Origin of the sequence: Bacillus sp. AG4(2022) (assembly GCF_031844465.1) — a bacterium.
GTDB classification, from domain to species: domain Bacteria; phylum Bacillota; class Bacilli; order Bacillales; family Cytobacillaceae; genus Bacillus_AB; species Bacillus_AB infantis.
This window is the reverse complement of sequence record NZ_JAUZVH010000002.1, coordinates 447704-504604: the sequence shown is the minus strand read 5'-3', so window position 1 is coordinate 504604 and position 56901 is coordinate 447704. Positions and strand designations below refer to the sequence as shown.

Sequence of the window (56901 nt, the reverse complement as noted above, 5' to 3'; positions counted from 1 at the left end):
GCTGGTGTCTTTGTGAACGGCCGAGATGAATGTTTTTAAACGGAATTGGATCATAAAGAAATTTGGGCTATCTTCCTCCAATACTGGAATTTCAATGACCTTAACCTTCTGTCCAACAGCATTTTTGAACTCTAGGCTTTTGAATAGCAAAATATCAATCCTCTTTTTCACCCGTTTGTTATATTATACCTCATCATGGTCCCGAAGTGTGTCTAAATATGCGCTGTTCCTGATATTTTTCAAAAAGGGCAGCAGGTTCCTCATCATATATGGCTTGCTATCCAATATAAGTGGAGAAGGCATACAGCGGTATATAAAAAAGAAGAGAGCAGCAGCAGGTTTTTCAGTAATTTCGTTTCAGGCAAATATTTCATATAAGCAAAGCAGCCCAGCAGCGCGCTGAATGATATTTTGACCAGGAGGAAGAGAAGCGGCCCTTTTTCATACAATCCCCCCATCACCGGATTTGCTTCCTCTATCAGCCCTGCATTCAGCCCCAGACAGGTGGCCAGTGCATCCAGCGCGTTCAATATCCCTAAATAGATGTATATACCCCTCATGGACTCACCGCTTCCTATCCTTCTTGATTTATTATCATAATCTCCCATTCTCCAAAAGAAGAAACTTCCAAACTTTTCCGATAACAAAATTGTACTTTATAAAGAACGTTTCTGCAAATTTAAAAACCCCGCAGTGCACGGGGTCTGCATTTAAATCAGCAGGTGGAAAAGATTGCTGTCTTTATTGATTTCTGTAAATGCGAAGGCTTTTTTGTTCATCCTTTTTATCAGGCCGGCATAGTCTTCTTTATCCTTTAGTTCAATGCCGACCAGTGCCGGCCCGTTTTCTTTATTGTTTTTCTTTGTGTACTCAAATCTTGTAATATCATCGGTAGGCCCGAGGACCTCATCGAGGAATTCCCGCAGTGCACCAGCCCGCTGGGGGAAATTTACGATAAAATAGCACAGAAGCCCTTCATATAGAAGGGATCTTTCCTTGATCTCCTGCATCCGCCCGATATCATTATTTCCGCCGCTCACAACACATACAACTGTCTTGCCGGCTATCTCCTCACGATACAGATCAAGGGCGGCAATCGGCATGGCGCCTGCAGGCTCTGCTACGATTGCATGCTCATTATACAGCTCCAAAATCGAGGTGCAGACCTTCCCTTCAGGGACCAATACAATATCTTCCACCAGCTCGCTGCAAATATCAAAGGTTTTTTCCCCGACACTTTTAACTGCTGCCCCGTCAATAAATTTATCGATATCAGCAAGCGGGGTCACAGAGCCGTAAAGGCAGGACTCCTTCATGGAAGCTGCTCCGGCAGGCTCAACCCCGATCATCTTTGTCAGGGGCGAGACGCTGTTGAAATATGTACTGAGGCCGGCCATCAATCCGCCGCCGCCTATGCTGGCAAAAACAAAATCGATCGGCTCTTCACAGTCATTCAGTATCTCAACAGCGGCAGTGCCCTGTCCGGCAATGATCTTCTCATCATCAAAGGGATGGACGAAAGCCATCTGCTCATCCTCTGCGCATTTTACGGCCTCTTTATAAGAGTCATCAAAAGTATCCCCTGTCAAAATGATATCCACATGGCCCCTTCCAAACAATTCAACCTGGCTCACCTTTTGCCGGGGAGTTGTAGCCGGCATAAAAATTTTCCCTTTGATCCCAAGCTGCCTGCAGGAAAAAGCGACACCCTGGGCGTGATTGCCCGCACTCGCACAAACAACCCCTTTAGCAAGCTTATCTTCTCCCAGTGATTTCATGCTGTAGTAGGCACCCCGCAGTTTGAAGCTTCTTACATGCTGGAGATCTTCCCTTTTTAAATACACATTGCAATTATATTTTTCTGACAGCCGGTCATTTTTCTGCAGCGGCGTATGGGCAACGATATCCTTAAGCTGCTGGTATGCAATCAGTATATCCTCCAGCTGCACCCATTTTTTCTTCATTAATTTCTGTTCCATATCCTACCCTCATTTCTGCCGTTATAATTTGTACATTATACCACGGCAGAATCATTAATCAACAGAATAGTCAAAAAATTTACCTTTTTTATATTTCAAAAAAAAAGAGTCGGCGTCCTTATTATGCATATACTATTGAAAAGATTGCCGAGCTGGTCATTATTTCTTGATTAAGGGAATATAGAATTAAAAAGCCAAAGGAGGGCGGACACAATGGAATTTTCGCTCTGCAGCTTTGACAGCAGGCTGCCTGTGGAAGTAACGGCCGATGAAGATAATGGCCGCTATATGATCAGGAAGGCCGATACAAGCGGTGAAGTTTTCAATAATAGAGCAGACTTGCTTCAATGGGTGAAAAACAATTTCCGCGAAGAGGATTTCTGTGATCCAAGCCAATTCCGCAGCATGCTGGAACAGCTGGAAGAAATCTAAAGAAAAGAACAGCCTTATGGCTGTTCTTTTCTTGTGTAAACCAAAAATTCGTAGTCGTAGGGATTCTTTTCATCGCTCTTCCCATTTTCCCGGCTCTCCAATTGCCATTCCTTCCAATCAACTTCCGGAAAGAAAGTATCAGCTTCAAACTTTTGATGGATCATTGTCAGATAAAGCCTGTCGGCAGATGGAAGGGCCATTTTGAAAATTTCTGCCCCTCCAATGATGAAAATTTCCTGATCGTTTTTTTGGCTGCATTCTGCAAGAAAATCATCAAAAGAATAGAAAACGGTGCAGCCCTCGCAGGTGAACCCACGATCCCGCGTCAGCACGATGTTTTCCCGGCCAGGCAAAGGGCGGCCTATCGAATCCCAGGTTTTCCTTCCCATGGCAATCGAGTGGCCCATCGTAACACGTTTGAAGTATTTCAGGTCCTCCGGCAGGCGCCAGGGCAGATCATTATTTTTCCCGATGGCCGAATTTTCGTCCATGGCCCATAGCAGTGAAATCAAACACTGACAACTCCTTTAATATGAGGATGTGATTCATAGCCTTCCAGGATAAAATCTTCATATTTAAAGCTGAAGATATCCTCAACCTTGCGGGCGAACTTCAGCTGGGGCAGCTTGAACGGCTCTCTTGAAAGCTGCAGATTCACCTGTTCCAGATGATTACGGTAAATATGGACATCCCCGAACGAATGGATGAATTCACCCGGCTCCAGATCACACACATGGGCGACCATATGTGTCAGGAGGGCATAAGATGCTATATTGAACGGCACCCCCAGGAACACATCAGCAGACCGCTGATAAAGCTGGCAGGACAGCTTGCCGTCCGCTACATAGAACTGGAAAAGGCAATGACAGGGAGGCAGCGCCATATTGCCGATTTCAGACACATTCCACGCATTGACAATCAGCCTTCTAGAATCAGGATTACTCTTGATTGAGCTGATCAGCTCACTGATCTGGTCAACCGTTTTACCATCCGCACCGGTCCATGATCTCCATTGATGGCCATATACAGGTCCGAGATTCCCTTCCTCATCGGCCCACTCATTCCAGATCCTGACCCCGTTATCCTGAAGATATTTCACATTGGTGTCTCCATTCAGAAACCAAAGAAGCTCATGGATGATCGACCTGAGATGCAGCTTCTTTGTGGTGACCAATGGGAAGCCTTCCTTCAGATCGAATCGCATCTGATACCCGAAAGTGCTGATTGTGCCGGTTCCCGTCCTGTCTTCTTTGATTGTACCCTTTTCCAGGACATGCCTGCAAAGCTGTAAATACTGCTCCATTCCATTGACCTCCTCATATGAATCTATTAATTAAGTGTACTGAAAAATTGCCAGGTGAGCGGAGCTTTTTCTTTTAAGCGCAGGCGCTCTTCTCCTCCCATATAATACATGGCGAACGTTTCAGCAAAATATTCTTCAGGGAATGTAAGGAAGTAAGGCTGGCCTGGAAACAGCTTTGCCTTCTCCTCTTTCCATATACCCTGGAACTTTCTATTAAAGCGGATCTCGCTCAAGACAAAGCGGTCAACCGAATGTGCCAGCTCATGAAGCTCCAGGTTGACCGATCCATGCCCCATGCCTTTGCCGCTATAGCCGATCTTTACAAGCACAGTCCGTCCCCCGCCTATTCCGGGTACATCATCCCAGGTCGTTTCTTTATTCTGATAACCCCTGGGTGTCAAGCCTGCCAGATGGCTTGCTGTGGGATTATCTGTGAGCTGCCCTGTAAAAAGCTTAAGCGAGATGCCTTCCTGCCTGATTTTAGACAGCAATGATAAGGGGAGATGATCCAGTCTTTCTATCATCCTAGCAGCCTCCTTCTGATCGAACTCCTCTAAAGGAAGAATAATAATCCTGCCCAGATCTTGTCCCGAATGCAGTGACAGGGACTTGACAAGCTCTGAGTTGCCAGGGAAATCTTTAAGTTTTATACCTCCCATTGCCGCCTGGGAATTGCCCATAAGCGCCAGGGAAGCTACTACAATAAGCAGAAAAAAAATCCTGATTCTCATGCTATCACCTTCTGTCCATTCTCAGACGCTTCCAGCCCCGTTTGCTGCCTGCTATCTATGTATATATGAAAATATTATAGCATATCATATCGGGTAAAAAGGCCGCGATTCATGGGCAATTTCAGGAAGTTTTAAAGTTGTGCGGCAGGAAGGGTATTTTCAGGGCTTTCAGCTTAGCTGAATGAATGCGCCATTAATTTTTTCTCAATGTCATCTAAGACTTTTTAAAAAAGGGGCCTGGAAGACCCCGTCTTACCTCTTACTTACCTCCTGGTCTGTCTTCATCCCTAAACCTGTCGAGCAGTTCCTGCAGGTGTAATACTCCCAGGTTTCCTGCCCCTTTTTTCCTCAAGGCAGCTCCTCCCTGCTCTATTTCCTTCTCACCGATGATGATCATATAAGGAACCTTCTGTAGCTCGGCTTCCCTGATTTTGAGGCCGAGCTTCTCTGCCCTGCTGTCAATGTCAATCCGGCAGCCAGCCTCCTCAAGTCGGGCTTTGACTTCCAGTGCATAGCCGATATGTGCTTCAGAAACCGGAAGCACCATGGCCTGGACCGGTGAAAGCCAGAAAGGAAAATCCCCTGCATAATGCTCGATTAAAATTGCCAGGAACCTTTCAATCGAACCGTAGATGGCACGGTGGATCATGATTGGCCTGTGAGCCAGATTGTCTTCGCCGATATACTGGCAGCCGAATTGCTCCGGCATTTGAAAATCAAGCTGGACAGTGCCGCATTGCCAGCTTCTTCCCAGTGAATCAGTAATATGGAAGTCAATTTTCGGCCCATAAAATGCTCCGTCCCCGGAATTGATTTCAAAAGGAATGCCCCTTTCCTGCAGGACCGATTCCAAAGAGGCTTCTGCCAGGTTCCAAGTTTCTTCCGAACCCATGAATTCTTCCGGCCTAGTAGACAGCTCGACCTTATATTCAAAGCCGAACAGCGAATAAAATTCGTGTACCAGCTCCAGCACCTTTGCGGCTTCTTCTTTTATTTGATCTTCCCTTACAAACAGGTGTGCATCATCCTGTGTAAAGGAACGCACCCGCAAAAGCCCGTTTAAGGATCCCGAGAGCTCATGGCGGTGAACAAGACCAAGTTCTGCATAGCGGAGCGGCAGTTCACGGTAGCTCCTTCTCTTGCTGCTGTAAATCAATACAGCACCTGGACAGCTCATTGGCTTAATCGCATAATCATATTCATCAACTTTTGAAAAATACATATTCTCATGATAGTGGTCCCAGTGCCCTGACTGCTCCCATAATGCCTGCTTCATCATGATTGGTGTCTTGACCTCATGATAGCCAGCTTTATGGTGCTTTTGTTTCCAAAGGTCTTCCAGTATATTTCTTACCTGCATTCCCTTTGGAAGATAAAACGGCATCCCTGGTGCTTCTTCCCTGAACATGAATAATTCTAGCTCAGCCCCCAGCTTTCTGTGATTTCTCTTTTCTGCTTCTGCTTTAATTGACATTTTAATTCCTCCCAAAAATTTTTTGAATAAAAAAAGCCGCAATTCTCCCTGTACCAAGGGACAATTGCGGCTGTGGTTCCACCCTAATTCCGCCTCCTGCATAACATTCGGCGCTCAAACAAGATAACGGTTTCCCGATCATGGTTAGCTGACACACAGCTTTTCCCCATGATTGCTCCAAGGCGGTAAATTCATCTCTTTCTCCTAAGGGCTTTCAGCCGGCGGCCCTTTTCTCTGTCAGAAGCAGCGGAAATGATTCATGTCCTTTTCTTCGCAATATTATATTTGTTTATAACACAAAAAGCCGCAATCCTCCCTGTACAAGGGACAATTGCGGCTGTGGTTCCACCCTAATTCCGCCTCATGCATCGCATGCGGCGCTCAAAAAGATAACGGTCTCCCGACCATGGTTAGCTGACATCCAGCCTTTCCCCATGATAGCTCCGAGGCGGTAAATTCATTTCTTTCTCCTAAGGGCTTTCAGCCGGCGGCCCTTTTCTCTGTCAGAAGCAGCGGAAATGATTCATGTCCTTTTCCCAGCTTAATGGATTCATAAAAATGATTAAATGAATTATATTCCAGTACCTTTTATATTGTCAATGCAATTCTTTCATTTCTAGAGGAAAGAGCTTTCTGCTCACTAATGCCGTTACGCCGCCTAAAGCGTCACGCCGGCTGATGATAAGCAGCGCCCTTTTCTTCATAAGAAAATCATAAAGCATGAAACCAGTTTCATAACAAGCGTTATTTCTCAATTTTTCCAAAAGTAAAAGCCCGGCAGTATGCCGGGCTTTCGGGTATATAGAATTAAACGGCAAGGCCGAAATTTTTGCACAGTGCAGCCAGCCCGCCCGAAAATCCGCTTCCGACAGCATTGAATTTCCATTCGCCTCCATGCCTGTACAGCTCACAGATGACAACGGCCGTTTCAACGGAGAAATCCTCTCCCAGATCAAAACGGAGCACTTCCTGGTTTGTGTCTTCATTCACTACACGGGCAAAAGAATTGGATACCTGGCCAAAATTCTGGCTGCGGCTCTCCGCATCATGGATTGTGACAGTGATGGCAATGCGGTGGACATGGGCCGGGACCTTGCTGAAGTCGATTTTGATCTGCTCATCATCGCCCTCGCCTTCCCCTGTCCGGTTGTCCCCTGTATGCTCCACAGAGCCGCTTGGATGGACAAGATTGTTATAAAAAATAAAATCATGGTCCTGGACGACTTTCCCGTTTTCATCTGCCAGGAATGCAGACGCATCAAGGTCAAAGTCGCCGCCCCCGGAATAGCGGTTTGTGTCCCAGCCAAGCCCGATGATTACTTTTGTCAAACCCGGATTGCTTTTAGTCAAATCAATGCGCTGTCCCTTAGAAAGGTTGATGCTCATATTTTCTTCACCTCTGTTAAAAGTTTTCTATTATAACAAACCATCCAGCTTATTAAGTATAAGAACGAACCACATCAGACAGCCCTGGTGCATTGGTGCCTGTTCCGACTGCGGCAAATTTCCAATCAGTTCCATGCCTGTATAATTCTCCGACTACCAGGCTTGTCTTGCCGCTGTAATCGTCAGTAAGGTTATAATGGATGAGCTCTTCCCTGCCCATTGGATTCACAATGCGGATATACGCATTGCGGATCATGCCGAAATGCTGCTTGCGTTTAACCGCATCATAGATATTCACTACAAAAACAAGCTTCTGCACGTGGGAAGGGACACGGCTAAGATCCACATTGATCTGCTCATCATCTCCATCTCCTTCTCCAGTCAGATTATCGCCGGTATGCTGTACGCTGCCATCTGAACTCTTCAGGTTACCGAAATAGATGACATCGCTGTTATTCCTTAATTTATCATTCTCCCCAAGCATGATGACTGAAGCATCACAGTCGACATTGGCGCCTCCGCCGCCGCCGAAAAGAGAGCCGAGAAGTCCGCCTCCCCCTTTGCTTTCAACAGGATCCCACCCGAGGCCGACCATAATTTTCGATAATCCCGGATTTCCTTTTGTCAGATCTACTCTTTGTCCTTTTTGCAAATTAATCGCCATTCATTTCACCTCATAAATTTACTTTTCTGTATTATTTATATTTAACAGCCCTGTGTCAGGCTGAAAAAAGCGCCATCAGCCTTGATTTTTCATATTTTTGAAGTTTTCCTGGAGCTGTTCGAGCCTCTTGGTCCCTTCTTCCCTCAGTCGCCTGTTTTCATCTTCAATCGATTTCGTTTCCTGCATCCCCTTCATGATGATGTTCCACGATTCTTCAATCGTTTCAATCTTGATGCTCGGACCTCCGGCAAGCCTGGCTATTTCTGCACTTTGATTTGAAATATTCTGGGCATTGCGGACGAGCATCTCATTGGTTCTGCGGTCAAGTTCGCTCATGGAATCGGCAACCAGCTTCTGGCGCTTTGCCGCAACCGCCTGGATCAGACCATTTTTAAATATCGGTATGGTTGTAACGAACGCTGAATTGATTTTCCCGATCAGCTTGGTGTTCCCTCTTTGGAGAAGGCGGATCTGGGGAGCTGTCTGCAGGGCCACCATCTTTGCCATTTCCAGGTCATAGACACGCTGCTCTAGCAGATCGATGCTATTGCGGAGCGTATCTGCCTGCATGGAGGCAATCTGGTCCCCGGATGCTGCTTTTGACTCCAGCTGCGGAAGCTGTGTGCTTTTAAGCTCCTCTGCCTTCATCTCGCCTGCAACTGCATATTTTTCAAGTGTGAGATAGTATTGATAGTTTTGATCATACATCTGCTCAAGCATATTGGTGGAGTCCACCATTTCACTCTGATACTTGGAGATCTCGACATACACCTTGTCAATCTCTTTGCCCATTGTCTGATATTTCCCAAAGAGCTTTTCAATCATTTTTTCCCCGCGCTTGAACAGCTTTCCGAACAATCCGCCTGAAGTCTGTTCAAAATCCTTCTTGTCGAACCTGTCCATTATCTTCCCCAGCTGCTTCAGGAGGACACCGGAGTCTTCCACCTTGGTAGCCCTCATATTGCCGAGAATCTGGTCAGAGAAACGGGAGATCTGCTGCGCTGGTTCTTTCCCGAATTCCAGTATTTGAATCTGATCGCGTTCATCGATCGATCTGGCGAGGTTCTGCACTTCCGCTTCCTGCCTCAGCGCCAGTTTTATTTCCGGCACCTTCGTTTCTGTAAGCATATCAGCGGGATCCTGGGTAACCAGTCCTGCACTAGCTTGTTGCGGATCATTCATGGTTCAGTCTCCTTTCAAATTTTTCAGCAGCCCTTGCAGAAACACTTTCTTGATCAGTGAAGGCTCTTTATAGTCCTGGTCAAAGACCACTTCTTCCAGCCAGTGCGAATCAAAGACATCTTCATTGACATAGTTTTCAAGGTCATTGTGTCCCGGAGGATTATACACGATGATATCAACTCCAAATTGGTTCAGGAGGAGCAGGAGGGCTGCATCGCTCCTTGTCATCGTACCATTCATTTCATTGTTATAGAGGATCAGCTTGGGCACATCCTGAGAGTAGTCAAACTTCTGCAGAAGCTTCAGGATGCTGGCCGGCATCTGCATTGCCTGTGTAAATAAATAGATGCTGATTTCTTCCTGACTCTCATTATGGCTCGGCTTTAACTCCGGCTTTGCGCAAAGATTTCTGATTGCATGGGAAATCCCTTTCTGGAGGCCCCCAGGAAGATGGCCGTATTTCCAGTAGTGCGAGCCCATGACAATGTCAGGATCCAGCTTCCCGTCTTTTCCAAGCGCATTTCTGTAATGAAAGCGGAAGTCGCTTGTCAGGGGGTTTGAAAAAGGGAACTGCCTGATCAGAAAGCTGCAGTCATTCTCGGCAAGAGCATGCAAGCGGTCCCAATATTCCTTCCGGCTTTTGCTCACTCCGTTGATTTTCGAAAAGATGGAAGGGATTTTCACTTCTCCGCCGCTGACTTCAAAATTCGGCCTGATCATCGCCTTTTCTTTGGCAAGGATGAACAGTTCATCATAAGTTGTTTTGAGCGTTACAGCAGAAGGTTTGTAGTCCCTCAGCTGCCATGGCTTATAAAGGCCAGAGCCTTCGTGGTTAAGAATGGTTTCGATTTCTCTTGAGGCTTTATAAGCCACCGTTGATTTCCTTCTCCTTTTCTCCACGGGAAAAGGTTCAGCTGCCTTCTGTTCAGGATACTGCTGAACAAATGTTTCTTCTTTCCCCGGATCTGCGAGCGCAAGGACATCCTGGCCGTCCGGGCTGAAAGCCGCGAGATCGCAGCCGAGAAAAAAGATGAATGACAGGAAATATTGCTGGCTCTTGCTTGCTTCTCCATACCAAAGAAATTTCGGCATGCTTTCTTCCGGATTGCTGCTGCTTAGAGGCTGGGAGAGATGGTTAAAAGACCATTTCACAAGATCTACAAGCACCCTTCGGAAATCAGGGCTTTCAAGGCCTTCTTTTTCCCCCCCGGCAAACATCTCAATGACTTTAGTGAATGCCTCCCTTACCTTTCTGTGGACAAGGGGATTATCAGGCTTCAGGAGCAGCTGCTCACCATCAAGGAAGGCGATGAAGCGGTTGATTGAAAGCTTCTGCTCCCTGTTGATGTTCAATACCTTTTGAATGGCCTGAAAATGCTGGTTGTCGATCGTTTTATCAAGAGTATCGCTGCTTAAAAGGATAAGTCCATTATCTGGTGAGTGTATATAATCATAAAGCTGATTATAGTATTCATCTTCATCCGCAGGAATGCCCAGAAACCTTGCAGCAACCTGGCTGATCTGGATAATGCCGTCGCCTGCCTGGTACTGCGGGCGGTCTGAGCTGCGCTTTTTAATGGCAGACAGCCAATTGTCCGCAGACACAGGCAGCAGATTGACCTTTAATCTATTATAAGTTGGATACATGATTATCCCTTCCCTCTAGGAGCGAAAGATTTAGCCCTAATGGCTTATGTAAATTTCTTTCATCATATCATATCAGGTGCATGTTTTAACAACGATAGCCTTCAGCACTGGCTTTTAGCTCTATTAGAATATACGGATCAGGCTGAAAAAAGTTTCAATATTAATATGATTAAAACAAGTTATATTCACTCTTCCCCTGCACAATCACCAACGGGCTTATCCCTGCATATAGTTGAGTACAAATAATTAAAGAAGGTGATCCCTTGCGCTTCCTGATTAAAAGGCCCTCCTATGAAAGCTGCAGGAATGAACTGGAAGCTGTCCGCCAGATCATGACTTCCGGCGCTTACCAATTCATTGACCTCCTGCTCTGGTCAGCCGTGCTCGCCATCATGACATACCCGCTTCATCACTCACCGTCTTATGCGCTTGCGGTTTTTCTTGCTTTTTATGCATTTGGGAGCCTGCTCCTGTTATTGCTTCATTTCTTTATAAAAGGGCAGTCCGGCCGGAGGCAGGATTACCGCTGAAGGCAGCTTCCCGGCCAAGAAGCAGCCTGAATGCCTTCAGGAGGATTTCTTCTCCGGCAAGTATTCCCCTGTTCTCCGAAAAATTGCAGGTGAATCCATGAGGCATCTCCATAGAAAGCTCTCCATGATCCGGGACAAAAGCATGATGGCATACCTTCAGGAAATCATAATCGAGAAGGGAATCTCCCGCACCGGCAAGAATATCTGCTCCCTCTCTTTTGCTGATGAATTTAACCGCCTCTCCCTTGCAGACAGGAATAGGAATAAAGTAAAGCTTCCTGCCTTGCAGGGATATACGCCACCCGAGACGGCGGACATCCTCTTCGAGTTTTTTCTTTTCCTGAAGGCTGATGCGCTCCTGGAGGATATAGTAAAAGAAAGAATCCCCTGCTTTTTTCAAAGTTCCGGGAAATCTGCATCCTTCAGCAAACTCAGCCATTTCCTCCTGAAGCGCGCACTCTTCCTTAAGGCGCTTATATACCAGCTCAGTCCACTCAGCCAGAAGTTTCCCCTTATAATGGATTTGGGCTCCATTTGAAGTGACCTCATAAGAGACAGGGATATCTTTTCCAAATATCCCTACTCTTTTATACTGTTCATATGTCCTGGTTGTAACAGGCACAACAAGTGCTTCTTCTGCAAGTTCCCTTAACAGGTTAAGCGACCTTGAAGTCATGAATGCAGCAGGCTGCCCTTCCTTCATCTCGGCAGCTGACAGTTGGAGATCCTCCTCTAAGCCAAGCTCTTCAAGCGCTCTGTTTGAATAAATCATTGTTCTGTCAAGATCTGTTGCAAACATATTCATGACTGGCCGCCAACCTTTTTGATCAGTCCGCAGCATGTATAGCTCATGTCAGGGTACCGGACGATCTCCACCCCGCGTTCTTCTGCCAAGAGTTTAATATGCCTGACATAAGGGCTTTCCGGGTCCCTCATCAGAATTTTCCAGGGGACTCTCCTTAACAGTACACGTGTTGTTTCACCAACGCCGGGCTTAACAAAATTCGTGCTTTCAATAGCATATTCTTCTTTGATTGCCATTACTTCCTCCATCCCCCTGAAATCAGGTTCGGATTCAGCTTCAGCAGAATAGCCATCACAGATTTTTTTCGCCTCTTCCATAACGGAATCAAATTGTTCCTCTATTATGCTGATATATTCATTGGAAACATCCGCCTCTGCAAGGCGGCGGTAATATTTGGCACCGTGGAAATCTTCAGGCCCGATTAAGTCATTGAGCACCGTCCTGCTGACAAGTCCGGAAACAGTTGAATTCAGGCAGGCGCTTGGAATCAGGAAGTCCTCCCTTGTCCCATACAGGCTGGTGCAATAGCCTGGATCTGCGAGGACGGCAAGGGTGTCATCAAGATTCCAGCCATATTTTTCATTCATGCTGCTGCATGCTTTCGTCAATTCAATTGAGATAGCTCCTTTGCCTGTCCACCCATCGACAAACTGGATCTTGCAGCCAGGATGCTTTTCTATTATGTATTTCAGGGCATTCTCATCAATGCCCCTGTCACGGATGATGGAAATGCTGTAATGGGGAAGGGTTGTCCCGTATATCTGCTTTATATACCGCTTCATCAGGATCCCGACCGGGGTGCCGGCCCTTGCAAGTGAAACAAGGACAATCTTGTCCCCTCTTCTGCTGAGCAGCTTTTCCGATGTCACCGCAGTGCAAAGCGCCACCTTCTCCTTATAGTCTTCAAGTGTTTTCCAGAACAGCTCTAAATAGTGGGCTGGAGGGATGTATTCAATCGGAAGCGTTTCACTGTAATGCTGGCCTGACTGAATCTTTTTTTCCCTGTTTTCAGTTGCCCCTTCCAGTTCATATGCACTGAGGTCCTTCAGCAGAAAGATGACATCTTCCGTGCTGTAGGAGCCAAAAGTTTCTGCTGCTGTTTCAGCCATTGTTGTTCCCTCCATTAAAATAAACGATTTTTATATCCTTGATCCCTGTTTTCTTCAATTCTTCCAGCAATGGGACAAGCGCTTCCCGATTCGGTTCCCGTTCAAAGAGGATAAAGAGGTCATCATAAACTCCGGGAGTGATATTATAGACAAATTGCCTGATATCAGCATCCTCAGGATTGGGAAATGACAATCCTTCCCTTGCCCCGTACCCTTCCCGGTCCAGAACATGGACAGGGCTTCGTGTGGTGGACTGAAAAAAGACCCCTTCCCCCATTTGCGATGCCACTTTCATAGGGATATACATGAACTCTCCTGTTCCCAGGACAAGTGTATGATCTCCTTTTCTGCTCTTAGCCAGGAGTGCGGCTGCAGCCTCCAGGTCCCTTTCAGGCTCTTCTGCTCCCTTTTGGAGCCCGAATCTGCCTGTTCCTTTGAGATAGGGGATATTGCAGATCCCGCCTCCAAGCGTGATTGAAGGACTCCCGGCTTTTTCAAAAGAAAGCCCCGATTCACTAAGATTGATGAAGCTTATGCTGGAGCCGCCTGCATCCCGTTTTCTGTCTTCTATATTCGTTTGGATGACAGGTTCTCCTGCAGCCTGCATTTCCCCTTTTAAGAGGCTTACACTGTTGATCGTGATTCCGAGTTCTTTTTCAAGCATCTGGAATGCTGCCTGATTTTCCTGTGAACGCCAATCCAATATGGAAGCGACAGTATATTCACTGCGGGGGAATTCTGCCTGGATGGATCTGATGATATTGACTGCCGTTTTGCCTGTGGTCATTTCATCATCAACCAGGATGACTTCACGCTGATTGTCAAGAAGCTCCCTGTCCGCGTAGCAGCGATGGGAGGTTGCATGAGAATGCTCTTCCTCGAAGTCTATTATGGAAACCGCTTCAGGAAGTGTTTCTCTTGTAGTATGAAAATACCCTGCTGCCTTGAAAGCATTATAAAAGCTGTGGCCAAGCGCGGTTGCAGTCTCTGCAAAGCCGATGATCACCGGATTGTACTTTTTATCAACAAAGGGAATGGACGGCCTGCTTACTCCCGGATCCAGCAAAAAGGCCTGCAGAAGCTCTTCGGTTTCCGGCAGCGGCAAGCCTTCCTTTAATTCTGCATAACGTGCGGCCAGCAGCTCTCCCGTGATCAGCCCTTTTTCCGGATGGATGGGGAGATGCTTCCCCAGCAATTTGCTCACAAAAAGGAATGACCTTTTCTTGTTGATGCGGGCTGCCATTGTAAAAAAATGATCAACAGGTATGTTATATGGATTTTCAGTTATGTCAAGTTCAACGTTCAGCCCCTCAATAACTGGAAGCAAATACTTCTTTTTCGAGCAGGTCAATGTATGAGTATTCTTCATGAAGCACCCCGTATATTTCAGATTTTAAAAGAATTTTCTGCGCCCAATATAAATGCGGCTTGATTTCATTCATTTTGTTAGAGTAGGCGCTTTTCATGACGCCAATGCTGCCTTCTGCACTGGCAGCAATATTCCTGGCATCCTCGTACTCTTCAAGGGTAACGGCATTCAAAGCCTGCACCGGCCTTATATGGGTAGGGTGGATGATCGTCTTTCCTGTCAGGCCATTGGCAATATCCATCATAATTTCACGGATCAGGCCATCCATATGCTTATCGATCAGTCCGGTCCTCATCCTGATGCCTGCTTCCCCGTACTTCTCCAGGAAGGGCGTCTGCCTCAGCTGGGGCTTTAGCATTCTATCTTTTGAGGAGAAATATTCCCAGACCGGCCCTGATACTGTGAACTGGCTGCCGGCACGCACAAAAACATTTATAATATCAGCAATGCAGTCCCGTATGACCGCAATATCATATACCGTGTTATCCGAATTTCTCCTGATGCCGTATAGACCGGAAAAATCGGTCGCCCCTATCCTGACATTAAGAATAATATCCCTATATTGTTCAAGAAGCGCTTTTATGTCCAGAAGCTCTCCGACTCTTGTTTCTTTCTGGATGATTTTCTTTGTTTCCAGAATCGGCATTGCATATAGAACGTGGCCTTCTCTATTCCTGCGGCTGATTTCTGCCAGTGATTCTGCTCCTTCGACAGGGTCAAATTTAGGAATGACGACTCCTGTCAGCATGCTTATTTCCTGTCCCATCCTGGAAAACAGCCGCTCCAGCTGTCCATGGCTGCGGATCCTTATAAAAATAAGCGGCAGATCATCCTCCTGGAAATATCCCTTCCCCAGCTCTTGATGAAGGAGCTTAAGTTCAGCCAGCAGGCTTTCTTCAGCCTGCTCCACTTCTGAATCGCCAATGGCATCCTCCAGGCAGATCACCATGGAAGTAAGGCCAGAATGCTTCTTTGAGAGCAGATCCTGATGAATATTAGGCCTTGTTGCAGGCATATAGAGCGTTGCGCCTAAGCAATAGGACAACAGCTCTTTCGGGGAACGTTTAGAGAAGGACCCCGGCTTTTTATAAAAGAGCCTGTCAATTTCCCTGTCTTCCAAATCAGCAAATAATTTCATTTTAATTCTCCTATTCATGCATAGTAAAAGAGGGGAATGCTTGTCTTAAAGGATTATTCAAGCATCCCCCTAAGCATATTTGTCCAATCTAAGAAGCTTTCAAACTGCCAAAAAAGGATAAAAAGAAAAGGAGCGGACAATTGTCAGTTCCCTTTCCTTGTTTCTATACGTCTGTCAGTTGCTTTTCTGGCCCTGCTCAGCCTTCTTTTTATTCATAAAGTGGACGATGAAAGTCGCTCCGAAGACTACTATCAGCAGAAGGAAGAAATAGATATGATCAATGTGGATATGGAATACTCCAAGGAGCATCTTCACAGCAATGAGCAAAATCAGCACATATGCGCTTGTTTCCAGCTCAGGCACTTTATCGATCAGCTTAAGGAATACTCCTGCTACACCACGCATCATCAGGACCCCTAGCATTCCGCCGAGAAGAAGTACCCAGATTTGATCACTGACTCCAAATGCCGCCAGGACGCTGTCAACTGAGAAAGCTATATCCATAAGTTCTACCGCTGCTACTGTTCCCCAGAAGGTACCAAACAGGCGGATCAGCAAACCGCTTTGATTGAGGCCTTCAAGCTCCTCATCATCGCCGACGCCTTTCTTCTTATCAATGAAATATTTAATAGCAAGCCATGCCAGGTAGCCGGCTCCCAAAATCTTTACCCACCACAGCTTAATCAGGAATACCCCAATTCCAATTGCAATGAAACGGAAGAGGTATGCCCCAAGCAATCCGTAGAATAGAGCCTTTTTCCGCTGCTCCGGCGGAAGGTGTTTTACCATAACAGCCAGTACAAGTGCATTGTCGGCTGAAAGCAGTCCTTCCAGGATTACGAGTGTTCCGATAAGTCCCCAGCTAACAGGGTCGCTTAGAACTTCCGCCCACATCTGCCAGTCAAAGAATGCGGCATATGTATCTATAAAACCTTGAAAAATTGTCATCTCTTGAAGTTCCTCCATTACCTTATATAAGTGCTAACGAAAGACCCGGCAGAGCCGAGTCTCAAAGATCAATAATAAAAAAGGGATTATCCAATCTGCAGGCCAAAGTCAGTTGCAAGTGCACCAAGGCCGCCCTGATAGCCGGACCCGATCGCGCTGAATTTCCACTCTCCGCCGTGCCTGTACAGTTCGCCTACAACAAGTGCTGTCTCGATGGAGAAGTCTTCTCCAAGGTCATAGCGGATCAGCTCTTCATTTGTTTCGCCGTTAAGGATGCGGACATAAGAATTGGAAACCTGCCCGAAGTTCTGGCTGCGCGCCTCGCCATCATGGATTGTGATAGTGAATGTAATGCGCTGGACATTTGCCGGTACAGCACCGAGCTCAACCTTTACCTGCTCATCATCGCCTTCTCCTTCGCCTGTCCGGTTATCTCCGGTATGTACGACAGAGCCGTTTCCGCCTGTTGTGTTATTATAGAAAACGAAATCCGCCTCAGAAGTAACCTTGCCGTTTTCCCCAAGAAGGAAAACCGAGGAATCAAGGTCAAAGTCTGCTCCTCCGTCATACTTATTTACATCCCAGCCTACCCCTACGATTACATTTGTGAGGCCCGGATTGGATTTTGTCAAATCTACCTTCTGTCCTTTTGATAAACTAACTGCCATTTTTTCTACCTCCAATTATTGTGATAGTATGCTTACGTTTCAATCTTTAAAAAGTTTCAAAACTACAAGCATATTTTTTCATATTTTTGCTTACATTTCAAATCTCAGCTCAGCCATTTTGGCGGAGTATTTTTATTCCAGTAGATGGAGCCCAGCTCATGATGCTTTTGGAAGGCATCCTCAGAGGTATGGTAGTGGAAGTTGAACCAGTATCCCTCCTGGGGCGGATGGTCCCTCCTGACATGAAAACGAAGGACATCTTCATTGGATTGCCGGTTGACAATATGGAAGATTTTTTCCGAGTTGCCCCCGCCTGGCCATTCGGTAATTTCCAGATTGCCCAGGTCGCTCCCTGGTATCCTTGCAGCTGTTTCCTCCACTGCTTTTTCAATATTCGGCAGGATGACTTCACGGAACTCATCTTCTATGACGGGTTTGATCTTTCCCCCGAACTTAATATAAGACTGGTTCTCCGCCTCCTGGACAGCAGCCTGGATGAACCTTTGCCTGATCGATTCCTCATCCTCCTCAGGTGCAGCAAGGTCCAGTCCTTCTGCCTGTGCCTCCAGGACATCGCGCTTAGGGGACCTGTCCTGGTTTGCATTATCATACAAAAATGCCTGTGATGGCGTAACCAGCCCAAAGGTAAGGATGGTTACCATCACCACAAACGATTTGCGCAGCCACTTAGGCATTTTTATCCCTCCTCATAAAAGGCTATTTTCATGCGGTAGATTTCTTTTTTAATATGCCGGAAGAGCTTATTTTCCGAGCGGCCTGCCGGAGCCTGCCTTCAGGCTGAACGAGTGCAATCCGTACGAATCCCTCGCCGGCCGCACCGAACGCGCTTCCCGGTGTAACAGCCACTCCAGCTTCCTCCAGCATGCGGATACTGAACTCCCTGGAGCTGGTGCCGTTTGGAATTTCTGCCCAGAGGAACATCGAACCTTTCGGGCTGTCGATATCCCATCCTGCCTCCCGAAGGCTTTCTACTAGGGCATCCCTGCGTTTCCTGTAGACCTCTCTTGATTCGGCCAGGAAACCCGACTGATCCTCAAGAGCCCTGGCAGCCGCGGTCTGGATGGGATGGAATACACCGTAATCCAGATGGGATTTCAGGTCTGAGATCATGCGGATTATGTCTTCATTCCCAGCTGCATAGGCAATCCGGCAGCCTGCCATGTTGAAGCTCTTAGAAAGGGAATTCATTTCTATCCCTGTTTCAAATGCGCCTTCGACAGCTAAAAAGCTTACCGGTTTTTCTTCGAAATAGAGCTCAGAGTATGCAAAATCATGCAATATCACAATCTCGTATTTTTTGGCAAACTCTATTGCCTCCCTGAAAAATGCTTCAGTCGCAAGGCCTGGCACAGGATTGCCGGGAAAGTTCAAGATCATCATCCTCGCCTTTTTCCTTATTTCTTCCGGTATTTCTGAGAAATCCGGGAGAAATTGCTTTTCTTTCATGAGAGGCATTGAATATATCTTTGCCCCTGCCAGGGCGGCACCCGCTGCATATGCGGTATATCCTGGATCGGGCATCAGTATATAATCGCCCGGGCTGCACAAAGCAAGCGGCAGATGGACGAGACCGTCCTGGGAGCCCATAAGGAGGGAGCATTGTTCCTTGGGATCTATGTATACACCGTGATTATTCTGGTAATAAGAGCTGACTGCATTGCAGAAGCTTTCTGTCCCTGCAAGGGAGTAGCCGTACTGGGTGCTGTCCAGCGCTCCCTCAGCGATCGCCTCCCTGATAAATAACGGAGGGGGCAGGTCAGGGCTGCCGATGCTCAGATCGATCACATCTTCACCTGCTGAGATCTTCGCTTTCTTCATACGGGACAGTTCTGCAAATACACTTTCCCCAAATGCTTCCATTCTCTCTGCCATGGATATCTTCATACTAGTACCCTCCAGCATTCTTAAAAGCCTGATGCTTACTTAGAAAATATTATACTCTTTTTTTAGGAAAAAAGAAAAATTGGGGAGAAAAATTTTTGAAAAAAAAGAAATTTTCCTAGAAAAATGAGATTAAAGGGAGAAAATATTGGGGATAATATAAGACTAATGGTAAATGAATACATAGTCCGAGGAGGATAATAATGGAGTGGGAAATTGTTTTTGTTGCTGTAAGCCTGATGATGCTGGGATATTTTGTATTCCTGTCGATAACGGATTAAAATGTATGCAAAATAAAAACCAAGGCGCAGGGGAATCCCTGTGCCTTGGTTTTTATTTTGCTTGCTTATTTTTTTCTTTCCAGAACTCCAAAGTGAAAGCGGGAAGATTTCCGCCGGTAAACCTCAAAGCCGAAGGTGCTGAATCTTTCGCTCCGGAAATGGTCTTTCAGGACGACCCTCTTTCGCGAAACCCTTTTGGCTTCTTCTATCAGCTCCCCGGACAGCCCATACACAGCAAACTTAGCCAGTTCCTTGATTCCGTCGGAGTCCAACAGTTTTTCCTCGAACATGGGGTCAAAGTATACAATATCTGCGGACTGGTCCTGCCTGCCCTTCAAGTAGTCAAGGGAGAGAGCACTGATGACCTCGACCCTCTCCATCGCCTCATCCATTTGCGGAACTCCGGATTTCCAGGTTTTAAGCCCCTTCTCTGCGAGATAAGCAAGGAAGGGATTACCTTCCACACCGGTCACTTTACCGGAAGGACCGGCTGCATAGCTTGCGATGATGCTGTCTGAAGCAAGGCCGAGCGTGCAGTCCGCCACTGTGTCCCCGGGCTCGATTTTCGCTGCTTCCAAAAAAGGGTCAGACTCGCCTCTCATCAGCCTTTTTATCCTGAATGCTGCGGAATTCGGATGAAAGAAGTACGGTGAGCTTTTTCCATATGAAAATAATTCGAGCCTGTTTTTGCCATATACGATGCAATCATCCTTCCACTGCTCCTGCAGTGAAGAGACAGAATGGCTCTTTCGGGGATGAAAGGCGACGCCAAGTTCAGCTGCCGCTTCTTTTGCCGCCTGGATCATGCCAGGGCTTGTCCTGCCCGCTGTAGTTACAAACATCTTTTCTACCTTCCTGACTGAATAGTAATAATCTCTTTTTGTCACCAAGATATTTCTCTTTTGAGAAAAGGCAAACAATGCGAAAGGATGCCTTTTACGGCATCCTTTCTGTGTTGTTCAGCAGTTTTCCTCAAATGCAGCCAGAAGATTTTCCATGATGGTCTCCATCGGGAAGCCTTCAATATCATGGCGCGGGATAAAGTGTACAACTTCCTTTCCCTTCATTAAAGCCATGCTTGGTGAAGAAGGCTCAATCCCATCGAAATATTCACGCATCTTTGCTGTCGCTTCTTTATCCTGCCCGGCAAATACAGTGACAAGGTGATCAGGCTTCTTTTCAGCATGCATAACAGCCTGGGTCGCAGCAGGACGCGCCAGTCCGGCCGCACATCCGCAGACAGAGTTAACAACCACGAGCGTTGTCCCTTCTGTACTTTCCATAAACTGTTCAACCTCATCTTCTGTTGTTAGCTCATTGAAGCCTGCGCGTGTAAGCTCTGCACGCATCGGCTTTACCATCTGCCTCATATATTCTTCATATGCCATAGACATGTTTGATTGCCTCCTTTAAACGTTTGCAATGATAGCATACTATAACATCAGCTCTGATTGCAATTGGAGGGCACTCTACACTTTAAGCGGCCTGGCAGCAGGCTCTTCCTCAAAATGGTCAGTGACAGCCCCCCTTGAAGCGGAGGAAACGAGCCTTGTATACTTAGCCAGGGCTCCGCGGGTTAAAAGCGGCGGCGGATCCCAGGATTTCTTCCTCTCTTCCAGTTCAGCAGGAGAGACATCCACTTCAAGTGTCTGTTCGGTGCTGTCAATAGTAATCCTGTCACCTGTCTGTATTAGGGCAATCGGTCCGCCGACCTGTGCTTCCGGAGCGATATGTCCTACCACAAGGCCATGGGTACCTCCCGAGAAACGCCCGTCTGTCAGCAGGGCCACACTTTCGCCAAGACCTTTTCCTACGAGGATGCCCGAAATAGAAAGCATTTCCGGCATGCCAGGCCCGCCTTTTGGCCCTTCGTACCTGATGACCAGTACATCACCAGCCTGAATGTCACCCTTCAGGACAGCATCTGTAGCAGACTCCTCATCATCAAACACCTTGGCAGGCCCGGTGTGCCTGGTGACCTTCAGGCCGGATACCTTCGCTACGGCGCCTTCCGGGGCAAGATTGCCTTTCAGGACTACAAGCGGCCCGTTTTCCCGAAGAGGGGCATTAAGCGGGTAGATGACCTTTTGGCCAGCTTTCAGATCTTCTGCTTCTTCCAGATTTTCAGCGAGCGTCTTGCCCGTCACAGTCAGACAATCGCCGTGAAGCAGCCCTTCACTCAGCAGCATTTTCATAACTGCACTGACTCCTCCTGCTTCATGGAGATTCTGCATGACATATTTTCCGCTCGGCTTTAAATCGGCTATATGGGGGACCGTTTTCTGAAGGCGGTTGAAGTCCTCAAGTGATAGATCCACTTCAGCAGAATGGGCGATGGCCATCAAATGGAGGATGGCATTTGTGGAACCGCCCAAAGCCATCACGACAGTAATTGCATTCTCAAACGCTTCCTTCGTAAGAATATCCCTTGGCCTGATATCCTGCTCCAAAAGGCGGTAGACTGCCTTTCCTGCTTCATGGCAATCCTGCCGCTTTTCATCTGTTTCTGCCGGATTGGAGGAACTGCCCGGAAGGCTCATTCCCAGCGCCTCGATAGCGCTTGCCATCGTATTGGCTGTGTACATTCCGCCGCAGGAGCCGGCCCCCGGACAAGCATGGCATTCGATCTCATTGAGTCCAGCTTTATCAATGGCCCCGCCATTGAACTGTCCTACCCCTTCAAATACTGACACAATATCGATATCCTGTCCCTGCAGCTTGCCAGGCTTGATTGTGCCCCCATACACAAAAACAGCAGGCAGGTTCATCCTTGCGATGGCCATCAGGCAGCCGGGCATATTTTTATCGCAGCCTCCAATGGCAACAAAGCCGTCCAGGCTTTCACCCCCAACGACCGTTTCAATGGAATCAGCAATCAGGTCGCGGCTCGGAAGGGAATACCTCATCCCCTCTGTTCCCATGGAGATTCCGTCAGAAACAGTAATCGTATTGAATACAAGCGGAGCTCCCCCGGCTTCCCTGGCACCGTCCTTCGCCTTGAAAGCAAGTTCATTGATATGTATATTGCACGGAGTCACTTCGCTCCATGTGCTTGCAATGCCGATCATCGGCTTTTTGAAATCTTCATCCGTGAACCCTACTGCCCGCAGCATCGCCCGGTTTGGTGCGCGCCTTTCATCCTCGCTGATTACATGGCTTTTTATTCTAAGATCTCTTCCCAATTATGAGCCCTCCTGAAAGATTTTCTTTTCAATATAGAGGACTTTTTCAGCAATTGCAATAATTTTCACAAAATTTAATGATTTTTTATTGCTAAAAAGCAGATTAGCACTAAAGCAACACAGTACAACTCAGGAAATAAGGAAGAAGGATCCTGAACGTTTTGTCCAGGACCCTTTCATCTTATCTATTAAAGTATGTTTAAAGATCAGCTGTTTTGGTTCCTGGCTTCGGTCATTTGCTTCCACACAGAACCCTTGGCCTCTTCACCCTGTTCAATCCGCTCAATGGCCATCTTGATCTGCATGCTGACTTCAAATTCAGGATCTTCTTCAGCATCCTTTAATGCCGGGAGCGACTTTTCAGTACCTTCTTCATACAGGAACATGGCTGCACGCCAGCGGACAAGCTTGCTCGGATCCTGGAGGGCATCCATCATTGCTTCCTCTGCTTCAGGAAAACCAAGATCTGATAAGCAGTCACCCGCCGTTCTCCTTACAGTTACACTTTTATCCTTCAAAGCTTTATATAGATATGGAAGAACACTTTTGTCTTCGATCATCCCGAGATAAACGGCTGCCAGCCTGCGGATTGAAGCCTTTTCGTCTTCAAGCGCCCTTTCGAGGACAGGATAATCCTCCACCCCCGGATCTTCCATCTGTTCCATCAGCTGATAGCGTATCCGCCAATCACTGCTGTCAAGATCCTCAGGCGACAGCTTCCTTTTTGTCCTAGCAGGCCTGCTGTCTGCAGCTGCGCCATGCTTGCCTTGCTCGATAAGGCTCTTCAGCCTGCTTTCAGGGTAGGCTGCCAGCAATTCGTCAAGAATATCCTGCCCGACCTGGTCCATATCCCCGTACCTGACACCAAATTCCTTCCACTTTCTGCTCATAACAACATTATCATCAGGCTGCTGAACTTCACGCACTGCCTGCACGTAAGCTTCCGGCAGTCCAAAGCGCTTCTCTTCAGTTCCATCAGTCAGTTTGATCTGCATCGGGATATCTTTGTACATCTGCACCTGGACTTTTACCTCGCCATAATGCTCATTCAAGGCTGCCTCGCCGCCTGATTCTTCTGCTTCCTCTCCGAATGCCTTACGGACTTGAGGGAGAAGCTCTTTCCAGTCAAATTTTGCATTTCGTTCAACCGCGAGGAAATCTGCTACATGATATACCCCTTTGATTCCTTCTATCTGAAGGATATCCAAAACAACCTTTGGCGCTCCATCTGTCTTGTCCTTTTTATAATTATTGCTTTTGCCCATAGGCAATTCTTCGTCAAGGATGATTTTCATCGTATTCGGGCTTGGTGTAGGCTCAATTGATTTTATTTTCAATGATGGTCCCTCCTCATGATTCGATAGAATTTGTTTCATCTTAACATATGGGACCAGCCCATTGCCGGCCCTCTGCTTGCTCTCAGCCCTCTGCGAGCTCGGCCAGATAGCTCCATCTTTCAATAAGCTCTTCAAGCTGCTCATTTAAACTTGCTTCTTCCTCGAGAAGTTCATTTGCCTTCATAAAATCGCTGCCCGTTTCTGCCATCTCACCGGCAATTTCCTCAAGGCGCTTTTCTGCCGCGGCAATCTTTCCGTCGATGCTGTCCCACTCTCTTTGCTCATTGTAGGACATGCGCTTTTTCTTCGGCTTTGCCTCCTGCTTTGGTTTAGGTTCCTGCTTCACGCTCTTTGGCTTTGCCTGCTGCGGCTGGCTCTCAATATACTCTGTATAGTTTCCATAGTAAGAGCCGACTCTGCCTCCTCCTTCAAGGATGAGCAGCTGCTCTGCCACTTTATCAAGAAAATAGCGGTCATGAGAAACAGTTATGACCACCCCTGCAAAATCGTCGAGATAGTCTTCAAGCACGGTCAGTGTCTGTGTATCCAGATCATTTGTCGGCTCATCCAGCAAAAGGACATTCGGCTCCGACAAAAGGATTTTCAAAAGATAAAGCCTTCTCTTTTCCCCGCCGGAAAGCTTCCTGATCGGTGTTCCATGGGTGCTTGACGGGAAAAGGAACCGCTCTAGCATCTGCGCTGCCGAAATCGTTTTGCCATCAGAGGTATGCACGACCTCGGCTGTCTCCTTCAAATACTCGATCATTCTCTTATTTTCGTCCATGTCCTCACTTTCCTGCGTATAATAGGCAACTTTTACTGTCTGGCCGATGATCCGATCCCCTGAATCCAGGGGGATTTTGCCGGCTAGTATATTTAGGAGCGTGGACTTTCCTGTCCCGTTTCTGCCGATAATCCCGATTCTGTCGCCCGGCTTGACCAGTAAGCTGAAATCATCAAGCACAACCGTGCCGCCAAGCGCTTTGAAAGCATCCTTCAGCTCAAAGACCTGCTTTCCGAGCCTGCTTCCGGATAAAGCCATATCGAGCTTTTCTGATGCTTTGACAGCAGACAGGGTGTCCTCCAGCTGATCAAAGCGCTGAATCCTTGCTTTTTGCTTGGTGGTCCTGGCTTTTGCACCTCTTCTGATCCATTCAAGTTCCCTGCGGAATAGATTTTTCTGCTTTTCTATCGTAGCAGCCTCGTTTTCCTCCCTGACGGCCTTCGCTTCAAGGAAAGCGGCATAATTGCCCTTATAGCTGTAAAGACTTCCTCCATCCAGTTCAAACATTCTGTTTGTGACCCGGTCGAGAAAATAACGGTCATGCGTGACCAGCAGGAGCGCGCCATTGAATCGGCTAAGATATTCTTCCAGCCACTTGACGGTTTCATAATCAAGATGGTTGGTCGGCTCATCAAGAATTAGAAGATCCGGAGACTGGATCAGCACCTGTGCAAGGGCAACCCTCTTCTTCTGCCCTCCGGAAAGCTCCCCGATTTTCCTGCTGTATTCCTCGATGCCGAGCCTGCTTAAGATTGCCTTCGCGCTGGCATCCGCTTCCCAGCCATCCAGCTCATCCATCCTTTTCTGAAGAGCAAAAAGCTTATCCTGGAGACCGGTATCCTCAGGCGAAGCTCCGAGTCCCGCCATAACCTGTTCATATTCCCTCAAAAGGCGGAATATCGGCGCATCCCCTTCAAATACCTGCTCAAGCACTGTCAGTCGGGGATCCAGCTCAGGCTTCTGTTCTGAGTAAGACACTTTATAATCTTTCGGGCATACAATCTCCCCTGAATCCGGTACATCCACTCCAGCCACGATCTTCAGCAAAGAAGACTTTCCAGTTCCGTTGACGCCGATCAGTCCTACTCTTTCTTTTTCAGCTATCGTGAAAGAAACATCCCGGAAGAGCTGCTTTTCCCCATAAGATTTTGATAAGTTTTCAATTGAAATCATCTTCATGACTGACCATTCCATTCCCTGTAAAATTCATTTAAGTATAATTGCATAAATTCATGGCGCTGTTTTGCCATCTCTTTAGCTGTATCCGTATTCAGAAGATCGCGGAGCTTCAGCAGTTTTTCATAAAAATGATGGATGGAGGAGGTTTGCCCATTCCTATATTCCTCCTGTGTCATTTCTTCCCTGGCTGAAAGTGCCGGGTCATAAAGGGCATGGCCTTTCATCCCGCCATAGGCAAATGCCCGGGCAATCCCGATTGCACCAATGGCATCCAGCCTGTCTGCATCCTGGACAATCCTTGCCTCAGGAGATTCTGCCTTTATGCCGGAGCCCCCTTTGAAGGAAACAGAGGCGATAACCTCTTCCAGCTGCCTTTGCAGTCCAGTTTCAATCCCTGCCTCCCTAAAAAAGCTGCGGAGCCTGTCCCATCCTTTTTCCTCATCGGCATTCAGCTTAGCATCGGGTATATCATGTAAAAGGGCTGCCATTTCAATAATGAAAGCATCTCCCCGTTTCTCCTGCCTCTGTATATATAACGCATTTTTCCTGACTCTATCTATGTGATGCCAGTCATGCCCTGAAGCATCCCGGCCAAGCACAGCGCGGACATACCGCTCTGCCTGCGAGATTATTTTTTCCATTAAACACGCACCTCTTTCCTGCTGATGCTTATTTTATCATGAAAAGGAGGAGGATGTTTCTTCTCAGCTATATCTGCCTTTTATGTGAGCAAAACATCAAAAGAAAAAACCTTGCTGCTGTGCAAGGCTTTCCGCTTACTGATTTATTTCAGTCCGTTGAACCAGCTGAATCCAATGGTATTTTCCCCGGCATGAACCCCGATGGTGGCTCCAAGAGGGAAGGCGCTGAACTCGATTTCCTGAAAGCTGGCCCTTAGATCTGCCATCCACTCTTTTGCCTCTCTGTCATATAGGCCATAAAGAATGAAAACCTCCCGGAAACCATGCTGTACATACGCTTCCTTGAGCAAGGCCTTCATCCGTTCCCTGGCCTTCCTGATGCTCCTTGCCTTTTCTTTTATGCTGAGTGCCCCGCCGCTAATGGCAATGATCGGCTTAATGCTCAATAGGCTGCCAAAATAGAATTGCAGCCCGGACATCCTTCCGCTGCGATGAAGCTGTTCGAGGCTCCCGACAAGGACTAACGTCTCCGATGTGGATCCGATTTCCTCGATCCTGCGGGCTGCTTCGCTGCTCTCGATCCCTGATTCTGTCAGAAGCATCCCTTCCTTTATCAGCCTCGTCAATGGATAAGATAAGATTCCCGAATCGACTGTATAGACAGGTATGTTCACCAGCTGTGCTGCCTGCTGGCTGGATGAAACAGTCCCGCTGAGCTTCGCAGATACAAGGACAGCCACAATGGAATCATAGCTTTCTTCAAGCTCTTCAAAAAGAGCCTGAAAAGAGCCCACAGAAGGCTGTGAGGTCTTTGGAGGCGAAGAAAGTGTCTTCAGCCGCCTGAACAGGTCTTCAGCGCTTATGGTCCTCCCCTCTATATACTCCTGGCCATCCATGATGATTGTCATCGGTACAACATAGACATCCGGGTGCGCCGCTAATTCCTCATCCAGGCATGCTGTGCTGTCGGTAACCCATGCCACTTTTCCCATCAGGTTTCCTCCTTGCGGTAATTATGTATTTCTATATTTTTTTATAAACGGCTATCCCAGGAAAAAGGATAGCCGCACACTGTTATTCTTCCGGCAGAAAAGCCGCGATCCTCGGAAATAGTTTCAAGGCATTGTAGTAAAATACCTTTTCATGATGCTCTTCAGGGATAAGATCCTTGATAAACTCAATATATGGAGCTATAGGGATCAAGGGCCAATCGGTCCCAAAGATCAATTTATCATATGAATCTGCAAACTCAATCGCGTGGCGAAGGTGGTCAAGGAACCGCCCTCCGCTCCTTTTCTTCAGTTCTTCTTCCGTACCCACTATCAGTCCTGAGAGATCAGCGTATACGTTCGGATTCTTATAGATGATTTCAGCCCCCGTCAGGGTCCAGGGGTCGCCGAAATGAGCCATCATGAAATTGACATTCCGGTGCCTGACAGCCACTTCATCGATGGCAAGAGGATGGGAGTACTTCAGCAGCCCTCTTTCTGAATAAGTGTCGCCAGTATGAAAGACAACCGGCACACTGTATTTCTCAGCAAGTTTATAGACTGGTTCATATACTTCGTCATAAGCGTAAAAAGGATAATAGCCCAGGTAGATTTTAAATCCGACAGTCCCGGGGCGCTGAATCACGTCTTCCAGCCTTACAAGCGCCTCAGAATCCATATTGAATGGATTTATGCCGGCGCAGGCCACTATTATATCCGGCTGGGATTCAGCCAGGTCCAGCATCATCGGCGTCCTTGCATCATGGTCCGGAAAACCCATCCCGTTTGTTTCCTCAAGGCCCATGCCGATTCCGAGCAGGACACCTGCATCCCGGTACTCAGCAGAAATCCCTTTATAGGAATAATCAACAAACGAAAGGTCTCTTGCTGTTTCATGAAAAGATTTAATTTGTGAAAAATGCATATGTGCGTCTATTATTTTCATTCTGTCTCCTCATTGATGAAACTGATTTTCTGCAGCCTATCCAGCAGCTTCCCGGATAAATCCCTTCTGTCAAACAGCATGAATACCGGTTTCGTCTGGCTATCCCGCCCTCCGGAGCTGAATACCGGTTTCGTCTGGCTATCCCGCCCTCCGGAGCTGAATGGCTGCCTTGATATAAGCTGGCATGCCTCTTTGTTCATATATGCCTCATTATGGTCAGCCATGCTGTTTGCTACCATATAAAGCTTTTCTTCTGCATGTGTGCTGCAGACGGATGAGCCATTCCCCAAAAAGAGAACATTCTCGCCCTTTCCTGCTGTATAAAAGCCATTCTCATCTGCTCCGTCCGGCCTGATCGAAAGGTCTTCAAGCTTTCCGCCCATCAGGAAAGCATCCGTGACAGCGTACTCACCGGCAAGGAGCTTGCCGCCCGCTTCCTCTATTCTGAGAAATGACCCGATCAATGGTACACCTGGGAGCATGAGATAATATTGTGCAAATGTAAGTCCCTGCCATACAGGATGCTCTCCAAGCCTTGTTGTAACCTTGAGTCCCTGCCACAATTCCCCTGAATTATCCCGGACCGCAGCTGCCCCCGCCTCTGTCTGGCCTTTGAGGATAGAGAAAACATTCAGTTTTGAAGGAATTGTCTTCATTCCACCGCCCCAGGGATTCCACCAGCCTTTTGCCTGCAGTGAAGGGAAAGAGTGGTCCAGCCATTTTCTTCCGTTAACAGAGATGGAGAACAGTCCAGGATAGAAGCCTGGAGCCGATTTGATTTCCACTGGCCCGTTTACTGCTTTTGCCACTTTTAATCCGGCTTTCTCTTCCCATGATATTTGCACTTCTCCTCCAGGCATCAGAACGATGCTATCGATTTTTTCGCAGCTGCTGCCTTCCTCAAGAACTGCAGACACAATGCTGATTCCTGCTTTTTCCCCCAATGCAACGCTGGTTTTATAATCTTTTCCTCCCTCAAGCCTAATCTCTTCAGCTGCCTTGACCCTGCCGTCAGCCGAAATGGAGAGCTTCCCTTCAATTGGCTGTAGCCTGTGATTGATTAAAGTCAGGTCTGCCGCATATTTTTCATCAAGGCCGCATACTGAAGTGATGATCATCTCCTTCTCAGGGGCTGTACTTTTTTTATCAGCTAAAGGGGAGCTGGTTGCAAATGCTGCGAATTCTTCCCAGGACTGGAAGGCCCCAATTGATAGATAAACAGGTTCGAGGACCGCCTTTTCTTTCGCCTGGATCTCACCGGTCTGGAATTCAATTGAAAGCTGCCAATTATCCGGCACCGCCTTGGCGCTTTCCGGCCAGGCAAGCCCTACCGGTTCCCCTCTTTGTCCTGCGAAATACCAATTCCCTGACAGAGAGCTGAAGTTGACATCTCCATACAGAAGCTCCTTCATATCTGAAAACGCAACTGCTTCCCCGTCCAGCGGAAACACCATCTCCCTGCCTTCATGGTACATCGACTGAGAGATATACAGCTGTTCAACAGGCTCTTCCCTGCCATTTTCACATTCCATCCACCTCTTTACAAGTCCTTCAGCATATAGGGATGTAAAGATGCTAAGCTTGATTCCAGGCAAATTCTCCGAAAGAAATGCAAGCTTATGGGTTATAGCTGCCCCATCTTTATACCACTCTGCAGATACAGGCTTCTTTTTGGTGAATTCTGAGGTATATGGCTTCCCCAGTTTCGGCTGGAAGAACGCAAATGGCTGATCCATTTTCTCGCTTCGGCCGGCTGTCACAGTATAGTCACGCTTTCTGATATTCACCTGGCTGTTGCCATTGAAGATATGCCAGTATTCCTCTGTCTCGCCGCCAAATTGGCTGCCAAAACCCTTCAGTGCAATGCCGGCTTTCTTTTCAAACTGGAACTGGCCGCCTTTAGAACCAGTTAGAGCCACCTGCAGCAGGTGCTCAGAAAAACCATGCTTCTTTACCTCAGCTGGAAGGAAGATGCTTTTCCGCTCTTTCGGTTTCAAATCAAGAATAATTTCTTTATATTCAGGAATGAGATTCTCTGTTTCCGGAATCCGGATTTCCACGTTTACATCTTCCGGCAGATTATTTTTAACCTCGAAAGCAACCTCTGCCTGTTTTCCCTGGTAGCTTAAATGTCCAAGAAGCGAGGCAGTAACATCGGCCGGCTTTTTAGGATGGAGGCCCAGCTTCAGTGAACAGCTCCTTCCATTTATAGACAATTCTACTTCTGCAGATGGGTGTGTCTTCCAGGAGTCAGGCGCTTCCCCTTCTCTGATGTCCAGCACTCCTGCGATGACCTCTTCGCCAGAGACCACTAGGGACGCTGTTAAGCTGCATTTCACGCGCCCGCTGTCCTTCCCGGCTGCTTCAACCGCAAGCGGATTTCCGGATTTATTGACAATCCTTAAGGAAATGGACTCTTTCCGCCCCTCAATCAGCTGGTGCCTGTTTAAAACAAGTTCAGCCAGGAATTCATCTGTCTCAATCAGGCGCATGCCCCTTCCTGAACGTTCAAATTGGACTCTTGCATGAGTTCCTTCATCTTCCCACTCATAGTCATAATAAGTGAAGCCATTTTCGTTTTTTCCATCAGGTTTCACTTCAATTTTCCTCGAGCTTGAACTGTACCAGTCCAGCTTTTCAAAAACAGGCTTAAAAAGCGGCGTATTCAGAACAGCGGGAATAAAGTTCATCAAGTGAGTGGAGTCGTCTCTGTCTTCCCAAAAGAATAGAAACACACATAATTTTAGTGGTTAAACTTAATCTTAATTTCGTCCTTTTTAAACTCAACACTTTCCACGACACCATGTATCATCATCTTCCTTGAGTCTAAATCAGCTCCTTCGAATGTCTCCTTTATTTTCTGTAGAGTAAGAATATAATCATCTTCCTTTTCAGAAGATTTCTTTTTCTGCTCCAATAATTCCTTCTTATTTTCTATAATTTCATTTAGATTTTTAATTTCAGTTTGCTTAGTGTTAATAATGTTACTCAATTGTTCAGGTGAAAATGAACTCTCTCCCAATAAACTTTTTGTAATTTCGTTGTTCAGGATCGTTAAATCCTTATCCAATTTACTTTTCTGCTTTGAAAGTGACTCGATTTCATCTTCCAATTGAATCAGAAGTTTATTACTGCTTTGCTGTCTGGATTGGATATACTTTTCCTTATTCTTCAATACTTCACTGACTTCTTTAATGAAGTATTTATAAAAAACTTTGTCATGTTTCTCAGAGGCATATAAAGACTTATCATGGTGAACATCTGAAGTTCTTGCATTGGAGCATCTGTACCTTCTAGTGATTCGTTCTTTCTTTGTTCCATCTTTTAACTCATAGCTTGTCCTAGTTACATCACTATATAATTTGCTGCCGCAGTATCCACAAATTGCGATTCCGTTGAGCAGCAACTTTCCTTTATTGGGGAGAGTGCCTTGTTTATCTTTCCTTAACTTCATTATTTCCTGTACTTTATTAAACACTTCTTCATCAATGAATGCCCAGTCTTCTCTCTTTTTTGAATATCTCCATTCCTCTTTCGGTAACACCTTATCGTGATTACTTTTATCTCTGACATTGTACCTTTTTACCCCTGTGTAAATAGGATTCTTCAATATGCTGAAAATGGTGTTGATTCTAAAATTCTTACCATTTCTCGCTTTATAGCCAGATGAGTTAAGGTAATTAGCTATCCTAGAAACTCCGAATCCTTTACTGATATATAAATCAAATATAATTTCTACAATCTTCTTCTCTTCCTCATTTATTCGCATATCCTTGACATTCTTATCGTATTTCCAATGCCTATCTCCTGTATCATATGTTTCATATCCATAAGGAGGAGTTGTACCTGTATATTTCGCTTCTTCATTCATTTGCTCGATGATTTCTTTAATCCTCATTGAGGTCTTTTTACTTTCACCTGATGACTGCCAGAATGTAATGTAGTTTATTAACAAATCAGTGTGGTCAGCAATCTTTCTCTGACCTTCTTTTACAGACCATACTTCTACACCATGATCAACTAAATACTGAACAACCAGTGGAGTTTCATCTTCTCGCCTACCTAAACGGTCATACATGAATACCAATAGGATATCAAATTCTTTATTCTCTGCAGCCTTCTTAATTTGCACAAGGGCATCACGTTCATCAGTTTTATTTTTCCACCCTGATATACCTTTTTCGTATAGCTCATATTCCAATTTCCAATCAGGTTTACTTTCAATAAATCTCATGCAGGAGTTGCGTTGCATCGGGATATCTTCTTCAGGATTAACTTGTCCTTTTGTTGAAACTCGATATAAAGTCCATACTCTTTTCATTGTGTGTATCTATCCCCTCTGGATATATAATTATATACCACTTATTTTACCAACAAAAATAGAGAAATCAAAGGATTTCTCTAGCAAAAAAGTCATATAAATGTTCCTCAACTTGTTTTCTTTTATCTTCATCATTTGAGTATTCAAGTGTAATGTAAAATCCATCTTCATCTTTATGTAAGCTTTTTAGAGTTTTCACTGCTCCGTTGTAAGAAATGGCAAACTCAACTCCGTCAATCATTGTTGTAGTTGCTCGCACCTTATCACCTCAATATTATGTATAGTAACTTCTGTGTTTGTCCTATTACTTTGTTCCATTATGTAATCATAAAAATTTCTCATCTCCTGCTTCACACAGGATTTAAATAAGTCAAAGAACATCCGGTTATCGTGTTTAGCCAAATCATATTTTCTGATTATCATTGATACACCTAACTCAGTGTAAAGGTATCCTAGATAATCGACAGCTTGATGACAATACTTCTCCTCACTCTCCAATGGATTCAAATGGAGTACATCATGATTAAAACTGTTTAGGTGCATGAGATTCTCCATGTTACTTTTACCTCCGTACACCAGAGGATGAATATGGTGTATTTCTGTATGATTGAAAAAGTATGTTAAACAATCCTCTTCATTGAAAAAAGCGTTATCCATAAAGTTGTAATACTCGTCTCTTGCGTATGTATCGAAATATTTTCTGCTGCCATCGTCAACCTTACGTTGCTTAAGCTCTTCCTTATGCTTGTCGTATACATTGAATTGAAAGCACCATATGTAATCCCCTAATTGATCAGATAAGTCGATATCATAATACTTTTTAGTGTGGCTGATAATTAATTCCTTGTTGAAGTGTCTGCGTTCTTTTAGATAATAAAGATACATTGGAAGTGGGATTCCGTTAATATAGAAATCCTCACCCTCATCAAATCCAAATAGTTTATATTTAATCCTCTTCACCCCCTCTGGATTTTATTTAATTATTTAATCTTACTGTACTTCCCACAAACTAAATCCTTATCTATCTCTTCCTGAATCCGACCTTCCTTAGCCTTGTTCAGAATCGAACAGTTCCTCTTATATCTCTTGCAGGTCATACACTTTTCTTCAAATTGCTGCATTTGTAATTCATTTGGGAAGATACCTCTATATGTAACTGGGTGAATAGTAATCTCTATTCTGGGATTCGCTGAATCATAAAAAACCTCATGTGTACGAGTTAACACCTTTTTATCATCTATGTATGCAATTCCATTCAATGTGTCACAGAGGACTTTCATGTAGTTCTGTTCATCTTTGTCAGTTCGATCAAAGTAAAATATACAATCTACATAATGATGAATGTCTCGTGTGGATTCGATATCCCATTCCTGCAGCTTAACTTGTTCTTTTGCGTATGTAGAGAACTCTTTCTTAAACTTATTGGCTTCTGGTTTAGTGTAAGCCATAACCATGCATCCATTGCCTTTTCTGACTCCCCTATAACCCATGTAGTGGTTTACAGAAGGAGGAATACCTTGTACTGTCAGTTTTAATTGTTTAACCAACTAACCACTCCTTACAAGTAAAGGGCTAAGGATTAACCTCAACCCTTTTATATTTGATTGTTTATTCTTCGATTACGCCTTTTAACTTTAAAAACTCAAATTCTAAGTCCAGTACAGCAGCGATATCTTCTTTGTCAATTGAATGTTTTGTGGTTTTCGCTAATTCGTCATGAATGAAATCAACCATCTCTGCTTCGTCAATATGTACTTCTTCAATTGGTTGTGCTCCTAGTTCTTCACCTGTCACTGTGCCTGTGTATACTTGTTCTTTTTTCATTGATACTTCCTCCAATAGTTAGTTTATTTTTTATTAAATTTCTCTTTAACCTGTTCAAACAAAATATCAGCCATACTTAATTTTAGGAGTGTGCCATTCTCGCTGCCGTCCACGCTGATCCTTAAATTTATTTCAAGTGGGAGTTCGTCTAGAGCCTTAGTAAAAGCTTTGATTTTAGACTCGGTATCTTCATCCAAATCAAGTTTTCCTTCAATCTTCATTTTTAATTTTTTTGATACATTTAATTCTGGAGATGGTTGAGCCTTAAACTTTTCCCACATGACCCTTTCTTCTCCTGTTGACTGCTCTCCTAGCCGATTTGCAAGGTTAGTTATTCTATTATCCGTTAGACCTACGATTCCACCATTATCATATTTACTCATTTTCTCACTCCTATTTTTATGTGTATTATTTAGATTCCAAAACAGTCTTACCACCAATCTCAAGTTTCTTTGCCTCGATCACTTCGTGTTCAGTCATTTTCCTCACCTCCCTTCAAGTAATATGAAACTACCGTTTTAAAGCGATATGTATGTAATTATTTTTTATTAATTAGCTTGTTGCTGTATGTATTTCTCTTGTGACCATTTCACATGGTTAACCAAATATTTATGTTTTGGAAACAGAATGAAGTAGTAAAGAATATCTTCTATTTCTTCTAGATTCCAGTAAGGAATTCTAATTAACTTATAACCTTTGTTTTTACAATAGTTATTCTTTTTGATATCATTTTCTATTCTTGTTTCGTCAGAGTATCTTCCTGAGTAATTTTTAAAATGTTGCTGCCCATCAAACTCTATTGCATATTTTATGACCTCATTTTCAAATACTACAAAATCAATTCTTAGAGGTACATTCATGTTTTCATCTTTGATAGCATATTCTTTTATATATTTAATGTTATTATCATTTAACCATTTCATTATTTTTTCTTCACCTAAGGAAAAAGTTTTAGGACTACAATTAAGACATTTATACACTTTATTTTTCTCTAATAATTTATGAGATCTTTTCTTTGTATACTTGTTATTACATCCATTACATTTGATAGTGATAGGTCTATCTGCTCCGTTATATTCAGTTAGCAAGGTGAACTTTTGTCCATATATGGATTCAAATTTCTCCTTATAATCCTCATGTGAATCCATCCGAGACTTACCTAAACATTCATTAGAACAATACTTACTATTCCTTTGGGAAGTATTAACCTTTTTTCTTTTACCACACTGAATACATGTAATCGTATGAATATTTACGTTCGCACTCCTACACACTTCTGAACAATATTGCTTTCTAGACCCTATATCAAGCTCTTTTGAGCATCCTCTACAATATCTAATTTTTTTACAGTAAACCTTTTTAGGTTTTGTTTTCTTGGGTTTAATTTTACATTCTTCTGAGCAGTATTTTTTATATTTAACTTCTCTTATGTCATATGAAAATTCTTTTGAACAAGTAAGACATGTCTTACTTTTTATGTAATTTTTTTCTTTCTTAACACATGGTGTGCCAACTGAATCATTACTTCCTCTCTCTCCACCTAGTTTATGCTTCCGACTATGGTACCTGACCCTTTCTATACTAAAACCTGTTTTATTGGCAATTTCCAAATAACTTAAACCAGTTTTTCTTAAATTAAGTATCGTTTCAATTTCCTCATTGGGTTTGTGTTTGTTTTTCTTCTTACTGTTTTCATAGTCAATGCATACTTGCTTAACGTAATTCTTATTACAATTTAATACTGAAGAAATTTTCTTATAGCCTAGTTTCTGAATCCTTAGTTCGATTATCTTTTCTTTCAACATCCTACCTTCTCCTCCTGATCAATGGAGGCTGCGCAGCACTTATGTAACGTTACTTCCTTTTATTTTTATTAGTTTATTTTCTATAAATAATTTATGGTCTTCATTTATCCACTTATGTATCTTCAGTAGTCTATCTTCTTCGTAATTTTCATTGTCAGGTGAATACCAATCCTCTAACGCATAATTACGCTTATGAGAATTACATGTCTTACAGGCTGGTACACAGTTACTTAAATCGTTAGCACCATTATGGACTACGTGCTCCCTGTGAAAATCACCAAGTTGAAATTTTTTATTAAACTTTATCAAATGTTCTTCAATTTTCAGCTCACAATAAGCACAGCGATGATTAAAATACTTTTTACAGTCTTCCCATTCTTCAAGTGATATTTCATGTTTTTTCTCTTTATCTCTCTTTCTCTGGTATTCTTTAAGTTTTTCAGGATTATTTTTTCTCCACCAGTCTTGATAGCCTCTTTCCTTTGAAGTTTGTCGATATAGTTTATGTTTTTCCTTTCTATTTTCATCTGTTCTTTTTCTGTTTACTTTCAATTTTTCTGGATTGTTTTCTTCCCACTCTAAAGTCCTTTTTATGGCACATTGTATGCAATAAGGGTGAAATCCATCTATTCCATTGGATTGATTTTTATAATAATATTCTTCATTGCACGGCATCCATTTAAGACATTTGCTACAAACCTTATGATCAATTCCATTAATTAGTTGATGTGTTTCATTGTATCTTCTTTGTCTTCTTTCTGCTAACCTTTGCTCCTTTTCTTCTTTTGTTAACTTAGACATCTCATCCTCCTCACTGCATATAACTAAACGATTTAAACACTATCCTGTCACCCTTAACCAATACCATCGTGTCGTCTTTACCTTTAAGCAGATTCTTCTCAACTAAGTTATAAGGTAATGCTACCTTCATATCTGATCTAACTTTAATTCTGTTCTTTTCACCTTTGTACAGGATGACTTCCTTCTTATGTAAATTAACCTTGATATCGTAGTAATCAGCATATTTAATGTTAAGTAATTCTTGTACTTTAGTGGGAATTCTTATGTAGACTAAGTAACCATCAGTGCTTGATTTAATCTTAGAGAGTGTGTAACCTTCAAGGATGTATTCGTATATCTCATTCAAGGAATCCTCTGTAAAGCTCTTTAAATGGCTCTCAGACCAATTCAAGTTTTCTCGTAAAATCTTAATTAGTAATTGTTTGTCTAATTTCTTAATCTGTGTTGCTGCTGTCATTATTTCCTCCTATGTATTATTAGTGCATGATTTCTTCTTCAATATCACTGAATGAGAAATTGAAATTTTTGCACCATTTTCTACCTTTTTCTTTAGATTTTTTCACCGTGCTTTTTGCTTTTTGAAGGCTTTTATTAACTGCCTGAGATTGAAGAGCTTCCCTAAGTGTTTGCAGTCTAGATAGTTCGCCCTTAACTAACCTTCTCTTTTGTAATTCAGTTTGAAAATTTTTTGCTATGTAATATCCTTCGCAAGCATTAAATTTAGTAGTTTCTAAGTGGTGATAGTATTGGTTAATCATGCGGTCATATTCTGCTTGCTTTTTACAAAGTTTTTCAATATCACCATCAATTTCTTTTAACATTACCTCAATCTGATTAATATACTTACTGGCTAAACACATTGACTAACATCTCCCTTTAACTAATATTTGGTATGTGACTTGTTACTTATGATTATATTAGTTTATTTTATATTAGTCAATGTATTTATTTGATTATTTTGTTTTATTTTTTTCGCTCATATCGTACAAATGAATAGTCAAACGGATAGTCCTCTGTAGCCCAATTATGTACTGTTTCAACTGGCTTGAAGTTACTTAGGCTGAACGCAGGAAAGAATTTATCTGCCTCAGGAAAGATGTGATCAACTATGGTTAATTCAATTACATCTGCATGTGGAAGGAACTCCTCATACACCTTTTGTCCACCACAGATAAATAAGTTTACATCTGAATTAGCATGTACTTTATAGTCGTGTAGGATGTCTTGTACGCTTGGATACACGTTTAATTCTGGATGATACTGTGTTGTTGTGTCTGAGGTGAGTAGGATGTTTACTCGTCCTGATAGGGGCTTACCTATTTCTTCATAACTTTTTCTTCCAAACACCACAAATTCACCAAGAGTTAACTCTCTGAATCGTTTTAGATCCTTTGGGGGTTTTGTCAGCAGACTACCATTGCTACCGATTCCCCGGTTCTTATCTATGCAAGCTATAAGAGTTATTGTCAAATTGCTACCTCCATTGGAATTGTCTTACCATGTTGATAGTTAAGTAGTTTAAAGTCATCAATCGTAAAGTCGTAGAAATCCTTTACTTCAGGATTAATCCATAATTCAGGTGCTTCAAATTGTGGCTGCTTAATCTGTTCTGCTAAAGGTTCTAAGTGCCTTTCGTACCCGTGAATGTTGTCAATATTAAAGGTAAGTGTGCCTAGTGAATATCCTGTTACTTGTGCAATCATTCGCTGTAAGACGTAATATTGGAAAATATTAAATGGGTTGCCTAGTCCAATATCGTTTGACCGAATTCCAACAGTTAAATGTAATTTACCCTCTAATACTTGCCAGTGGGTATTCCATACGCAAGGATTCAAAGCCATTTCATCGAGGTCATCAATATTCCACAAGGAAGTAATGTGCCTTCTTGAAGATGGATTGTTCTTCAACTGATCTAACAGGTAATCAACTTGGTCAACTTTAGTGGAGTAAGTTAATGTTTTCGTAAATCCATTACCTGCAGAAATGATTAAATCCTTTCTCCTCACCTTCTTACCCATTTGATAGCCATATGATTTGCCCACTGTTCTATCTTCCATACGCCATTCATCCCAAATCTTAACGCCCATTTTATTTAAGTTATCTACATTATTATCTTTAAGCTGCCAAATCCACAGTAACTCTTTAATGGCTGTTTTCCATGCCACACGTTTAGTTGTGAGGATGGGCACTTCCGTATTGTCCAATTTAATCTGCTTATTAATTATTGACTTAGTATATGCTGAAGAACCATCAGCCCACTTTGTTCTGACTTGCTGATCCTTATCCCAAATACCTTCATCAATGATTTCCTGAATGATTCGATTGTATTGAATGTCGTAGTTACTCATACTGCATTTCTCCCTTTTATAAAACTAGGAAAGGATTTAACCCTTCCCTAGCATTCTCATATCAAATTATTTAACCGTTAATTTGTCTTTCAATTTCTTCTTTCAATTTAGGCTCAGGAGCAAAATCCTTTTCCCAGTTAGGTGGCTTAACAATTTTTCCATCTTCCTCACGAAACCTTGGCTTACCATCTTCCCAAAGTTTACCCATGTTAGCATCCTGTACAATTTTAAATAGGTTGAATGGTTCTACCCCTAGAATGGTAAATGATCCTTGATTGAAGTATTCAACATCAATAAGAGCATCAGCTTGAGCTACAAGAACATCATCAATTACAGGTTTATTAGTTAGAATCTTAGTGGTTGCTTTATCAAGACCATTATAAAGTTGACCAACAAGTGATTTAAATTTTTTCTCATCTCCTGCTACAGTTGCATAAAGAAATTCAACTAACTCTTCCCCTGTCCATACTGCACGATTTAGAGCAGTTGTTTCATCCATTGGTGTAGGCTTTTCAGAATACTTGTGATTAAATGCTTTGTGGAAATCCTGAACCATGTAGTAAGTTTCGTTTTGTGCTTTGTTAGTCATTCAATTACTCCTTTTATATGTAATTAATTAGTTTAAGAGGGGATTCGTTAAAATCCCCATTTTATGTGAAAATATCAGCATTTTTCTACCACATATGTACATTTTTGGTTATTTTGTACACTATATACGGACATTAGAGCTTAGAAATCATATTTTCAAGTTCAGCAGGGTTAAAACCTCGGCTTCTCTCGACTACATCCTCATTATCGTCAACCAATAGGATAACTGGAGTGGACATTACCATGTGTTGAATTGCCCGTTCAGGGTTTTCCTCTGTATTCACTCTCTCATAATCCACACCTTGATCATCAAGAAAATTGGATACGGCTATACAAGGTGGGCAATCTGTCTTTTCGAATTTAATAAGTTTCATATATTTATCTCTCCTAATATTTTAATTTTTTTTAGTTTTTATAGGTCGTCAAAACCGTTATCTTGAGTGTTTACCTTTACATACTGACGTGGCTTTTGCTCGAAGAAATCAGATCTGCCTAAGTCAACTTCTTCATACGCCTTAATCCACTTCAACGGATTAGTTCTGAAGCCTTCAAATGGACGATCAAATCCTAATTGGTTCGCACGAACATTAGCATAGAATTTAATGTAGGCTTCTAACTGGTTCATTGTAATTCCTTCGATGTTATTCCCAATGATATATCTGCCCCACTCAATTTCAAGTTCAGCAGCTTTGATGAAAGTATCGTTAACAAATTTCTTAAGTTCTTCAGTATTTTCTTCAGGGTTTTGAGCCAATACTTCATGAAAAATCTTAACGAATAAGTCTACATGGATCTGCTCATCACGGTTGATATAATTAATCATCGTACTAGAAGCAACCATTTTCTGATTCTGAGCAAGGTTATAAAAGAATGCGAATCCTGAGTAGAAGAACAACCCTTCTAAAATAACATCATAAACAATGGATTTTAGGAAGTTTTCAACTGTTTGTTCTTCGGCAAAGTGACGGTAGCCATCTGTAACAAACTCATTCCTCTTGATTAAGGTTGGTTCACTTCTCCAAAATTCAAACACTTCATCCTGTTTCTTTTTATCCACAATGCTCGACAGTACATATGAGTATGAGTGATTGTGAATTACTTCTTGTTGAGCAAGAATAATCATTAGTGCTGATAAACTTGAGTCAGTGAGATAATCAGCAACTTTGCCCGCATAGTCAGTTTGAATACTATCTAAAAGTGCGAGAAGACCAATGATTTTCAGGAATGCTTCCTTTTCATAGTCGCTGAGATAAGGAAATTGCTTAATATCTTGTGCCATATTGATCTCAAACGGTGTCCAAAAGTTTGCCAGCATTCTCTTATACTTGGGAAATGCCCAAGAAAATTGGACATCATCCCAGTTAAGAATATTGGAGCACTCTCCATTAATAATTGCTGTTGCTCTATTTGGAGCATTTTTGTTCATAATATCTCTTTTTTTAAGTTTCATATTTTCTCCTTTAATTATGTAATTATTTCATCAAGACGAGCAGCTGTCGCAGTCTTCAAATTCGCTTGAAGTCGAACGGACATAGTATGTTGTTTTCATTTTCTGCTTCCAAGCATTCATGTGATAATCGAGTAGAGTTTTTGCTTTGACATCGTTTTTAACATAAATATTAAAGCTAATACCTTGATCCAAATGTCGCTGCCTAGCTGCATTTTGTTTAATACTCCAGTTTTGGTCAATTTGGTATGCTGATTTATAATACCAAGTGGTACGCTGATTTAAATCAGGCACAGTAACTGGAATTTTGTAGTCTTTCTTTTCCTCTGAATATGCTTTCTTAAAAATTGGGTCAATAGAGGGTGTTGAGCCTCCAATTAAAGCTGTAGACATATTAGGAGCAACAGCCATCAAATAACCATTTCTTAATCCCTTCTCAGATACATCTTTTTGCAACTCTCTCCATTGTTTGTTCGATACAAGTCGATCAGTGTCATCTTCCTCTACTCCATAACCTCTGTCAGTGAAGTAGTTTCCATTGTGCCAATCTGAACCTTCAAATGCCGGATAAGCTCCTTTTTCTTGACCTAGTTCCATACTTGCCTTGATAGTTAGATATGCAATTTTCTCATAAAGCTTATCAGCGTAATCGACTGCTGTATCACTTTCCCAACGAATCCCACTAAGAGCTAGCAGATGATGCCAGCCAAATGTACCTAGTCCAATTGCTCTATATTTTCTGTTGCTCATTTGAGCCTGTAATACAGGAATGTTATTAAGGTCAATAACGTTATCAAGCATCCTGACTTGAATCGGAAGCAACCTCTCTAACACATCGTCCCTTACTGCCCTTGCTAAACTGATAGAAGAAAGGTTGCAAACAACGAAATCTCCCGGTGTCTTTTCGATAATAATCATACCGTTTTCTTCTCGTTGCTCTTTGACAGTTGTAGGACTTTGGTTCTGGACGATTTCTGTGCATAGATTTGTGCAATAGATGATTCCCAAGTGCTTGTTTGGATTCTTTCTATTTACCTCATCACGATAGAACATAAATGGCGTTCCGGTTTCAAGCTGCGAAACCATGATCCGCTTCATAATATCAATTGCCTCAACCCTAATCTTACTTAGTTCGTTAGAATTTACACACTCATAATATTTGTCACGGAATGATCCACTACCCTCTTTTTCGTCATAATGATCCTCAAGGGAATATCCCATAACGTCCCTAACTTCTTTAGGATCAAACAAATACCATTCTCCACGTTTTTCAACTTGCTCCATAAACAAATCAGGTAAACATACCCCAGTGAAAATATCATGTGTCCGGTATCTTTCATCTCCATTGTTAAGCTTGGCATCGAGAAATGGGAAGATGTCTTTGTGCCAAACATCTAGGTATACTGCTATCGCTCCTTTTCGCTGTCCCAATTGGTCTACGCTGACAGCAGTATTATTTAATTGCTTCATCCAAGGAATAACGCCTGACGAAGCTCCTTCATATCCTCGGATAGTGCTACCTTTACTTCGGATTTTACCGATGTAAACTCCGATTCCTCCGCCTCCCTTTGACAGATTCGCAACATCAGTGTTGCTGTCGTAGATTCCTTGGAGGCTATCATCCACTGTATCAATGAAGCAGCTTGATAACTGAGCATCCCTCTTTCCTGCTTGTGCTAATGTCGGTGTAGCAGCAGTCATGTACAAGTTACTTAATGCCCAATAGGAGTCTTTTACTTTTTCAAGCCTTGTAGCCTTGTCTTCATTTACGTTAAGATGTAGGGCAATTATCATATATCTTTCCTGTGGTAATTCGTACACATTCTTCTTATAATCAGTTGCAAGATAGCGTGTAGCAAGCATATAAGCACTGATATAGGTTAGTAATTTATCTTTCTCTGGATCAATTACTTTAGCAACTTCGTTGATTTCTTCTTTAGTGTAATTCTTTAGGATTAATGAAGAGTAAACTCCAATGTGTCCGAGGTATTTAAGAAGCCCATAGAAGTCTCCGTATTTTTGTGAAGAATCGTAAGCACGGTTACTTGCAGCCTTTTTATAAAGGGATCTCATATAAATGTAGGATGCAACGTAAGTCCAGTCTGGTGAATTAGAGTCCTCATTTTCTTCATCTCGATAACCAATACGTGCCTTCGCTTCAAGGATTAGGAGGTCTGTAATTTGTTCTGCAGAGTATTTCTCTTTTGATGTAATTGCATCTAATACTGCTTCTGTGTACTCATTTACGTCTAGTTGAGGGTAATCCCTAGTTGCTGTTTTAATAAATGCAGTAAGCCTGTGTTCGTCAAATGGTAATTCTCTTCGTCCATTGTCCTTAGTAATAACTGTCACTCGATGACCTTCTTTCTAATTATATATAATTATTTTCTATTAAAGTGCTTTATTTGTCTTGAATTCCTGTGGAATAGCTATGTAACTTTCATCAACTGTATTATCCACCCAAGTTTGTGTATATGCTTCTGCCATCTCATCGAGATCATATTTGGGCTTTTTCTTTTCTTCTACACTGATCATCTCTTTGTACTTAGTAAGTGTAATGACTTCTTCTTCATCAGTAAGTGATGTAAATACTATGTCGCCTTTTTGAGCATATACGTCATCACTCTTTGAGGAATGTAACCTTCTCTTTCCTTCACTCACAGAAACAGTTCCAACGAAGGCTGGATGTACAAATAATTCCCCCATGAATTCACTCCTTATTTATTTAAATGCCGCAACAGTAGTCAATCGACCACGTTCAAGCCTTGCTGCTTCCTCAAAGTATGATACAGCCTCATTACGGAACTTTGACTTGTGCTCAAGCAGATAATTTGTCCCGTCAATTTCCACAACGCCATAGTAGTTTCGTTCCGGGCTGAATGTTGCTTCATGAATGTTATTGAACACTGTGCGTTTCATTTGCTGATTGTAGCTTGATCTCATTCTATTACTCTCCTTTTTTATTTTGTTTGTCCAAGGTGTTGCTAATGAGCACTACATCTTACCCACCTCCAACAAGTGATAAACTTATTTTATTAGTTTATTTTGTATTAGTCAATACTATTTATGAGATTATTTTCCTTTAATAGTAGCAACATTTTCTTTACAGGCATCTTATCTTTTGTCTGCTGCGTAAACTCATAAATAGGATCAGTACAGTGAATGTGACCAGTAATATCATATGTAGACTTGTCATCTCTTAATCTAATTGTCTGTCTTATGGAAGGGTTAGGCTCAAGGCATACATGACAAAACTCATCAGTCATCGTTTCGACCATTCTTCACAAAGCTCAGGTCTATGTTTTCCTTCTTGAGTGTATCTTTGATGATTTGCTCCATGTTCTTCATGTGCTGGATTAGTTCTTTCACTTCAGATACCTTATCGTCAAACCGATCAAGCACGCTTTCATCTGTAGTATACCTTTCTAATGCATATCTCAGATTGCCGTGGAAGCCCTTGAATTTCCATTCTTCCTTTTCTTCCCCAGACTTACGATCTTTTACTTTCTCCAGCTTCTCCAAAACAAAATTTCTACCATCACTGTTTTGAATCCTAAAATGCTCATCAATTTGTAAATGAAACACTCATTAACCTCCCTTAAAATATCCACCCATTCTTTTCTTCAAATTAAAAGTCATAGCAGACCGCCAGTAACGATTAGTTCCTTCCTTGTATCCTCCATCACTGACTTTCTGTGAGTAAGGGTATTCTACAAAGAATTCATCAACCTTAACTGGATCATAAACAGTTATCCCGTTATCCTTCAGGTACTGCTTATTAGCTTTCCTCTTGCTGCTTACCTTGTAGAATAATACATTCAAGTGTTCAGCAAATCCTTTGTTACCCTTTTTCTCAGCTTCCATCATACGTTTCTCGATAATATGTAATTCTAAGTCGAGGTAAATTGCCTCATTGATTGCTTCCATTAGTTCATCACTTAAGTTTGCTCGCATGTTTTCATCACCCAAGATGATTATATCAGTTGTCTAGTTGCTCTTCCAACTCAGCATCAATCAAATGATAAACCAATTCCAATTCTGCTTCGACTTGTTCAAGTTTCTTTTTAAGCGCCTCTTTTTTCAGCCTTAGTTCGATCAGCTTGCTCATCTCAATCACCTCTTTTATGAGAAAGAGTGACCGTTTTGTTTCAGCCACTCTATCAAGTTTATAATATTATATTAGTTTGTTTCGTATTAAAAGTCAACTGTATTTAATTAATTATTTTTAAGAAAAGTATATTTCTGACTTTAGCTCACCTAATACTAAATTAAGCTTCTTTATTTCCTCTTCATATGTACGCCATTCAGCATCATTAATGTTCTGGTTCTCTTCTATATTGCACGATAAACAGCCAATCTGCTCCTCAATATTCTCCAATAGATCCAACAGGAGTTGTCGTTTTTCATCTGAAATAGTCGGCTTCAATTAATCACTCCTAAACTGTATATTTCTTTCTCCGATCATACAGGTCTTTTACTGCTGCCATATTCTTAGATTGGGTATTCAACTTTCGTTGGGAATTGTAGAGAAAAGGGACTATAATTCCCCTTCCTCCATTGCTTGTAATAAGTCATCAATATTCACCCTATACGAATAATTTTCTGCATATTCACTATTAGGATCAGTCCAGATAACCTTACCTGACTTACGTGCTAATTCATTGAATATACGATTGAAATTCATATCCTTTAACTTCTTAACCTCTGTAGCTTTCGTTCCAAAGAGAACCTTTGCTCTTAATACATCAAAGCTGTAACCAACACCAAGCCTTACAATTCGTTTGATTACATTGTTGAATGACTCTGTATAGGCATTGGTGACTCTTCCATCGAAGTAAGCAAACACTTCCTTCCTAAGACGGTTAATCATCTTCTGTATGACTTTCATCTCTTTAGCATCTTTAGGGATTGACGACTCCCATTTGTAATACTCTTGATTAGCGTCATATTTGGTAGTTTGCTTATAAACATTCCGTAAACCTTCCTTAATCCAGTAAGCCGTATTAAGCCTTGGATACTTCTCTAATTCAGCATCCAGTTTAAATATTGCTTCCTCGTCAAGATTCTCTCTGTTGGAAGTGATTAAGGCTCTTACTTTAAATAGTTCCTTCTTTTCGCCTTCTGGTAGCTTGTTTTGAACCTTAGCTCTAATGTCGTTTAGCTTCATGTTAGCCTTTTGAATAACGTGGAAGTGGTCTACAACACAATAAGCATTTGGTATAGTCTCATATACCGCATTACGATAGCCTGCGTTCATATCCATAGCGACTATCTCAATGTTCTCATAGCCTTTCATGCTTTTGATTACATCCTTCACAAGCTCCTTTTCGATACCAGGAACAAACTCTATGATTTCGTTCTTCTCTAAGTCTGTGAACACTGCAAAAGGCTGTTTACGTTTAATACCTTCTTCGTGAAGATATACCTCGTCTATTCCAAGGACTCTTGGAGCTATTAAGATACGATTTCTATATAGATCGTCTACATGTTCCCAAAAGGCTCGTTTGACCGTTGTATCAGTCACTCCATGTTGTTCAGCTATACTCTTAAAGGTGTTCTTCCCTTTGATTGAATCCTCGCCCATACGCTTGAATAATCGCTGTGTAACTCTGTCATTTCTTGCGATAGACCTAAAGTATTCAGTGAAGTTATCTCCACAGTTAGGACACTTGTAACGCTTCTGAATGATGTCTATTACAACCTTCTTACCTCTAAGGTCTACATCAGCAACGCTACGAGGTCGCTTATCGTGTACCTTGAATTGCTGTCCTTCCTCAATGAATGCTCCACATAGCGTACAGAATACTGGTGGCTCTTTAGCCTCTACAACGAACTTGTAATACTCCTCGCTATCATAACCTTCTAAGACTTCAAACTCCTCTAAACCAAGTACGTTCATCTATTTGTACCTCCTTAATTATTGATAACCATGTATTATAGTTATCGGCTATTAGAGGTATAACTTGTTAGTCAATAATTAACTCGGGGTGCTTTATTTGACAATCCACGCATAAGCCGTTATCATGACTTTCTATATCTCCACACCAAAAGCAGTTAAAAAAATCATTTTTCGATGATGCTTTGGATTCTGTCATACCTTCTGTAACTCTTCCGTATGACTCGATTAACTTTCTTTGTGCTTCGATAAATTCAAGCAACCAACCTACATCGGCGTGTCTTACATGAGTGGACATTCCTACCGTTGACCATTCGCATTCCCATAATTGTTTGATTTCCTCTATTCTTTCTTGCCAGTTATCAAAGTTCATATTATCGCCCTCTCCTTTTGAGTAGCTTGTAACCTAACAAAGATATAAAAACGCCATGTATAAACCCGACAGCATACGATAGAAAATCAGATTCAACCATTACTTAACTTCTTTCACTGAGTTATACCCAACTGCTATTTGATAACCGAATGCAGTCGCAAAAAATCCTGTCTTATACCCTGAATGAGTAATAGGGTTTTCATAACCATTCATGCAATGTTGAACCAATTCTTTCGTTAGTCCAAAAACAAACGACCACCCTCCGAATCTCGGAAACTTATAAAATTCAGCATACCAACCTTTTTTAGGATGAAACACCTTTTCGTTCATTTACTCAACTCCCGTAATCGCTTTTAGTGTTGCCTTCCTTTTATCTCCACGACCTTTTATTACTTTATTGTCCATCCCTATATTAACGTCAGGTATATGCGATCCAACATAAGCAATTAAATAGGGAGCAATGCTGTATGTTGCGTATGAAGCTCCGTTAGCTATTGCGTTACGTTTCGCCTTTAATCGTTCGTAATAAGGACAGTTATCGTCTTCCGCACCATCATTTCGCATACGTTCGAGAGCTTCGTCAATACGGATAAGAATATTGTTATTATTCACTTACTACCTCCTTAGTCTTCAAATTCTGTACTGTTATCACAACTCTCGCACCATAGAGTTACCTCTATCCACTCGCTCATATTTCGATAGCTATTAAGTTCCGCATAAAGTGATATTCTTTCATTTTTTCTTTTATAGTCGTCACCAGTAACAATTTCGTTTCCGCAATTATTGCAACTTATCGTGAAACCTGCCAATTATTTTTCACCTCATTTTTATACAATAACTTGTATTATTATTTATTTAATATTTATTCATAAACTTGTATGTTATACGAATCTAATAATCTGTTAATTACTGTAAGTTTTATCCCCAAGAAAGTTGTTTACCCCTTAGATTTCAAGTTTACATCAATCAACAGAGTCATTAATCCTTCTTCAAAGCGATTGTCAAAGCTATCAGGAAGCTTTAATTCGTCTTCTGAATATAAATTGGACATATATGTACCTGTTTGAACGTAATACTGATGAGTCTCTGTACGGACACCTTTTACAATTTTAATTTCATGTCTATACTGTGTAATCTCACCTGTTTTACCAGATGATTTAATTGTAACAATGTCACCTAGATCAAATAGCATTTTCATTCCCTTCTTTCCGGTTTAATTTTTATAGTACTTAATCTGAAAAGTTTTTTCCAACCCAGTATCCTAATCCGAAAACAAGTAATCCTGTTAACATCCAAGCTGTGTAAAAAGGTAACATCTAAAACCTCCATTTTCTACAAAGTTTTATCCAGATAAAATTGAAGATTTATCTTAATTAATATCAACATGTAGTACCGTATAAATAAATTGACATACAATATATAGATTGGTATACTTATCCATGCGAACAAGCATTCTATTAAGGAGGTAGCGATATGTCTAAGAAACCTACACAAAAGCAATTATCTAAAGCTGGGGCAACTTTGGCTTCTGATAAGTCTACTGCTAAACAAAAGAGCAAAGCTGCGTCTACACTTGGTAAAGGCTAATTCCTTAGAAAGAAGGTGATACTTCGGTATTGCCTTTTTCATTTTCAATCAAATTCTTCTGTTCCTCTAACAGTCTGATTTCTTCCTTTAACAAAGTTTGATACTCCTTGCTATGCGGTGGACTTTGGAATTGTGTACTTTTATTCCTTTCTAATACCTCGTTTATATTAGCCATTGCTTCTTTATATTTATCTGATACGTACATTTTTCTTCCTCCTCAGTAATTTTATATTTAATGGTTTACATATTTAATATCTTTTCCAGTACCCTCCATTGCCATTTAAACATTTTCTCAGAAGCAAGCTGCTTAAACGAGTTATAAACTTCAGGCGTGTCAATGTATAGTCTAGCCATGATGATGACAGGGAATAGAAAAAAGTTAGGTATTTTATGTCTCAAATCGTCACCTCCTTTAATATAAATACCAGATTTTAATAAGTTTCTTCTTTAAGCCTATGTATAACCTCACTGTAGACATTTTGATATTCTTTGAAGAAATGTCTAGACTCTACTTTTGCCAATATAGTGTCGATAAATTCTATGTCAGATTCACCGTTTAAATTAAGATATTGAACGTCTTTCTTTTTCTCTCTATTGTAAACCTCTACTGCCTCTTCTTTGCTTTCTGATAAGTACACAATGCCATCTTCCTTCGTATACACCATCCACATTTAAACTCTCCCTTTCATTTTAGAATCAAATCTTGATTTTATTTACCGATTACACACTCTAATAATTCAGTTGTAATCTTATAAACAAATGTATCTCTCTTAGTGTCTTCTGCTACAATCTCGGCTTCTTCTAAGGCATACTCCAGCTTGCTATATGTCCCATAATATTTATCATTATCATCAAGCACTCTATATTTCACGTCCACTGCCTTCCACCACTTTTCTCATAAAATATTCTTTTTATGTGATTATTTTTTCTAACCTTTCTTCCATTAATTCATAATACTTGTATTCAAGGTCATTAACTATGTAATTTCTATTCGTTTTCTTTGCAGCAACTGCAGTTGTGCCACTACCAGCACAACAGTCTACTACAATGTCTGATTCATTTGTATATGTATTAATAAGGTATTCAAATAATTTTGTAGGCTTTTGTGTTGGGTGCAACCCTTTTTCTAAGTTGAATTTTTGAACACTTCTTGGATAACGTTTTCCTTCGTACTCCCCACTAGTTCTCGTGTAACCTTCTCCAGTTGCTAAATTGTCGGTCATACCACTTCGATTAACTTTATATGGTTTTCCTTCTGAGAATTGAGGTTTATAAAACATATTTTTACCTGATTTTACATATGTAGTTGCACTCTTTCCGAATACCAACACTTGTTCATGTACTTTAAAAGGTTGATATTTAACGTGTGTAAAGTTGCTGCCATTGTCCTTTTCCCAAATCCATTCATATTTAAATTTATCTAAATGGCTCATAATTAAGTAACTCGCAAATGGATTTGTGGCTGTCAGAACAATTGATCCATCCTTAGTCAACATTGTCATTGCTAACTCAAAGAAACGGTCAATATCAACAGGTAAGTCCCATTTATTAGCAGTCACCCTGTTCTTCCCCTTAAATGTATATGGGAAGTCTACTAAAAACATATTTATTGATTCATCTCCGTAATCTTCATATAGTTGCTCAAGAAAAGTAATTGCATCAAGATTGTGTATACTATTAAGGTTTAACAATTAGTCACCTACTTTAAATATTTTAGTTTAATATAAAACTCCTGTTTTATCCGATTATTTATCTATATGTAGTATTAATTACAAACATTATCATCTATATGTAGTTATCTGTTTAAGTATTTCAGTAGGCATCCACTTTTATTTCTTTTATTCGTTTGTTTGCTACTTCTATGTATTCCTTCTCGGTTTCAAAACCTATGAATTTACGTTTATTCAAAATTGAAGCGACTGCGGTAGTTCCAGAGCCTATGCAATTATCTAATACAATATCATTCTCATTTGTATAGGTTTTGATTAACCATTCAAACAATTTTACAGGCTTCTGAGTAGGATGAAAGTTTTTAGCGTTCATACCTTCGTTAGAAAATTTGATCACAGTCTTTGGATATCTTTTACCGTCTTTTGAACCTAAATCCTTCACAGTACTAGCTTTATTAAAATTACTGCTCTTTACTGTACAATCACCTTTTCTAATGTAAGGCTCCCCATATTCAAATTGTGGATTATATATCGGGAGTTTCTTATAGAATATTAATATATTTTCATGTGCCCTCAAAGGCTTTCTATTAGCATTTAAAGGATCAGAACCTTTCTGTTTCTCCCAGATAATGTCATACCTAAACATTTTAAGATTGCTTGTGACCAACATAGAGGTAAACGGTTCAGCACTCGTCAGGACAATAGCACCTTTATCTTTAATTATTCTCTCATAATGTTCCCATAGTGGCTTTAAAGGAATTATTGAATCCCATTTATTTCTAGTTGTCCCATATGGTAAATCACATAAAATCATATCCACTGACTTATCAGGTAACCTCCACATTCCAGTACCTGAAGTTTCGTCCCCAAGGCAATCTTCGTTATATATTTTATTAAATTCAATACTTTGCATTAAATCTTTTTCCATTTTACTCCTCCTTATTTATTCAACCCACTCTTTCAGCGTTTCTTCATCAAATTCATATCTAATTGGATGATCATTGAAAAGGATTTCCCTATCACACCAGAAATCTACTTCATAATTGTTATCATTCAATTTCTTTAAGATTTCCAACACTTCTCCTTTTGGATATTCAATTATTTCATTTAATTCGCAGCCATTCATTTCATGCACAGATATAGCTACGGATTTATTAGTGAAAAATTGTTGTCCAACTTTAAAATTACTCATAGCTTGCTCTCCCTTAATTAAATTTTCGTATTGGTCTTTACTCATAATAAAAGTCAATCAATGAATCTTGACCCGTGCATACCTTAATTTCTACTGTGCAATAATCCCCATCTTCATCAAAATTAAATGCATTAGGGTTGAATTCTTTTGGTACTTCATTTCCTTCATTCTCTATTGCTTTCGCTAGTGAATGAGGAATATAGGCTATTGCAAGAACGTTATCATATTCTCCGTTTATATCCGATTCTTGACTTGCCCATTCTTGGTTAATCGTTTCTAATAATGCTTTTAACAAACTCATCTCTTCACCCTTTCTTCTGAACATTTTGTGTTAACTTTGAACATACTATTTACAATTGTTTACTTTATATATATATATGCCTTCCCATCCTTAAACCAAACCGTATCAGCCTCAGTAGCAACCTTACCTGTCGCCCTATTTATAAATGCATCCAATGTATAAGGATCATAATAAAGCTCAGTCATTTCTCCTGTATCAAAGTTACATTCACCTGCATATGTAGCAATCAAGAACGCATGAACATTCTTCCTCTTATCTTTAATAACTCGCTGCCTGCCACCTTCTCTAACTTTGCAGGTAACATCAGTTACCTTAAATGAATCCCCATGTGCAACAACTAATCCGGACTTCTTATCTTTAATCGAGAATAACTTTCCTTTATTCAAATTGCGATATATTTCAACTTTCTGGGCTACATCAAGAGTACGTTCATTAATTAAATTAATTATGAAAAATCACCTCCTGTATTCCTCTTATAAGCCCTCCAACTACAATTATCAAACAAGCTTATATCTGAACCATAAAACCATTTGTAATAGTAGTTGAAGCTAATTGTGTCTAAGACGTAATCTATGTATTTAAATATGGGTATCACCTTCCTAAACCGAATGAATCAATTATTTTATTTAGACTTCAAAATCTCTTTAATTACTATTCTATGTGCTTCTAGTTGAGCTTCTTTTAAATCGTCATTAACAATTACATAGTCTGCATATTCTTCGTTGGCAGTCTCATTTGTCTCTCTAAGGAAACTAATCCTTCTTTGGATATCTTCTTCCTTATCTCCTCTAAGCTGCATCCTGCTTGTCAATTCCTCAATGGATGGTGGCTTTATGTATATGGAGACAGCTCTTTCACCTAACCTCTCCTTTAATGCCTTGACCCCATTGATATCTTTAGTACAGTGATAGGGCGTTCCTTTAATCATTTGGTCAATCTTATATAATGGAGTGCCATAGTGATTCCCTGAATAATATGTAGTCTCAAAGAAATATCCTTCTCTTTCTAATTGCAGAAACTCTTCTTCTGTGACTTGTCGGATATGATAACCATTTACTTCTCCTTCACGTAGCTCTCTGGTAGTACAATTAGTCATGAAGTCAATCGGGAGTGAATGTTGGATGACTGATTTTCCTGCACCACTTGGAGCCATAAACATGAAAAGCTTCAAAGTGAAATCATCCTTTCAATGATGCGTTTATTAAATTAATTAATAATGACTCAGGTACAGTGTAACTTCCCTTGTCGTTTTTGTAATGCTTAAACAGTAGATCAAGGATCTTCTCGGCTGCATATGACTTTTCTTCAGTGACCACTTCGACCTCATCCCCTTCATCAATTTTCCTTACGGCTTCAATTCCAACAACTACATGACTTCCATCTTTAAATTCGATTTCAACTTGACCATGAAAGAAATCCGTTTTGCTGATTGTAACTTCCTCATTTGCTAATACATAGATGACTTTATCTCCGGTACTGATACCTAACATCTCCTCTGGGATAGCTTGAATCTCTCGTTGTTTGACTTTGGTTTCTTCACCATTTTCTAACTTGATTACATAATCATTTATATAATCAACTGGCAGTAGACTAATGACGGTAGCTTTTTCACCTTTTTCTTTGATCAGATCTTGCTCATTGCTTACTATTACAACTTCCTGACCGATGCTAAATATGTAATCCTTAACCACTTTACTTGCCTCCTTTACCTTCTCTCATCACTGTTAAGGTGACTAATTGCCTTCCGTTTCTTTTTGCTACAGTTTTATTTTCAACTAATAAGTCGATAATTGACCCCTTAATTGCTCCACCCGTGTCTGCAGCATAAGCTAAAAACACTTCATTTTTAGTCTCTACTCTTACAATTGAATGTAAGGGAATCAGCTTTGGATCTACTGCTATGACACGGTATCCTTGATAATGGATTGTGTTTTTTACATTGATCCCTAACGCAGTGACTCCAGTACAGCCAGTATCACAAAATGCTGTATAGCTAGTCATTTCAACGTAAAGCTTGCGAACAGACGACTTCTCCCCTCTACTCACCATTTGAGTTCTAGGGTTTCTCCTTACTCCTCTTTTTCGCCTCTGCCAATTCTTTTTGAAGCTTAGTTGCTTTTTGTTCACTTTCTTTTATTAAATTATTTAGCTTAACTCCCTCCTTCTTATATGTATCAATTTCTCCTTGCTGTTTTTCAATCAAGCTATTTTTCTCGAAAACTTCATCATTCAGTGATACATTAACCTTTGTTAACTGGTTAACCTGCTGATCTAATCCATCAACCTCTTTCTTAAATTGGTATCCGGTTACTAAGTTAGAAGCCAATAGTGCTGTGACGACTCCTGTGTATACATATTGCTTCTTCATAATGTACGCTTATCGGGGAAGATAAGCTCATCACCTCTCTTTGTTAGTTTATTTTATATTAACTTATTTTGTATTGAAATACAACCCTTTTATCCACTAATTCTGCAAATATTTAAGTTCGGATAAAAGTTTACTTTCATAGGAAAATATGAGTCTGAAAAGCCTTATATATCAGCGTTTCTTAGGCAGGTAATTCGATATGAACCTCTTTTTTGTCTGCCCAAGTCGTTTCAGTTATTTCTAAGTCTACAACTACAGGAACTTTCATCCAGTCCACATCTTCCATAATTTGTTTGATGTATGGGAAAATCCACTCTTCCCCTTTATAGACTAAGAATTGCAATTCATCATGAATGTTAGCTAAAAACAGCGTTTTACATTTATTTTTAGTTAACCATTCCCCGATTTGAACCACGTAATCTTTAAGCATATCAGCACATGATCCTTGTACAAGGTAATTTCCTACCTTGTAAGCTTTTTCTGTATTGGACAGATAATAAACTCGTCCATACATATTTGTGGCATGATTAGTTTTCTGGACTTTGTTACCGACCATTTTTTGATAATAAGCTACTTCTGGGAAAGTACTTGACCAACCTGATACTAATGCGTTTGCTATTTCCATAGAAACCTCTAGAGCTTCTGAGGCTTTTTTAGCTCCTCCACCGTAATTCCGCATGAAGTTGAACATTTTACCGATGTATCTCCAGAACTTTTTAAATGACTTCTCATCAACCGGAGACAATGAATCATGAATGTATTGCTTATATTTCTCGCTGCACTTATAAGCCAATGCCATTAATGTATTATGACTAGTCTCACTATGTACATCTGTAGGAACCCAAGAGGAACCATCTTCCATTAGCCAAACTGAGTTACCGTCTTCTTTCTTTTCAATCCAACGCATACGGTCTTTTTTAGTTTCAAACTTATACTCTTCTCCAGTTAAATAATGCTTACATTTGTAGGGCATATAGGCTCTACAGAGGTTTAAATCAGGCTTCCCTAACAACATTGTATAGTTTGCTTGTGCTCTTAACTCAATTTGCGAAAGGTCAAAGTAAGCAATTTTATCATAATCTCCACCTCTTGGTATGAATGCTTTCCTTGGTGAGAAAATTTCCATGTCCGATCCAGCTTTACCTTCCCCATTTTCCTTTTCGTACCGTTCGCCTTCCTCAGTTAAAATCCTCTCTTTAGGGAACTGCTGTGCATCTGATCCTAGTCTTCCAGACACAGTGTTAAACTGCCCATACTGGGTGTAAAAGTTACCATCATACTCAGCCACTTCTATAATCCTTGAGATATATGTAGATTGCCATTTTTCCAGTCTTCTTAGTCGTGTGATAAGTTGAGAAACCCGGTCTTCTTTATGCTTCTTTAAGAAAGACTTATCAGTTGAACTAGGTCTTTCCCCAAGCTTATTTTCAAAGTAATCTGCTATTACTTTTTCTTGAGAAACAGTGAAAAACTCTCCAACAATATTCCACAGTTCTTCATATAGGCGTTGTATTTCATTGTCGCATTTTTCAAAGGACTCTCGTAAATATTCCATGTTGACAGTCATACCTACTCGTTCCATCTTCAAAAGTTCTATTATTAATTTATTTTCCTTTTCGAACAGTTCTTTTTGTCCTCTTTGTAACACTGTCGGATAGAACTTTTCAACTATTTCTAAGGTGTAAATACCGTCACCATGCACATATTCCATCATAATGTTTCTGTCTACCTCAGAGTAATTTGCAAATGGATGCTCTTCCATCCAATTGAAATA

General features: G+C 41.8%; 71 protein-coding genes (2 of these 71 only partly in view). 2 read left to right on the top strand and 69 right to left on the bottom strand.

Features of this window, described 5'->3' with window-relative positions; all coding sequences use genetic code 11:
• The 3 genes from Q9R36_RS08450 to ilvA all read right to left on the bottom strand — a co-directional run.
• Positions 1-150 carry the 5' portion of a YpmP family protein gene (locus tag Q9R36_RS08450; protein WP_022544097.1) on the bottom strand. It extends 102 nt beyond the left edge of the window, so the window shows 150 of its 252 coding nt (coding positions 1-150); its start codon is at positions 148-150; its stop codon lies beyond the left edge, outside the window.
• 113 nt (positions 151-263) lie between these two features.
• On the bottom strand, positions 264-560 hold the full coding sequence (locus tag Q9R36_RS08445; protein ID WP_035403341.1) for a DUF5658 family protein: 297 nt from the start codon (positions 558-560) through the stop codon (positions 264-266).
• 150 nt (positions 561-710) lie between these two features.
• Positions 711-1979 carry a threonine ammonia-lyase IlvA gene (gene ilvA, locus Q9R36_RS08440; RefSeq protein WP_148949171.1) on the bottom strand — a complete coding sequence of 423 codons (1269 nt, stop codon included), beginning with the start codon at positions 1977-1979 and terminating at the stop codon, positions 711-713.
• A gap of 213 nt (positions 1980-2192) precedes the next feature.
• Between ilvA and Q9R36_RS08435 the strand changes: the two genes are divergently transcribed.
• Complete coding sequence (locus tag Q9R36_RS08435) at positions 2193-2411, top strand: hypothetical protein (protein ID WP_009795645.1); 219 nt, start codon at positions 2193-2195, stop codon at positions 2409-2411.
• Between the two features lie 14 nt (positions 2412-2425).
• Here Q9R36_RS08435 and Q9R36_RS08430 read toward each other — a convergent pair whose 3' ends face one another.
• The 8 genes from Q9R36_RS08430 to Q9R36_RS08395 all read right to left on the bottom strand — a co-directional run bounded on the left by Q9R36_RS08430 (position 2426) and on the right by Q9R36_RS08395 (position 10798).
• Positions 2426-2902, bottom strand: a complete 477-nt coding sequence (locus Q9R36_RS08430; RefSeq protein WP_069358527.1) for a dihydrofolate reductase — start codon at positions 2900-2902, stop codon at positions 2426-2428.
• 17 nt (positions 2903-2919) lie between these two features.
• A complete protein-coding gene (locus Q9R36_RS08425) occupies positions 2920-3714 on the bottom strand; it encodes a thymidylate synthase (protein ID WP_009795643.1) in 795 nt (264 codons plus the stop codon).
• 26 nt (positions 3715-3740) lie between these two features.
• Positions 3741-4445 (bottom strand): anthrax toxin lethal factor-related metalloendopeptidase, encoded by a 705-nt coding sequence (locus Q9R36_RS08420; protein WP_009795642.1) that lies wholly within the window; start codon positions 4443-4445, stop codon positions 3741-3743.
• A gap of 259 nt (positions 4446-4704) precedes the next feature.
• Positions 4705-5919: a threonine--tRNA ligase gene (gene thrS / locus Q9R36_RS08415; protein WP_094767211.1), complete on the bottom strand. Its 1215-nt coding sequence runs from the start codon at positions 5917-5919 to the stop codon at positions 4705-4707.
• 807 nt (positions 5920-6726) lie between these two features.
• The gene (locus Q9R36_RS08410) at positions 6727-7305 is read right to left on the bottom strand and encodes a TerD family protein (RefSeq protein ID WP_009795639.1); all 579 of its coding nucleotides are present in this window, start codon (positions 7303-7305) and stop codon (positions 6727-6729) included.
• 52 nt (positions 7306-7357) lie between these two features.
• Positions 7358-7969: a TerD family protein gene (locus Q9R36_RS08405; protein WP_009795638.1), complete on the bottom strand. Its 612-nt coding sequence runs from the start codon at positions 7967-7969 to the stop codon at positions 7358-7360.
• A gap of 75 nt (positions 7970-8044) precedes the next feature.
• A complete protein-coding gene (locus Q9R36_RS08400) occupies positions 8045-9097 on the bottom strand; it encodes a toxic anion resistance protein (protein WP_371931546.1) in 1053 nt (350 codons plus the stop codon).
• A gap of 57 nt (positions 9098-9154) precedes the next feature.
• The gene (locus tag Q9R36_RS08395) at positions 9155-10798 is read right to left on the bottom strand and encodes a YceG family protein (protein ID WP_094767209.1); all 1644 of its coding nucleotides are present in this window, start codon (positions 10796-10798) and stop codon (positions 9155-9157) included.
• 263 nt (positions 10799-11061) lie between these two features.
• Here Q9R36_RS08395 and Q9R36_RS08390 point away from each other — a divergent pair, with 263 nt between their 5' ends.
• Positions 11062-11328: a hypothetical protein gene (locus Q9R36_RS08390; RefSeq protein WP_094767208.1), complete on the top strand. Its 267-nt coding sequence runs from the start codon at positions 11062-11064 to the stop codon at positions 11326-11328.
• Here Q9R36_RS08390 and Q9R36_RS08385 read toward each other — a convergent pair.
• From Q9R36_RS08385 to Q9R36_RS08100, 58 genes are all read right to left on the bottom strand, one after another.
• Positions 11288-12133: an HAD family hydrolase gene (locus Q9R36_RS08385; protein ID WP_148949169.1), complete on the bottom strand. Its 846-nt coding sequence runs from the start codon at positions 12131-12133 to the stop codon at positions 11288-11290. The two genes, Q9R36_RS08390 and Q9R36_RS08385, sit on opposite strands and share 41 nt — an antisense overlap.
• Positions 12130-13242, bottom strand: a complete 1113-nt coding sequence (locus Q9R36_RS08380; RefSeq protein ID WP_311224916.1) for a cysteine protease StiP family protein — start codon at positions 13240-13242, stop codon at positions 12130-12132. Before Q9R36_RS08380 ends, Q9R36_RS08385 begins: the two co-directional genes overlap by 4 nt.
• Entirely contained in the window at positions 13235-14611 is a 1377-nt protein-coding gene (locus Q9R36_RS08375; protein ID WP_306009082.1) for a phosphoribosyltransferase family protein, read from the bottom strand. Before Q9R36_RS08375 ends, Q9R36_RS08380 begins: the two co-directional genes overlap by 8 nt.
• Positions 14553-15749 carry an HpcH/HpaI aldolase/citrate lyase family protein gene (locus Q9R36_RS08370; RefSeq protein WP_009795631.1) on the bottom strand — a complete coding sequence of 399 codons (1197 nt, stop codon included), beginning with the start codon at positions 15747-15749 and terminating at the stop codon, positions 14553-14555. Before Q9R36_RS08370 ends, Q9R36_RS08375 begins: the two co-directional genes overlap by 59 nt.
• 174 nt (positions 15750-15923) lie before the next feature.
• Entirely contained in the window at positions 15924-16697 is a 774-nt protein-coding gene (locus Q9R36_RS08365; RefSeq protein ID WP_022544100.1) for a TerC family protein, read from the bottom strand.
• A gap of 86 nt (positions 16698-16783) precedes the next feature.
• Positions 16784-17365 (bottom strand): TerD family protein, encoded by a 582-nt coding sequence (locus Q9R36_RS08360; RefSeq protein ID WP_009795629.1) that lies wholly within the window; start codon positions 17363-17365, stop codon positions 16784-16786.
• Between the two features lie 104 nt (positions 17366-17469).
• Entirely contained in the window at positions 17470-18060 is a 591-nt protein-coding gene (locus Q9R36_RS08355; RefSeq protein WP_009795628.1) for a YpjP family protein, read from the bottom strand.
• Between the two features lie 28 nt (positions 18061-18088).
• Complete coding sequence (locus tag Q9R36_RS08350) at positions 18089-19270, bottom strand: LL-diaminopimelate aminotransferase (protein ID WP_311224915.1); 1182 nt, start codon at positions 19268-19270, stop codon at positions 18089-18091.
• A gap of 343 nt (positions 19271-19613) precedes the next feature.
• The gene (locus Q9R36_RS08345) at positions 19614-20390 is read right to left on the bottom strand and encodes a class I SAM-dependent methyltransferase (RefSeq protein WP_035403329.1); all 777 of its coding nucleotides are present in this window, start codon (positions 20388-20390) and stop codon (positions 19614-19616) included.
• A gap of 117 nt (positions 20391-20507) precedes the next feature.
• The gene (locus Q9R36_RS08340) at positions 20508-20942 is read right to left on the bottom strand and encodes a BrxA/BrxB family bacilliredoxin (protein ID WP_022544102.1); all 435 of its coding nucleotides are present in this window, start codon (positions 20940-20942) and stop codon (positions 20508-20510) included.
• A gap of 75 nt (positions 20943-21017) precedes the next feature.
• On the bottom strand, positions 21018-22730 hold the full coding sequence (ilvD, locus tag Q9R36_RS08335) for a dihydroxy-acid dehydratase (protein WP_101549785.1): 1713 nt from the start codon (positions 22728-22730) through the stop codon (positions 21018-21020).
• Positions 22731-22936: 206 nt separating this feature from the next.
• Positions 22937-24067 (bottom strand): conserved virulence factor C family protein, encoded by a 1131-nt coding sequence (locus Q9R36_RS08330; protein WP_311224914.1) that lies wholly within the window; start codon positions 24065-24067, stop codon positions 22937-22939.
• 82 nt (positions 24068-24149) lie between these two features.
• Positions 24150-26030, bottom strand: coding sequence for a ribosomal protection-like ABC-F family protein (abc-f, locus tag Q9R36_RS08325; RefSeq protein WP_101549787.1), 1881 nt, complete (start codon positions 26028-26030; stop codon positions 24150-24152).
• A complete protein-coding gene (locus Q9R36_RS08320; protein ID WP_101549788.1) occupies positions 26027-26671 on the bottom strand; it encodes an HD domain-containing protein in 645 nt (214 codons plus the stop codon). The genes abc-f and Q9R36_RS08320 overlap by 4 nt, the downstream gene beginning before the upstream one ends.
• Before the next feature lie 143 nt (positions 26672-26814).
• On the bottom strand, positions 26815-27663 hold the full coding sequence (locus Q9R36_RS08315; RefSeq protein WP_101549790.1) for a DegV family protein: 849 nt from the start codon (positions 27661-27663) through the stop codon (positions 26815-26817).
• An 82-nt stretch (positions 27664-27745) separates the two neighbouring features.
• Positions 27746-28606, bottom strand: coding sequence for an amidohydrolase family protein (locus Q9R36_RS08310; RefSeq protein ID WP_009795668.1), 861 nt, complete (start codon positions 28604-28606; stop codon positions 27746-27748).
• Complete coding sequence (locus Q9R36_RS08305; protein WP_311224913.1) at positions 28603-31299, bottom strand: GNAT family N-acetyltransferase; 2697 nt, start codon at positions 31297-31299, stop codon at positions 28603-28605. The genes Q9R36_RS08310 and Q9R36_RS08305 overlap by 4 nt, the downstream gene beginning before the upstream one ends.
• Positions 31300-31349: 50 nt before the next feature.
• Positions 31350-32927: a recombinase family protein gene (locus tag Q9R36_RS08300; RefSeq protein ID WP_311224912.1), complete on the bottom strand. Its 1578-nt coding sequence runs from the start codon at positions 32925-32927 to the stop codon at positions 31350-31352.
• Positions 32928-32994: 67 nt separating this feature from the next.
• Positions 32995-33168 carry a hypothetical protein gene (locus Q9R36_RS08295; RefSeq protein WP_311224911.1) on the bottom strand — a complete coding sequence of 58 codons (174 nt, stop codon included), beginning with the start codon at positions 33166-33168 and terminating at the stop codon, positions 32995-32997.
• Positions 33165-33887: a hypothetical protein gene (locus tag Q9R36_RS08290; protein ID WP_311224910.1), complete on the bottom strand. Its 723-nt coding sequence runs from the start codon at positions 33885-33887 to the stop codon at positions 33165-33167. The genes Q9R36_RS08295 and Q9R36_RS08290 overlap by 4 nt, the downstream gene beginning before the upstream one ends.
• A 20-nt stretch (positions 33888-33907) precedes the next feature.
• Positions 33908-34474, bottom strand: coding sequence for a RusA family crossover junction endodeoxyribonuclease (locus Q9R36_RS08285; protein ID WP_311224909.1), 567 nt, complete (start codon positions 34472-34474; stop codon positions 33908-33910).
• A 61-nt stretch (positions 34475-34535) separates the two neighbouring features.
• Positions 34536-34751: a hypothetical protein gene (locus tag Q9R36_RS08280; protein WP_311224908.1), complete on the bottom strand. Its 216-nt coding sequence runs from the start codon at positions 34749-34751 to the stop codon at positions 34536-34538.
• A gap of 23 nt (positions 34752-34774) precedes the next feature.
• Positions 34775-35134 carry a hypothetical protein gene (locus Q9R36_RS08275; protein WP_311224907.1) on the bottom strand — a complete coding sequence of 120 codons (360 nt, stop codon included), beginning with the start codon at positions 35132-35134 and terminating at the stop codon, positions 34775-34777.
• A 165-nt stretch (positions 35135-35299) separates the two neighbouring features.
• Complete coding sequence (locus tag Q9R36_RS08270) at positions 35300-36556, bottom strand: RAP domain-containing protein (RefSeq protein ID WP_311224906.1); 1257 nt, start codon at positions 36554-36556, stop codon at positions 35300-35302.
• A gap of 39 nt (positions 36557-36595) precedes the next feature.
• Complete coding sequence (locus Q9R36_RS08265; RefSeq protein ID WP_311224905.1) at positions 36596-37357, bottom strand: HNH endonuclease; 762 nt, start codon at positions 37355-37357, stop codon at positions 36596-36598.
• 10 nt (positions 37358-37367) lie between these two features.
• Positions 37368-37814: a hypothetical protein gene (locus Q9R36_RS08260; protein WP_311224904.1), complete on the bottom strand. Its 447-nt coding sequence runs from the start codon at positions 37812-37814 to the stop codon at positions 37368-37370.
• 19 nt (positions 37815-37833) lie between these two features.
• Complete coding sequence (locus Q9R36_RS08255) at positions 37834-38217, bottom strand: hypothetical protein (protein ID WP_311224903.1); 384 nt, start codon at positions 38215-38217, stop codon at positions 37834-37836.
• A gap of 103 nt (positions 38218-38320) precedes the next feature.
• Complete coding sequence (locus Q9R36_RS08250) at positions 38321-38827, bottom strand: dihydrofolate reductase (protein ID WP_311224902.1); 507 nt, start codon at positions 38825-38827, stop codon at positions 38321-38323.
• Positions 38824-39705, bottom strand: coding sequence for a thymidylate synthase (thyA, locus tag Q9R36_RS08245; protein ID WP_311224901.1), 882 nt, complete (start codon positions 39703-39705; stop codon positions 38824-38826). The genes Q9R36_RS08250 and thyA overlap by 4 nt, the downstream gene beginning before the upstream one ends.
• A gap of 70 nt (positions 39706-39775) precedes the next feature.
• Positions 39776-40294, bottom strand: coding sequence for a pyrophosphohydrolase domain-containing protein (locus Q9R36_RS08240; RefSeq protein WP_311224900.1), 519 nt, complete (start codon positions 40292-40294; stop codon positions 39776-39778).
• A gap of 133 nt (positions 40295-40427) precedes the next feature.
• Positions 40428-40667 (bottom strand): glutaredoxin family protein, encoded by a 240-nt coding sequence (locus tag Q9R36_RS08235; protein WP_311224899.1) that lies wholly within the window; start codon positions 40665-40667, stop codon positions 40428-40430.
• A 38-nt stretch (positions 40668-40705) separates the two neighbouring features.
• Positions 40706-41743 carry a ribonucleotide-diphosphate reductase subunit beta gene (locus tag Q9R36_RS08230; protein ID WP_311224898.1) on the bottom strand — a complete coding sequence of 346 codons (1038 nt, stop codon included), beginning with the start codon at positions 41741-41743 and terminating at the stop codon, positions 40706-40708.
• A 30-nt stretch (positions 41744-41773) separates the two neighbouring features.
• Positions 41774-44092: a ribonucleoside-diphosphate reductase subunit alpha gene (locus tag Q9R36_RS08225; RefSeq protein WP_396137106.1), complete on the bottom strand. Its 2319-nt coding sequence runs from the start codon at positions 44090-44092 to the stop codon at positions 41774-41776.
• 39 nt (positions 44093-44131) lie between these two features.
• Entirely contained in the window at positions 44132-44446 is a 315-nt protein-coding gene (locus Q9R36_RS08220; RefSeq protein ID WP_311224897.1) for a hypothetical protein, read from the bottom strand.
• 15 nt (positions 44447-44461) lie between these two features.
• Entirely contained in the window at positions 44462-44683 is a 222-nt protein-coding gene (locus tag Q9R36_RS08215; protein WP_101549819.1) for a hypothetical protein, read from the bottom strand.
• A 315-nt stretch (positions 44684-44998) separates the two neighbouring features.
• Positions 44999-45325, bottom strand: coding sequence for a hypothetical protein (locus Q9R36_RS08210; protein WP_101549822.1), 327 nt, complete (start codon positions 45323-45325; stop codon positions 44999-45001).
• Between the two features lie 3 nt (positions 45326-45328).
• Positions 45329-45667 carry a YhjD family protein gene (locus Q9R36_RS08205; RefSeq protein WP_142385260.1) on the bottom strand — a complete coding sequence of 113 codons (339 nt, stop codon included), beginning with the start codon at positions 45665-45667 and terminating at the stop codon, positions 45329-45331.
• Between the two features lie 52 nt (positions 45668-45719).
• Positions 45720-45848 (bottom strand): hypothetical protein, encoded by a 129-nt coding sequence (locus tag Q9R36_RS08200; RefSeq protein ID WP_257964225.1) that lies wholly within the window; start codon positions 45846-45848, stop codon positions 45720-45722.
• Between the two features lie 117 nt (positions 45849-45965).
• The gene (locus Q9R36_RS08195; RefSeq protein WP_101549825.1) at positions 45966-46166 is read right to left on the bottom strand and encodes a hypothetical protein; all 201 of its coding nucleotides are present in this window, start codon (positions 46164-46166) and stop codon (positions 45966-45968) included.
• A 111-nt stretch (positions 46167-46277) separates the two neighbouring features.
• Positions 46278-47639: an ISL3 family transposase gene (locus tag Q9R36_RS08190; RefSeq protein WP_101549827.1), complete on the bottom strand. Its 1362-nt coding sequence runs from the start codon at positions 47637-47639 to the stop codon at positions 46278-46280.
• 67 nt (positions 47640-47706) lie between these two features.
• Positions 47707-48009 (bottom strand): hypothetical protein, encoded by a 303-nt coding sequence (locus tag Q9R36_RS08185; RefSeq protein ID WP_101549828.1) that lies wholly within the window; start codon positions 48007-48009, stop codon positions 47707-47709.
• Positions 48010-48108: 99 nt separating this feature from the next.
• Positions 48109-48339 (bottom strand): hypothetical protein, encoded by a 231-nt coding sequence (locus Q9R36_RS08180; RefSeq protein WP_101549831.1) that lies wholly within the window; start codon positions 48337-48339, stop codon positions 48109-48111.
• Complete coding sequence (locus Q9R36_RS08175) at positions 48340-48621, bottom strand: hypothetical protein (RefSeq protein WP_101549832.1); 282 nt, start codon at positions 48619-48621, stop codon at positions 48340-48342. It lies immediately after the preceding gene.
• Between the two features lie 325 nt (positions 48622-48946).
• A complete protein-coding gene (locus Q9R36_RS08170; protein WP_311224896.1) occupies positions 48947-49201 on the bottom strand; it encodes a hypothetical protein in 255 nt (84 codons plus the stop codon).
• Between the two features lie 399 nt (positions 49202-49600).
• The gene (locus Q9R36_RS08165; RefSeq protein WP_311224895.1) at positions 49601-49801 is read right to left on the bottom strand and encodes a hypothetical protein; all 201 of its coding nucleotides are present in this window, start codon (positions 49799-49801) and stop codon (positions 49601-49603) included.
• 35 nt (positions 49802-49836) lie between these two features.
• Complete coding sequence (locus tag Q9R36_RS08160; RefSeq protein ID WP_311224894.1) at positions 49837-49995, bottom strand: hypothetical protein; 159 nt, start codon at positions 49993-49995, stop codon at positions 49837-49839.
• 32 nt (positions 49996-50027) lie between these two features.
• Positions 50028-50267 (bottom strand): hypothetical protein, encoded by a 240-nt coding sequence (locus tag Q9R36_RS08155; RefSeq protein ID WP_311224893.1) that lies wholly within the window; start codon positions 50265-50267, stop codon positions 50028-50030.
• A gap of 38 nt (positions 50268-50305) precedes the next feature.
• Positions 50306-50473, bottom strand: a complete 168-nt coding sequence (locus tag Q9R36_RS08150) for a hypothetical protein (RefSeq protein ID WP_311224892.1) — start codon at positions 50471-50473, stop codon at positions 50306-50308.
• 34 nt (positions 50474-50507) lie between these two features.
• Positions 50508-51287, bottom strand: coding sequence for a DNA-methyltransferase (locus Q9R36_RS08145; RefSeq protein WP_311224891.1), 780 nt, complete (start codon positions 51285-51287; stop codon positions 50508-50510).
• Between the two features lie 121 nt (positions 51288-51408).
• Positions 51409-52194, bottom strand: a complete 786-nt coding sequence (locus Q9R36_RS08140) for a DNA-methyltransferase (protein ID WP_311224890.1) — start codon at positions 52192-52194, stop codon at positions 51409-51411.
• A gap of 15 nt (positions 52195-52209) precedes the next feature.
• Positions 52210-52458 (bottom strand): hypothetical protein, encoded by a 249-nt coding sequence (locus Q9R36_RS08135; RefSeq protein WP_311224889.1) that lies wholly within the window; start codon positions 52456-52458, stop codon positions 52210-52212.
• Between the two features lie 37 nt (positions 52459-52495).
• On the bottom strand, positions 52496-52759 hold the full coding sequence (locus Q9R36_RS08130) for a hypothetical protein (RefSeq protein WP_311224888.1): 264 nt from the start codon (positions 52757-52759) through the stop codon (positions 52496-52498).
• Positions 52760-52818: 59 nt separating this feature from the next.
• Entirely contained in the window at positions 52819-53196 is a 378-nt protein-coding gene (locus Q9R36_RS08125; RefSeq protein WP_483861645.1) for a hypothetical protein, read from the bottom strand.
• A gap of 185 nt (positions 53197-53381) precedes the next feature.
• Complete coding sequence (locus Q9R36_RS08120; RefSeq protein ID WP_311224886.1) at positions 53382-53930, bottom strand: guanylate kinase; 549 nt, start codon at positions 53928-53930, stop codon at positions 53382-53384.
• A 7-nt stretch (positions 53931-53937) separates the two neighbouring features.
• Positions 53938-54450 (bottom strand): hypothetical protein, encoded by a 513-nt coding sequence (locus Q9R36_RS08115; RefSeq protein ID WP_311224885.1) that lies wholly within the window; start codon positions 54448-54450, stop codon positions 53938-53940.
• Position 54451: 1 nt separating this feature from the next.
• Positions 54452-54760 carry a 3D domain-containing protein gene (locus tag Q9R36_RS08110; protein WP_311224884.1) on the bottom strand — a complete coding sequence of 103 codons (309 nt, stop codon included), beginning with the start codon at positions 54758-54760 and terminating at the stop codon, positions 54452-54454.
• 55 nt (positions 54761-54815) lie between these two features.
• Positions 54816-55127, bottom strand: coding sequence for a hypothetical protein (locus tag Q9R36_RS08105; protein WP_311224883.1), 312 nt, complete (start codon positions 55125-55127; stop codon positions 54816-54818).
• 181 nt (positions 55128-55308) lie between these two features.
• Positions 55309-56901: the 3' portion of a DNA polymerase gene (locus Q9R36_RS08100; protein WP_311224882.1), read on the bottom strand. It continues 708 nt past the right edge of the window; 1593 of the gene's 2301 nt are visible here — the last part of the coding sequence; the start codon falls outside the window, past its right edge — the gene reads right to left on this strand; its stop codon occupies positions 55309-55311.

Bases quoted from the DNA above. Each gene is read 5' to 3' on its own strand.
- Q9R36_RS08445 (WP_035403341.1), bottom strand. From the start codon at position 560: ATGAGGGGTATATACATCTATTTAGGGATATTGAACGCGCTGGATGCA.
- ilvA (WP_148949171.1), bottom strand. From the start codon at position 1,979: ATGGAACAGAAATTAATGAAGAAAAAATGGGTGCAGCTGGAGGATATA.
- Q9R36_RS08435 (WP_009795645.1), top strand. From the start codon at position 2,193: ATGGAATTTTCGCTCTGCAGCTTTGACAGCAGGCTGCCTGTGGAAGTA.
- Q9R36_RS08430 (WP_069358527.1), bottom strand. From the start codon at position 2,902: ATGGACGAAAATTCGGCCATCGGGAAAAATAATGATCTGCCCTGGCGC.
- Q9R36_RS08425 (WP_009795643.1), bottom strand. From the start codon at position 3,714: ATGGAGCAGTATTTACAGCTTTGCAGGCATGTCCTGGAAAAGGGTACA.
- Q9R36_RS08420 (WP_009795642.1), bottom strand. From the start codon at position 4,445: ATGAGAATCAGGATTTTTTTTCTGCTTATTGTAGTAGCTTCCCTGGCG.
- thrS (WP_094767211.1), bottom strand. From the start codon at position 5,919: ATGTCAATTAAAGCAGAAGCAGAAAAGAGAAATCACAGAAAGCTGGGG.
- Q9R36_RS08410 (WP_009795639.1), bottom strand. From the start codon at position 7,305: ATGAGCATCAACCTTTCTAAGGGACAGCGCATTGATTTGACTAAAAGC.
- Q9R36_RS08405 (WP_009795638.1), bottom strand. From the start codon at position 7,969: ATGGCGATTAATTTGCAAAAAGGACAAAGAGTAGATCTGACAAAAGGA.
- Q9R36_RS08400 (WP_371931546.1), bottom strand. From the start codon at position 9,097: ATGCTTACAGAAACGAAGGTGCCGGAAATAAAACTGGCGCTGAGGCAG.
- Q9R36_RS08395 (WP_094767209.1), bottom strand. From the start codon at position 10,798: ATGTATCCAACTTATAATAGATTAAAGGTCAATCTGCTGCCTGTGTCT.
- Q9R36_RS08385 (WP_148949169.1), bottom strand. From the start codon at position 12,133: ATGAATATGTTTGCAACAGATCTTGACAGAACAATGATTTATTCAAAC.
- Q9R36_RS08380 (WP_311224916.1), bottom strand. From the start codon at position 13,242: ATGGCTGAAACAGCAGCAGAAACTTTTGGCTCCTACAGCACGGAAGAT.
- Q9R36_RS08375 (WP_306009082.1), bottom strand. From the start codon at position 14,611: ATGAAGAATACTCATACATTGACCTGCTCGAAAAAGAAGTATTTGCTT.
- Q9R36_RS08370 (WP_009795631.1), bottom strand. From the start codon at position 15,749: ATGAAATTATTTGCTGATTTGGAAGACAGGGAAATTGACAGGCTCTTT.
- Q9R36_RS08365 (WP_022544100.1), bottom strand. From the start codon at position 16,697: ATGACAATTTTTCAAGGTTTTATAGATACATATGCCGCATTCTTTGAC.
- Q9R36_RS08360 (WP_009795629.1), bottom strand. From the start codon at position 17,365: ATGGCAGTTAGTTTATCAAAAGGACAGAAGGTAGATTTGACAAAATCC.
- Q9R36_RS08355 (WP_009795628.1), bottom strand. From the start codon at position 18,060: ATGCCTAAGTGGCTGCGCAAATCGTTTGTGGTGATGGTAACCATCCTT.
- Q9R36_RS08350 (WP_311224915.1), bottom strand. From the start codon at position 19,270: ATGAAGATATCCATGGCAGAGAGAATGGAAGCATTTGGGGAAAGTGTA.
- Q9R36_RS08345 (WP_035403329.1), bottom strand. From the start codon at position 20,390: ATGTTTGTAACTACAGCGGGCAGGACAAGCCCTGGCATGATCCAGGCG.
- Q9R36_RS08340 (WP_022544102.1), bottom strand. From the start codon at position 20,942: ATGTCTATGGCATATGAAGAATATATGAGGCAGATGGTAAAGCCGATG.
- abc-f (WP_101549787.1), bottom strand. From the start codon at position 26,030: ATGAAGATGATTTCAATTGAAAACTTATCAAAATCTTATGGGGAAAAG.
- Q9R36_RS08320 (WP_101549788.1), bottom strand. From the start codon at position 26,671: ATGGAAAAAATAATCTCGCAGGCAGAGCGGTATGTCCGCGCTGTGCTT.
- Q9R36_RS08315 (WP_101549790.1), bottom strand. From the start codon at position 27,663: ATGGGAAAAGTGGCATGGGTTACCGACAGCACAGCATGCCTGGATGAG.
- Q9R36_RS08310 (WP_009795668.1), bottom strand. From the start codon at position 28,606: ATGAAAATAATAGACGCACATATGCATTTTTCACAAATTAAATCTTTT.
- Q9R36_RS08300 (WP_311224912.1), bottom strand. From the start codon at position 32,927: ATGAAAAGAGTATGGACTTTATATCGAGTTTCAACAAAAGGACAAGTT.
- Q9R36_RS08295 (WP_311224911.1), bottom strand. From the start codon at position 33,168: ATGATTGACGGAGTTGAGTTTGCCATTTCTTACAACGGAGCAGTGAAA.
- Q9R36_RS08280 (WP_311224908.1), bottom strand. From the start codon at position 34,751: ATGAAAAAAGAACAAGTATACACAGGCACAGTGACAGGTGAAGAACTA.
- Q9R36_RS08275 (WP_311224907.1), bottom strand. From the start codon at position 35,134: ATGAGTAAATATGATAATGGTGGAATCGTAGGTCTAACGGATAATAGA.
- Q9R36_RS08270 (WP_311224906.1), bottom strand. From the start codon at position 36,556: ATGTTGAAAGAAAAGATAATCGAACTAAGGATTCAGAAACTAGGCTAT.
- Q9R36_RS08265 (WP_311224905.1), bottom strand. From the start codon at position 37,357: ATGTCTAAGTTAACAAAAGAAGAAAAGGAGCAAAGGTTAGCAGAAAGA.
- Q9R36_RS08260 (WP_311224904.1), bottom strand. From the start codon at position 37,814: ATGACAGCAGCAACACAGATTAAGAAATTAGACAAACAATTACTAATT.
- Q9R36_RS08255 (WP_311224903.1), bottom strand. From the start codon at position 38,217: ATGTGTTTAGCCAGTAAGTATATTAATCAGATTGAGGTAATGTTAAAA.
- thyA (WP_311224901.1), bottom strand. From the start codon at position 39,705: ATGAGTAACTACGACATTCAATACAATCGAATCATTCAGGAAATCATT.
- Q9R36_RS08240 (WP_311224900.1), bottom strand. From the start codon at position 40,294: ATGACTAACAAAGCACAAAACGAAACTTACTACATGGTTCAGGATTTC.
- Q9R36_RS08235 (WP_311224899.1), bottom strand. From the start codon at position 40,667: ATGAAACTTATTAAATTCGAAAAGACAGATTGCCCACCTTGTATAGCC.
- Q9R36_RS08230 (WP_311224898.1), bottom strand. From the start codon at position 41,743: ATGAAACTTAAAAAAAGAGATATTATGAACAAAAATGCTCCAAATAGA.
- Q9R36_RS08220 (WP_311224897.1), bottom strand. From the start codon at position 44,446: ATGGGGGAATTATTTGTACATCCAGCCTTCGTTGGAACTGTTTCTGTG.
- Q9R36_RS08215 (WP_101549819.1), bottom strand. From the start codon at position 44,683: ATGAGATCAAGCTACAATCAGCAAATGAAACGCACAGTGTTCAATAAC.
- Q9R36_RS08205 (WP_142385260.1), bottom strand. From the start codon at position 45,667: ATGGAAGCAATCAATGAGGCAATTTACCTCGACTTAGAATTACATATT.
- Q9R36_RS08200 (WP_257964225.1), bottom strand. From the start codon at position 45,848: ATGAGCAAGCTGATCGAACTAAGGCTGAAAAAAGAGGCGCTTAAAAAG.
- Q9R36_RS08190 (WP_101549827.1), bottom strand. From the start codon at position 47,639: ATGAACGTACTTGGTTTAGAGGAGTTTGAAGTCTTAGAAGGTTATGAT.
- Q9R36_RS08185 (WP_101549828.1), bottom strand. From the start codon at position 48,009: ATGAACTTTGATAACTGGCAAGAAAGAATAGAGGAAATCAAACAATTA.
- Q9R36_RS08180 (WP_101549831.1), bottom strand. From the start codon at position 48,339: ATGAACGAAAAGGTGTTTCATCCTAAAAAAGGTTGGTATGCTGAATTT.
- Q9R36_RS08170 (WP_311224896.1), bottom strand. From the start codon at position 49,201: ATGCTATTTGATCTAGGTGACATTGTTACAATTAAATCATCTGGTAAA.
- Q9R36_RS08165 (WP_311224895.1), bottom strand. From the start codon at position 49,801: ATGTACGTATCAGATAAATATAAAGAAGCAATGGCTAATATAAACGAG.
- Q9R36_RS08155 (WP_311224893.1), bottom strand. From the start codon at position 50,267: ATGTGGATGGTGTATACGAAGGAAGATGGCATTGTGTACTTATCAGAA.
- Q9R36_RS08140 (WP_311224890.1), bottom strand. From the start codon at position 52,194: ATGGAAAAAGATTTAATGCAAAGTATTGAATTTAATAAAATATATAAC.
- Q9R36_RS08135 (WP_311224889.1), bottom strand. From the start codon at position 52,458: ATGAGTAATTTTAAAGTTGGACAACAATTTTTCACTAATAAATCCGTA.
- Q9R36_RS08130 (WP_311224888.1), bottom strand. From the start codon at position 52,759: ATGAGTTTGTTAAAAGCATTATTAGAAACGATTAACCAAGAATGGGCA.
- Q9R36_RS08110 (WP_311224884.1), bottom strand. From the start codon at position 54,760: ATGACTAGCTATACAGCATTTTGTGATACTGGCTGTACTGGAGTCACT.
- Q9R36_RS08105 (WP_311224883.1), bottom strand. From the start codon at position 55,127: ATGAAGAAGCAATATGTATACACAGGAGTCGTCACAGCACTATTGGCT.